Annotated in this window: 55 protein-coding genes and 1 pseudogene (1 of these 56 running past the window's edge); 33 read left to right on the top strand and 23 right to left on the bottom strand. The window is 72.5% G+C overall.

Annotated elements, in window-relative coordinates; all coding sequences use genetic code 11:
• Together E1287_RS01955 and E1287_RS01950 are read right to left on the bottom strand one after the other, a co-directional pair.
• Window positions 1-296: the start of a phosphotransferase gene (locus tag E1287_RS01955; RefSeq protein WP_131962936.1), read on the bottom strand. Its footprint begins 850 nt before the window's first position; the window shows 296 of its 1,146 coding nt (coding positions 1-296); the start codon lies at window positions 294-296; its stop codon lies beyond the left edge, outside the window.
• Between the two features lie 3 nt (window positions 297-299).
• On the bottom strand, window positions 300-587 hold the full coding sequence (locus tag E1287_RS01950) for a hypothetical protein (protein ID WP_131962934.1): 288 nt from the start codon (window positions 585-587) through the stop codon (window positions 300-302).
• 1,029 nt (window positions 588-1,616) lie between these two features.
• Between E1287_RS01950 and E1287_RS01940 the strand changes: the two genes are divergently transcribed.
• From E1287_RS01940 to E1287_RS01935, 3 genes are all read left to right on the top strand, one after another.
• On the top strand, window positions 1,617-2,999 hold the full coding sequence (locus E1287_RS01940; RefSeq protein WP_131962930.1) for an OFA family MFS transporter: 1,383 nt from the start codon (window positions 1,617-1,619) through the stop codon (window positions 2,997-2,999).
• Window positions 3,000-3,040: 41 nt separating this feature from the next.
• Window positions 3,041-3,202, top strand: a complete 162-nt coding sequence (locus E1287_RS43475) for a hypothetical protein (protein ID WP_165968843.1) — start codon at window positions 3,041-3,043, stop codon at window positions 3,200-3,202.
• Between the two features lie 317 nt (window positions 3,203-3,519).
• Window positions 3,520-3,996: a hypothetical protein gene (locus E1287_RS01935; protein WP_131962928.1), complete on the top strand. Its 477-nt coding sequence runs from the start codon at window positions 3,520-3,522 to the stop codon at window positions 3,994-3,996.
• 40 nt (window positions 3,997-4,036) lie between these two features.
• Here the strand turns inward: E1287_RS01935 and E1287_RS01930 are convergent, their stop codons facing one another.
• The 4 genes from E1287_RS01930 to E1287_RS01915 form a co-directional block, all read right to left on the bottom strand.
• A complete protein-coding gene (locus E1287_RS01930) occupies window positions 4,037-4,231 on the bottom strand; it encodes a CsbD family protein (protein ID WP_131962926.1) in 195 nt (64 codons plus the stop codon).
• A gap of 39 nt (window positions 4,232-4,270) precedes the next feature.
• Window positions 4,271-4,477 (bottom strand): hypothetical protein, encoded by a 207-nt coding sequence (locus E1287_RS01925; protein ID WP_131962924.1) that lies wholly within the window; start codon window positions 4,475-4,477, stop codon window positions 4,271-4,273.
• 157 nt (window positions 4,478-4,634) lie between these two features.
• Window positions 4,635-5,093, bottom strand: a complete 459-nt coding sequence (locus E1287_RS01920) for a carboxymuconolactone decarboxylase family protein (RefSeq protein WP_165968846.1) — start codon at window positions 5,091-5,093, stop codon at window positions 4,635-4,637.
• A gap of 10 nt (window positions 5,094-5,103) precedes the next feature.
• Window positions 5,104-6,036, bottom strand: coding sequence for an MBL fold metallo-hydrolase (locus E1287_RS01915; protein ID WP_131962920.1), 933 nt, complete (start codon window positions 6,034-6,036; stop codon window positions 5,104-5,106).
• Between the two features lie 79 nt (window positions 6,037-6,115).
• On the opposite strand from E1287_RS01915, the gene E1287_RS01910 reads away from it, so the two are divergent.
• Together E1287_RS01910 and E1287_RS01905 are read left to right on the top strand one after the other, a co-directional pair.
• Entirely contained in the window at window positions 6,116-6,892 is a 777-nt protein-coding gene (locus E1287_RS01910) for a TetR/AcrR family transcriptional regulator (protein WP_131962918.1), read from the top strand.
• A gap of 933 nt (window positions 6,893-7,825) precedes the next feature.
• The gene (locus E1287_RS01905; protein ID WP_131962916.1) at window positions 7,826-8,476 is read left to right on the top strand and encodes a DUF4360 domain-containing protein; all 651 of its coding nucleotides are present in this window, start codon (window positions 7,826-7,828) and stop codon (window positions 8,474-8,476) included.
• 55 nt (window positions 8,477-8,531) lie between these two features.
• On the opposite strand, the gene E1287_RS01900 is transcribed toward E1287_RS01905, so the two are convergent.
• Window positions 8,532-8,804, bottom strand: a complete 273-nt coding sequence (locus E1287_RS01900) for a hypothetical protein (protein WP_131962914.1) — start codon at window positions 8,802-8,804, stop codon at window positions 8,532-8,534.
• Between the two features lie 455 nt (window positions 8,805-9,259).
• Here E1287_RS01900 and E1287_RS01895 point away from each other — a divergent pair, with 455 nt between their 5' ends.
• Window positions 9,260-11,623 (top strand): LuxR C-terminal-related transcriptional regulator, encoded by a 2,364-nt coding sequence (locus E1287_RS01895; protein ID WP_131962912.1) that lies wholly within the window; start codon window positions 9,260-9,262, stop codon window positions 11,621-11,623.
• A 22-nt stretch (window positions 11,624-11,645) separates the two neighbouring features.
• Here the strand turns inward: E1287_RS01895 and E1287_RS01890 are convergent, their stop codons facing one another.
• The gene (locus tag E1287_RS01890) at window positions 11,646-12,722 is read right to left on the bottom strand and encodes an isoaspartyl peptidase/L-asparaginase (protein WP_131962910.1); all 1,077 of its coding nucleotides are present in this window, start codon (window positions 12,720-12,722) and stop codon (window positions 11,646-11,648) included.
• Between the two features lie 166 nt (window positions 12,723-12,888).
• Between E1287_RS01890 and E1287_RS01885 the strand changes: the two genes are divergently transcribed.
• Complete coding sequence (locus tag E1287_RS01885) at window positions 12,889-13,545, top strand: TetR family transcriptional regulator (RefSeq protein ID WP_131962908.1); 657 nt, start codon at window positions 12,889-12,891, stop codon at window positions 13,543-13,545.
• The gene (locus E1287_RS01880) at window positions 13,542-13,967 is read left to right on the top strand and encodes a phosphomannose isomerase type II C-terminal cupin domain (protein WP_243718506.1); all 426 of its coding nucleotides are present in this window, start codon (window positions 13,542-13,544) and stop codon (window positions 13,965-13,967) included. Before E1287_RS01885 ends, E1287_RS01880 begins: the two co-directional genes overlap by 4 nt.
• Window positions 13,968-14,054: 87 nt before the next feature.
• Here E1287_RS01880 and E1287_RS01875 read toward each other — a convergent pair whose 3' ends face one another.
• The 4 genes from E1287_RS01875 to E1287_RS01860 all read right to left on the bottom strand — a co-directional run bounded on the left by E1287_RS01875 (window position 14,055) and on the right by E1287_RS01860 (window position 19,821).
• The gene (locus tag E1287_RS01875) at window positions 14,055-16,850 is read right to left on the bottom strand and encodes a family 20 glycosylhydrolase (RefSeq protein ID WP_165968845.1); all 2,796 of its coding nucleotides are present in this window, start codon (window positions 16,848-16,850) and stop codon (window positions 14,055-14,057) included.
• 306 nt (window positions 16,851-17,156) lie between these two features.
• Window positions 17,157-18,767, bottom strand: a complete 1,611-nt coding sequence (locus tag E1287_RS01870; RefSeq protein ID WP_131962906.1) for a sodium:solute symporter family protein — start codon at window positions 18,765-18,767, stop codon at window positions 17,157-17,159.
• Between the two features lie 3 nt (window positions 18,768-18,770).
• The gene (locus E1287_RS01865) at window positions 18,771-19,052 is read right to left on the bottom strand and encodes a DUF3311 domain-containing protein (RefSeq protein WP_243718504.1); all 282 of its coding nucleotides are present in this window, start codon (window positions 19,050-19,052) and stop codon (window positions 18,771-18,773) included.
• A 211-nt stretch (window positions 19,053-19,263) separates the two neighbouring features.
• Window positions 19,264-19,821, bottom strand: a complete 558-nt coding sequence (locus tag E1287_RS01860) for a VOC family protein (RefSeq protein WP_131962902.1) — start codon at window positions 19,819-19,821, stop codon at window positions 19,264-19,266.
• A 202-nt stretch (window positions 19,822-20,023) separates the two neighbouring features.
• On the opposite strand from E1287_RS01860, the gene E1287_RS01855 reads away from it, so the two are divergent.
• The 5 genes and pseudogenes from E1287_RS01855 (at window position 20,024) to E1287_RS01840 (ending at window position 24,796) form a co-directional block, all read left to right on the top strand.
• Window positions 20,024-22,183, top strand: a complete 2,160-nt coding sequence (locus E1287_RS01855; RefSeq protein WP_131962900.1) for an anthranilate synthase component I — start codon at window positions 20,024-20,026, stop codon at window positions 22,181-22,183.
• Window positions 22,184-22,422: 239 nt separating this feature from the next.
• Window positions 22,423-22,569, top strand: coding sequence for a GPGG-motif small membrane protein (locus tag E1287_RS43470; RefSeq protein ID WP_165968844.1), 147 nt, complete (start codon window positions 22,423-22,425; stop codon window positions 22,567-22,569).
• A gap of 80 nt (window positions 22,570-22,649) precedes the next feature.
• Window positions 22,650-23,585 carry an SDR family oxidoreductase gene (locus E1287_RS01850; protein ID WP_131962898.1) on the top strand — a complete coding sequence of 312 codons (936 nt, stop codon included), beginning with the start codon at window positions 22,650-22,652 and terminating at the stop codon, window positions 23,583-23,585.
• Window positions 23,586-23,664: 79 nt separating this feature from the next.
• Window positions 23,665-24,060, top strand: a pseudogene (locus tag E1287_RS01845) (ChaB family protein); the annotation flags it as partial.
• Between the two features lie 55 nt (window positions 24,061-24,115).
• Entirely contained in the window at window positions 24,116-24,796 is a 681-nt protein-coding gene (locus E1287_RS01840) for a hypothetical protein (protein ID WP_131962894.1), read from the top strand.
• A 32-nt stretch (window positions 24,797-24,828) separates the two neighbouring features.
• On the opposite strand, the gene E1287_RS01835 is transcribed toward E1287_RS01840, so the two are convergent.
• Complete coding sequence (locus E1287_RS01835; protein ID WP_131962892.1) at window positions 24,829-25,800, bottom strand: YafY family protein; 972 nt, start codon at window positions 25,798-25,800, stop codon at window positions 24,829-24,831.
• Window positions 25,801-25,908: 108 nt separating this feature from the next.
• Here E1287_RS01835 and add point away from each other — a divergent pair, with 108 nt between their 5' ends.
• Entirely contained in the window at window positions 25,909-26,934 is a 1,026-nt protein-coding gene (gene add, locus E1287_RS01830) for an adenosine deaminase (RefSeq protein WP_131962889.1), read from the top strand.
• A gap of 22 nt (window positions 26,935-26,956) precedes the next feature.
• Here the strand turns inward: add and E1287_RS01825 are convergent, their stop codons facing one another.
• Together E1287_RS01825 and E1287_RS01820 are read right to left on the bottom strand one after the other, a co-directional pair.
• Entirely contained in the window at window positions 26,957-28,195 is a 1,239-nt protein-coding gene (locus E1287_RS01825) for a DUF1266 domain-containing protein (protein WP_131962887.1), read from the bottom strand.
• Window positions 28,196-28,210: 15 nt separating this feature from the next.
• Complete coding sequence (locus tag E1287_RS01820; RefSeq protein WP_131962885.1) at window positions 28,211-30,256, bottom strand: molybdopterin oxidoreductase family protein; 2,046 nt, start codon at window positions 30,254-30,256, stop codon at window positions 28,211-28,213.
• 159 nt (window positions 30,257-30,415) lie between these two features.
• Between E1287_RS01820 and thyX the strand changes: the two genes are divergently transcribed.
• The 3 genes from thyX (at window position 30,416) to E1287_RS01805 (ending at window position 32,878) form a co-directional block, all read left to right on the top strand.
• Complete coding sequence (gene thyX, locus E1287_RS01815; protein WP_131962883.1) at window positions 30,416-31,213, top strand: FAD-dependent thymidylate synthase; 798 nt, start codon at window positions 30,416-30,418, stop codon at window positions 31,211-31,213.
• A 55-nt stretch (window positions 31,214-31,268) separates the two neighbouring features.
• The gene (locus E1287_RS01810) at window positions 31,269-31,991 is read left to right on the top strand and encodes a dienelactone hydrolase family protein (RefSeq protein ID WP_131962881.1); all 723 of its coding nucleotides are present in this window, start codon (window positions 31,269-31,271) and stop codon (window positions 31,989-31,991) included.
• 86 nt (window positions 31,992-32,077) lie between these two features.
• Window positions 32,078-32,878 carry a helix-turn-helix transcriptional regulator gene (locus E1287_RS01805; protein WP_131962879.1) on the top strand — a complete coding sequence of 267 codons (801 nt, stop codon included), beginning with the start codon at window positions 32,078-32,080 and terminating at the stop codon, window positions 32,876-32,878.
• On the opposite strand, the gene E1287_RS01800 is transcribed toward E1287_RS01805, so the two are convergent.
• Window positions 32,793-34,055, bottom strand: a complete 1,263-nt coding sequence (locus E1287_RS01800; RefSeq protein ID WP_131962877.1) for a globin domain-containing protein — start codon at window positions 34,053-34,055, stop codon at window positions 32,793-32,795. The two genes, E1287_RS01805 and E1287_RS01800, sit on opposite strands and share 86 nt — an antisense overlap.
• 539 nt (window positions 34,056-34,594) lie before the next feature.
• Here E1287_RS01800 and E1287_RS01795 point away from each other — a divergent pair.
• From E1287_RS01795 to E1287_RS01785, 3 genes are all read left to right on the top strand, one after another.
• Entirely contained in the window at window positions 34,595-35,347 is a 753-nt protein-coding gene (locus E1287_RS01795) for a gamma-glutamyl-gamma-aminobutyrate hydrolase family protein (protein WP_131962875.1), read from the top strand.
• Window positions 35,348-35,508: 161 nt separating this feature from the next.
• Window positions 35,509-36,477 (top strand): alpha/beta hydrolase, encoded by a 969-nt coding sequence (locus tag E1287_RS01790; protein WP_131962873.1) that lies wholly within the window; start codon window positions 35,509-35,511, stop codon window positions 36,475-36,477.
• A complete protein-coding gene (locus E1287_RS01785) occupies window positions 36,458-37,255 on the top strand; it encodes an enoyl-CoA hydratase/isomerase family protein (protein ID WP_131962871.1) in 798 nt (265 codons plus the stop codon). The genes E1287_RS01790 and E1287_RS01785 overlap by 20 nt, the downstream gene beginning before the upstream one ends.
• Before the next feature lie 16 nt (window positions 37,256-37,271).
• On the opposite strand, the gene E1287_RS01780 is transcribed toward E1287_RS01785, so the two are convergent.
• The 3 genes from E1287_RS01780 to E1287_RS01770 form a co-directional block, all read right to left on the bottom strand.
• Window positions 37,272-38,453 carry an acyl-CoA dehydrogenase family protein gene (locus E1287_RS01780; RefSeq protein ID WP_131962869.1) on the bottom strand — a complete coding sequence of 394 codons (1,182 nt, stop codon included), beginning with the start codon at window positions 38,451-38,453 and terminating at the stop codon, window positions 37,272-37,274.
• 72 nt (window positions 38,454-38,525) lie between these two features.
• Entirely contained in the window at window positions 38,526-39,188 is a 663-nt protein-coding gene (locus E1287_RS01775; protein ID WP_243718502.1) for a TetR family transcriptional regulator, read from the bottom strand.
• Between the two features lie 38 nt (window positions 39,189-39,226).
• On the bottom strand, window positions 39,227-40,018 hold the full coding sequence (locus E1287_RS01770) for an SDR family NAD(P)-dependent oxidoreductase (RefSeq protein ID WP_131962867.1): 792 nt from the start codon (window positions 40,016-40,018) through the stop codon (window positions 39,227-39,229).
• A gap of 195 nt (window positions 40,019-40,213) precedes the next feature.
• Here E1287_RS01770 and E1287_RS01765 point away from each other — a divergent pair, with 195 nt between their 5' ends.
• Complete coding sequence (locus E1287_RS01765) at window positions 40,214-42,316, top strand: AAA family ATPase (RefSeq protein ID WP_131962865.1); 2,103 nt, start codon at window positions 40,214-40,216, stop codon at window positions 42,314-42,316.
• Window positions 42,317-42,323: 7 nt separating this feature from the next.
• On the opposite strand, the gene E1287_RS01760 is transcribed toward E1287_RS01765, so the two are convergent.
• A complete protein-coding gene (locus E1287_RS01760) occupies window positions 42,324-42,902 on the bottom strand; it encodes a helix-turn-helix domain-containing protein (RefSeq protein WP_131962863.1) in 579 nt (192 codons plus the stop codon).
• Between the two features lie 140 nt (window positions 42,903-43,042).
• On the opposite strand from E1287_RS01760, the gene E1287_RS01755 reads away from it, so the two are divergent.
• Genes E1287_RS01755 through E1287_RS01745 form a run of 3 tightly spaced genes read left to right on the top strand, consistent with a single transcriptional unit; the run spans window position 43,043 to window position 45,731 of the window.
• Entirely contained in the window at window positions 43,043-43,444 is a 402-nt protein-coding gene (locus E1287_RS01755; protein WP_131962861.1) for a nuclear transport factor 2 family protein, read from the top strand.
• Complete coding sequence (locus tag E1287_RS01750) at window positions 43,441-44,634, top strand: acyl-CoA dehydrogenase family protein (RefSeq protein WP_131962859.1); 1,194 nt, start codon at window positions 43,441-43,443, stop codon at window positions 44,632-44,634. The genes E1287_RS01755 and E1287_RS01750 overlap by 4 nt, the downstream gene beginning before the upstream one ends.
• Window positions 44,631-45,731, top strand: a complete 1,101-nt coding sequence (locus E1287_RS01745) for an acyl-CoA dehydrogenase family protein (RefSeq protein ID WP_131962856.1) — start codon at window positions 44,631-44,633, stop codon at window positions 45,729-45,731. The genes E1287_RS01750 and E1287_RS01745 overlap by 4 nt, the downstream gene beginning before the upstream one ends.
• 22 nt (window positions 45,732-45,753) lie before the next feature.
• Here E1287_RS01745 and E1287_RS01740 read toward each other — a convergent pair whose 3' ends face one another.
• The 3 genes from E1287_RS01740 to E1287_RS01730 form a co-directional block, all read right to left on the bottom strand.
• Window positions 45,754-46,593, bottom strand: a complete 840-nt coding sequence (locus E1287_RS01740; protein WP_131962854.1) for a pyridoxal-phosphate dependent enzyme — start codon at window positions 46,591-46,593, stop codon at window positions 45,754-45,756.
• Window positions 46,590-47,234 (bottom strand): nucleoside monophosphate kinase, encoded by a 645-nt coding sequence (locus E1287_RS01735; protein ID WP_131962852.1) that lies wholly within the window; start codon window positions 47,232-47,234, stop codon window positions 46,590-46,592. The genes E1287_RS01740 and E1287_RS01735 overlap by 4 nt, the downstream gene beginning before the upstream one ends.
• Window positions 47,235-47,309: 75 nt before the next feature.
• Window positions 47,310-47,864 carry a universal stress protein gene (locus E1287_RS01730; RefSeq protein ID WP_131962850.1) on the bottom strand — a complete coding sequence of 185 codons (555 nt, stop codon included), beginning with the start codon at window positions 47,862-47,864 and terminating at the stop codon, window positions 47,310-47,312.
• 149 nt (window positions 47,865-48,013) lie between these two features.
• On the opposite strand from E1287_RS01730, the gene E1287_RS01725 reads away from it, so the two are divergent.
• The 9 genes from E1287_RS01725 (at window position 48,014) to E1287_RS01690 (ending at window position 55,504) form a co-directional block, all read left to right on the top strand.
• Complete coding sequence (locus E1287_RS01725) at window positions 48,014-48,511, top strand: XdhC family protein (protein WP_131962848.1); 498 nt, start codon at window positions 48,014-48,016, stop codon at window positions 48,509-48,511.
• Window positions 48,512-48,693: 182 nt separating this feature from the next.
• On the top strand, window positions 48,694-49,671 hold the full coding sequence (locus E1287_RS01720; protein ID WP_131962846.1) for a sigma-70 family RNA polymerase sigma factor: 978 nt from the start codon (window positions 48,694-48,696) through the stop codon (window positions 49,669-49,671).
• 124 nt (window positions 49,672-49,795) lie between these two features.
• On the top strand, window positions 49,796-50,479 hold the full coding sequence (gene pcaH / locus E1287_RS01715; protein ID WP_131962844.1) for a protocatechuate 3,4-dioxygenase subunit beta: 684 nt from the start codon (window positions 49,796-49,798) through the stop codon (window positions 50,477-50,479).
• Complete coding sequence (gene pcaG, locus E1287_RS01710) at window positions 50,479-51,045, top strand: protocatechuate 3,4-dioxygenase subunit alpha (protein WP_131962842.1); 567 nt, start codon at window positions 50,479-50,481, stop codon at window positions 51,043-51,045. Before pcaH ends, pcaG begins: the two co-directional genes overlap by 1 nt.
• Window positions 51,035-52,243, top strand: a complete 1,209-nt coding sequence (pcaB, locus tag E1287_RS01705; RefSeq protein WP_131962840.1) for a 3-carboxy-cis,cis-muconate cycloisomerase — start codon at window positions 51,035-51,037, stop codon at window positions 52,241-52,243. Before pcaG ends, pcaB begins: the two co-directional genes overlap by 11 nt.
• Window positions 52,240-53,019, top strand: a complete 780-nt coding sequence (gene pcaD / locus E1287_RS44560; RefSeq protein WP_207933965.1) for a 3-oxoadipate enol-lactonase — start codon at window positions 52,240-52,242, stop codon at window positions 53,017-53,019. Before pcaB ends, pcaD begins: the two co-directional genes overlap by 4 nt.
• Window positions 53,016-53,393, top strand: a complete 378-nt coding sequence (pcaC, locus tag E1287_RS46560; protein WP_207933964.1) for a 4-carboxymuconolactone decarboxylase — start codon at window positions 53,016-53,018, stop codon at window positions 53,391-53,393. The genes pcaD and pcaC overlap by 4 nt, the downstream gene beginning before the upstream one ends.
• Before the next feature lie 59 nt (window positions 53,394-53,452).
• Window positions 53,453-54,319, top strand: coding sequence for an IclR family transcriptional regulator (locus tag E1287_RS01695; RefSeq protein WP_243718501.1), 867 nt, complete (start codon window positions 53,453-53,455; stop codon window positions 54,317-54,319).
• A 27-nt stretch (window positions 54,320-54,346) separates the two neighbouring features.
• Window positions 54,347-55,504 (top strand): 4-hydroxybenzoate 3-monooxygenase, encoded by a 1,158-nt coding sequence (locus E1287_RS01690; protein WP_131962838.1) that lies wholly within the window; start codon window positions 54,347-54,349, stop codon window positions 55,502-55,504.
• The last annotated feature ends 130 nt before the right edge of the window (window positions 55,505-55,634 follow it).

Genomic DNA, 55,634 nt, shown 5'->3' with positions numbered 1-55,634 from the left:
GGCACCGGTACCAAAGCTCCGCTGGAAGGATGTCGCCGGGGAAGCGAGTCGAGCAGCGCATATACCGCTGCCTCGTGTGCGGTCGTTCCCGGCCCGGTCCAGCCGGTGACCGGCTGGACCGGATCGGACCTACCCTGCTTGATGAACAGCCCGACCGCCGGGTCGGCACGCACAATGACGTTGCTATGACGGCTGGACGCATCGACCATGCCGAGACCGCCGTCGACTACCGCGTCCGGGTGAACATGCTGCCGATCCAGCAGATAGCCGGTCAGCTCCGATAGGCCGAGGACCATGGGTTAGCAGCCGAAGGTATTGCTGCATACCTGGAGGTCGGTCGCGCAGCCGAAGTCGGTCGGGAGCGCGGTGGTGTGGCAACCGTCGGTCTCGATCCGGCAGGCCGGAACGTGCAGGTTGTTTGTGCACGTGACGGTATCCGAAAAGCCCGCTTGTGGAAGATACGGCTGGCCGTGCTCGACGAACGGGGTGACGTCAGCCGACTGAAGGTGCCTGGCGACAATGCCGCCCTGCAGGAAAGACGCTTGTGGGTTCGAGGCGAACCCGTTATTGCCGAACTGACTACGCATGTCGCTCCTTCGATGACGGCGGCGATCGATTCACCGCCTCCTGTGCGTTGCCGTGCTCACTGGGGAAGGCCCTGCGCCTTCACTAGTTAGGCGTTCCATCGCGTTCCATCGCGGAACCGGTACCGCCCGGCGCCGCCGGGCACTCCTCCGTCGTCATATCGCCTGAAACGGCTCTGATGTGGCGCTGAAACCTCGATTTGCCGGTGTCCAACCGGTGGCGGGCAGCGTTACACGCGTGAAAATTCCCCACCTTCGCTCTCTGATCGTCCCAAGTTGGGGTGTCCTACCGGCGCGCCTCCTTGTGTAGATGGGACCGCATCTTCCCCTCTCGATTTGGCTGACAGGATCAGGATGGGGCAGCGGGCTTGGCAACCGATGGGAAACAGATGGGAGATGGATTGGGAAGGCCGCCAGCGATTGCCCAGCGCGAGGCGAGAAGCTCAGGAGGACTGGCAATAGCCGCGTATTCAGCCTGCTGATCCGCCGCGGCCTGCACCTGCGGGTGGAGTCGGGGCTGCTGTCGGGGATCGACCTGGCCGCCGACGATCCCGGCACCAAGATGATGGTCAACGTGCTGGCCTCGGTGCCGGAGTTCCAGCGCGACATGATCAGCGAGAACACCCGCCAGGGCGTCGCCGCCGCCGAGGCCTCCGGCAAGACCCTGCGGGCACCGCCCGGCCAGCCGCCCGCCATGTCAATCAGGACTGGGCGGGCTGAGGATCAGCCAGCTCCCGCGCAATTGCACCAGCGCCGGGGCCCGCCATGTGCCCGCCGCGACGTGGTGATGCTGCAGGCCCATGAGTTCGCCCCAGCGGAGCGCGCCGTCCACCCGGTGGAGCTACGCGGAGAGCGGCCGCCTTTGGGGCGTTCCTCTACGTGCCGTGGTATCCGAAGTCGCCGCGGAGCGACCACGCCACGCTCAACGCGTCGGTGGCGATGGGTCTGTTCAAGTAGCACGTTGGTGTTTAGGGTCTTCTGTATCGGGGGTTTTGCTCCTGAACGCTCCCCGAAATTCGGAGGCCCCCCGCCGTGGCGCTCTCCTTCCTCGACCAGCGGCACACCGTCGCGAAACCGGGCTACAACCGCTGGCTGATCCCGCCCGCCGCGCTTGCCGTCCACCTCTGCATCGGCCAGGCGTACGCCACCAGCGTGTACAAGACCGCCCTCGTCGAGCACTTCGACGTCAGCCTCACCGCGATCGGCGTCATCTTCTCCATCGCGATCGTCATGCTCGGCGCCTCCGCCGCGGTCATGGGCACCTGGGTCGACCGCGTCGGCCCGCGGCGCGCCATGTTCACCGCGGCCTGCTTCTGGGCGTCTGGTTTCCTGGTCGGCGCGCTGGGCATCGCCACCGGGCAACTCTGGCTGGTCTACCTCGGCTACGGGTTCATCGGCGGCATCGGCCTGGGCATCGGTTACATCTCGCCGGTGTCGACGCTGATCAAGTGGTTCCCGGACCGGCCGGGCCTCGCGACGGGCATGGCCATCATGGGGTTCGGCGGCGGCGCGCTGGTCGCCTCGCCGCTGTCCCGCCGGCTGCTGTCCCTCTACGACCCGGACGGCAGCCCGCCCTCCGGCACAGCCGTGGCCCTGCTCTTCGTCACGCTGGGCGTCGCATACTTCCTGGTGATGATGCTGGGCGTGTTCAACGTCCGGGTCCCCGCCCCGGGATGGCGTCCGCCGGGCTTCGACCCCGCCCTGCAGCGCTCCAGGACGATGGTCACGGCACGCAGCGTCTCGGCGGCGTCGGCCATCAGGACACCGCAGTTCTGGCTCCTCTGGACGGTGCTGTTCTGCAACGTGACCGCCGGCATCGGGATCCTCGAACAAGCCGGGCCGATGATCAGCGACTTCTTCCGCTCCGGTGCCTCGACCTCGGTGTCGGCGACCGAGGCGGCCGGATTCGTCGGGCTGCTGTCGATGTTCAACATGGCCGGCAGATTCGTGTGGTCCTCGACCTCCGACTACATCGGAAGCAAACCGACCTACGTGGGATATCTGGGCGTCGGGATGGCCGCCTACATCCTGCTGGCACTCTTCGGCGACGCCTCGACCGCGTTCTTCATCGCCCTCGCCGCGCTGATCCTCTCCTTCTACGGCGGCGGTTTCGCGACCGTTCCGGCCTACTTGCGCGACCTGTTCGGCACCTACCAGGTGGGTGCCATCCACGGCCGGCTGCTGACCGCGTGGTCGGCGGCGGGCATCGCCGGACCGCTGATCGTGAACCGTTTCCTGGACGCTCGCGGAGAGCCGGGCGCCCTGGTGGCCGCCGACTACCGTCCCGCCCTCTTCACCATGGTCGGGGTCCTCGCGGTCGGGTTCGCCGCCAACCTGTTCATCCGTCCGGTGGCGGAACGTCATTACGCCCCGGAAACCAAGTCGCACGCCACCGACCCGAGCCCGGCCACTTGATGAGGCCGGCGCTGGCCTCGATTTCGAAGGAGAAGCGCAGCATGGCGCCAACCGAGGGCCGTACCCCGAACGATGGCGGGCCCGACGCCGCTTCCGCCGGGGGTCTACCGCGTCTCGTCATCTCCTGGTCCATCGTCGGCCTCCCATTGCTCTACGGCGTGGTCGAGACGATCAGAGCGATCCTGCCCCTGTTCGGCCAGTAACCCCTGCCGGGTCGGTATCCGCCCCTTGGAGCTGACCGTCGACAACTTGCTGTTCGGGCTGGTGATCGAGCAACTCGGCGAGCACGAAGTCGACTGGGCCGAGCTCTACCCCCACCACCTCGATACGCGATGGTGACAGTACGGTCGACGGGCTGGGCAGCGGCCGCGGTGAACTCGGGCGTCTACCCCAGGCCCCTCACGGAAGTTGATTGCGGAATGGCGTCCTCGAGCCGTGTGATGACCGGTAGGGTCGCCGAACTGTGTACTCGGCAAACTTCACAATCGGGGGCCGGCAGATGGTCCGTCGCTTCGGTTTGATGGCGGCTTCGGTTCCGCTGCTGTTCGCGGCAGCGGCCTGCGGGGCGTCGGACGGCGAGTCGTCCGAGGGCGGCCCCGGACGGGCGGAGGCCGAAAGCGAGAACACGAGCAAGGGGCAAATGGGCGGTTCGGGCATCCGCAAGAATCGCGCGAACCTCTTCCTCCAGAAGGAGACCCTCGCGAACGAACTCGGCACCCGGAACGGCGGGTTCAACCTCTTCACGGTCGAATGCTCGCCCAAGAAGGTCACCGTCAAGACCGGCGACGAGGTCAGCGCCGTGTTCACCGTCGGCAGCCAGGAGGTGGTCTTCCACCTTCAAGGCAAGGAGTTCACCAGGACGACGAGCGAGCAGATCCGCAGGAGCAGCGGGGAGGTCAGGTGGGGCGCCGGTTCCTCGTTCGAGGTGGGGATGCTCACCGTGATCCTCAACAACGACTACCGGGCGACCTTCAGCGGATCGGTGACCTGCCCCTGACCGGCCAGCCCTCGATGCTGCGCGTCATCAAGGTGGAATGTCAGCGCTCAGTGGTGCGCCGGACCTCCCGGGCCGCGTCCTTGGCCTTCTCGCCGACCTGTTTGGCGCCGCCCGCGATGCGGTCCTTGCGCCCCTCCGCCTCCAAGGACGGATCGCGCGACTCGCGGCCCGCGTTCTCCTTGGCGCGCCCCTTGGCGCGCTGCGTCCTGTTCTTCAACTTCTCGAATAGACCCATGCGGTTCTCACTCCTTCTGGCGCCGCCGTTGAAAGCTCCTCAGCCGGTGCGGCGGCGCCCACGGCGGTACCCTTCCGCTTCCTGATGGATCTTCGCCTCGGTCGCCAGGAGCGTGGCCTCGGCGCGCTCGGTCCGCATCCTCGCGTGCATCTCCCGAAAGGTCGGCACGCGACGTCGCGCTGGCGGCAACGGCTTCGCGCCGTGCTGTCTCGTCCTTCGACGCCAGAAACGCTTCAGCATTCCCATGCCCGCTCCTTCCGCAGCGTACGACCATGTGCCCCATACGGGACATTCCATGCGCGAGTGCGCCGAAGGGGGACGTCGCTGTAAGCAGTCGGCCTCGTCCGGAGGAGATCGCGTCCGGCGCCTACCAGGTGGGCGGCGGCACCGAGCACGAAGCCCACTACGCGCTGGATGAGTTCCTCATCGAGCCGGTGGAGGGCGAGTCTGTGTTGAACAGGTCCTGGACGGCTTCCATCGCGAGTGACGCCCGGGGGTATCCGAGGTAGCTGGCAAGGAGCGTCATCAGGGCGGTGAGCGCGTCCTCGCCGAGCCCGTGCTGCCGGGCCTGCCGCAGGTGGGTGGCCAGTCGGTCGCCGGAAACGCCTTGGGCGGTCAGGGCGGTGATGACGGCGACGTCGCGGTCGCGTCCGGTCAGGGCGGGGTGCGCCCACGAGGCTCCGCCGGCCGCCTGCAGTTGCTCCTCGGCGAACGGCAGCCCGACCCGCGCGGAGAAGGTAGCGAGCACCTCCGACTCGGGTACGTCGAGGATCTCGGCGTAGACGGAGATGCCGCGCTCTCGCCGGTCATCGGATGCGAGGCTCGCTGGGGGTGCCCCATGCGGTTCTCTTCGCGTGTTCATGGTATGGCACTCAGTCGGTGGGGGCGGCGTCGTAGAAGGCCCGCGCGGCGGAGCTGATCCATTCAGGCCGTTCCCAGGTGCTCCAGCGGGCGCGGGCATCCGTGTCGATGGCCGTCGCCGCCTCATCGGCAGGGACGCCGGAAGCCCGCAGGCGGCCCACTTCGTCGCGGACGTAGGTCAGGTAGTCGCGGACGTCACCGATCAACGAGGCGTCGGTCACCTCGCCGTGCCCGGGGACGACGACCTTGGGGGCCAGGGCGCTGAGCTGGTCGAGCACGCTGATCCAGCGATGCGGGTCGACGTCGGTGTCGTGTGGCGGGAAGTACGGCGTGATCGGGAAGATGCGGGTCTCGAGCAGGTCACCGCCGAACAGCACCTGGTCGTCGACGAGCACGACCTGGTCGGCGGTGGTGTGGGCGGGGCCGACGGGGCGCAGCACGGCCGTGTGACCGCCGAGGTCGATCTCGGCCTGGCCGTCGTAGACCAGGTCGGGGTCGACGAACTCGACGCCTTCGAGCTCGGCCGCGATGGCCGGGCTCAGGCCACGGAACATCTCAAGGTAGGCGGCGCCCTTGCGGTGCAGCTCGTCGCGTTGTCCCCGGTTGTAGACGATGGTCGCGGCACCCTTGAAGGCCTGTGCGCCGAAGCCGTGCTCAAGGTGGAAGTGCGTGACGGTCAGGTAGAGGGGCCGATCGCCGGCGAGGCGGCGGGCCTGCCGCAGGACGTACGCGCCGTTGCGCGGTCCCATGCCAGTGTCGACGACCAGCGCGGCCCTTTCGCCGACGACGAGGCCGACGTTCGGGACGAGCTCCACCCGTCGGTCCGGAATCACGTGGACGCCGTCGGAAACCTGGAACGGCTCGCCGCTCACGACCGGCGCCGGGGCGCCGCTGACGTCCGGGGCGCCGCTGGCGTCCGGGCCGGTGGCTTTGGTGGGACACATGATCGCAATCCAATCTGAGCAGTGTTTAGATTCAGCTCCTACCGTACCACCAATCTGAGCACTGTTAAGATCGGTGCTCATGGGCAAGAGGCGCTATCACCACGGGGACCTGCGCGGCGCGCTGCTGGACGCCGCTGAGGAACTGGTCCACGAGCACGGTGACGCGGGCTGGTCGCTGCGTGAGGCCTCGGCACGGGTCGGAGTCAGCCCGAGTGCCGCCTACCACCACTTCTCCTCCCGCGACGCGCTGGTCCGTGCCCTGTCCGTGCGCGTCCTTTCCCGGCTCGGCGAGCAGATGGCCGCCGCCGCTCAGGCCGCCGGACCGGGCGCCGATGCCCGGCAGGGACTCGTGGCGGCAGGGCGCGCCTACGTTCGCTGGACGCTGGAGGACCCCGCGGTCGCCCGCCTGGCCTTCGGCTCCGGCGCCCGCGACCGCGACGCCGCGATCTCACCGCACCCGCACGAGGTGCTCGACGCCGAACTGGACCGGCTCGTCGAGATCGGCGACCTGAGTGCCGAAGCCCGCTCCGGCGCCGAGTTCGCCGTCTGGGCCGCCGTCCACGGCCTCGCCGCCCTGCTCGCTGACGGACTCATGACCCTCGACGGCCCCGAGGCCGCCGACCTGCACACGAAACGCCTCGTCCAGGCCGTGCTCACTGGCCTGGCCCAGGAGACCGCACCGCCGCCAGGTTGGCCGGCAGCACGCTCCGCCCACACCGAACGCCAGTCCAAGGGACAAAGCAACGCCACCGCGAACCAGCCACGGCCGACCAGCGCGAAGGGCACCGGAACACTCAATCAAGACACCCGCTCCGGCACCCTCACCCCCCAAAAGCCTCGCCCCCCGGACCAATAACACGCACCGCAGCCCAGGTGGGACGGCCTGGCTTGGACGACCTCATGCCGCCATGCGTCAGACGACATCTGCGTCCGAGGCGGCGCGGACGCCGCAGTTGGCCGAGAACACTCGCACGACCAGGACGCGGCGGAACGTTCCTCCGTGACGTCCTAAGAGTGCGGGAGCTACGGCCCGTTTCGGCGACGGCGCGAGGAGTTGCGCGACGGTGCGTTCCATCTCGGTGATGTAGGCGGCCGGTGCTCTCGCCGTCGATGTCCGACGGACGATCGTTCCGTCGGTCTTTACCAGGACGCCGTGACCCTGCGCGCCGGGCCCAGGCGGCCCCCTCGGGCCGGGCTGGTTCGGGGGGTGTTCGTGGGCCGTTAGACGGGATCGGGTGGATGGAACGTTCCGTTTTGGAAATTCATTGCGTGTTCGATGTCCGCTGATCAACTGGAACGGTTCACGCCCGTATCTCCAATTCTATTCAAGTATAGCGAAGTTAAAGACTGATGATTGAGATTTCCGGGCGCTATGGTTAAGCTTCATTCGGTTCCCGGCGCCGCCTCCATTCGGCGAATGTTTGAATGGAAACGAATTGTCGGGCGATCGCCTGCCCGCCGCTCAGGAGAGCACCGAATTCCAGCGAAAAGGAATCGCATGTGCGACGGCCTCACGGGATCTGTTGTGGTAGCCGATGCGCGACCGTCGACGGACTACCGCGGCCGCACCGCCCCGGAGGCCGCGCGGAAGGCCGGCCCACGATTCCGGGGTCACCGGCGGGCCAAAGGCGATCACGCGCCATCCGTTCGGCGCTTACGACGGCGACCGGCATTTCACTGACCGTGTGCCGGTGGGAAGCCGTGCGCCGGGGAGCGGAACGTCGACTTCTGACCGAGCGGTACCGCTGCTCCTTTAACCCCGTGTAACCCCCACAGAAGGAGAAAGACCATGCGCAAAGGTTTCATCGCCTCGGCAGCATGCCTGTCCGCCCTCGCGCTGACCGCGGCCGCGGCCCCGTCGGCGTCGGCGACGACGGACGACCCGCCGCCTCCCGGCAAGATCACCATGGAGGTCCTGACGGTGAACGGCTCCGGCTGCCCCGCCGGGACCGCCGCCGTCGCCCCCTCGAGCGACAACACCGCGTTCACCGTCACCTACAGCGACTACACGGCGCAGGCCGGCGGCGACTCCAAGCCCACCGACTTCCGCAAGAACTGCCAGCTCAGCCTGTCCGTGCACATCCCACAGGGATTCACCTACGCGATCGCGAGCGCCGACTACCGCGGCTTCGCGCACCTGGCGGCCGGGGCGACCGGCACCGAGCGCGCGAACTACTACCACCAGGGCATGTCCCAGACGACGCCCATCAGCCACACCATCAAGGGCAAGTACTCGAGCAACTGGCAGTTCACCGACCGGACCCCGGTGGCCGAGCTCGTCTACAAGCCGTGCGGTGAGAACCGCAACTTCAACATCAACACCGAACTGCGCGTGGAGAAGGGCTCGTCCAACGAGACCAGCTTCATGTCCTTCGACTCCGCCGACGGAAGCGTGAGGACCGTCTACCAGTTCGCCTGGAAGAAGTGCCCCACCAGCTGACCCGCGACGGCCGAGCCCGCGCCCACGTCCTCGCCGGACGTGGGCGCGGCCTGCTCTAGCGGGCCGCCTCGACGGTGACCGCGCCGGACCGCGGGTCGCGGACGCCATTGGCGATGAGACCGTCGTAGAAGTACTCCGGATGGCGGCCCGGTTTGAGGCGCACGGCCCACACGGCCCCCGAAGCGCCGGTCCGCTCGCCGGAAAGGGCCTCGGTGAGAGCGTCCACCGCTCGTTGCCGGTCGGCGCTGATGCCGCCGGGCCCGGCGCGCCTCGCGTCCCGGCACCGGACGTCCCAGCTGTAGAGATCCCCGCCCATTCCGCCCGCCATCAGTCCTGCTCCCTTCCGGCCGCGCCGCCCCGCCGGCCGCGCCGTCCTGACCCGGGGGGTGCCCCGCCCGTCGCTCCCGGCGGGCCGGTCCCCCCCGCGAATTCATCCCGGCCCGCCGGATCGGCGGACCGCAAGGGGAACGCCGCTGAAAGGCCCTCTCGGGGACACATTTCGCAGATTCGAGCGAAAAGTGCGTCCTACGTAGACGGCCCGTCCCTCCGGACAAAGGACGGCCATGCCCCCGCGGCCGGTGCCCATCCTGGTGGGGCCCCGTCCGTTGCGCATCGGCCAATACACCGATGCCGGCTACCGAAACTGAGGGCCGGCCGCGGGACGGTCCTCAAATGACGCCTGACAATTTGGCGATCATGGTCGCTCTGCGTGGTGATGCGAATACAATCCAGGATGTCTTGTGGTAGCCGGGCTTCCGGCGGGAGCTGACTCGGAGGCGGGCCGTGGCGCGGCAGGCGACGCTCGAACGACAGACCGGACGGCTTCCCGCGGAGCTCACGAGCTTCATCGGCCGGGACGCGGAGCTGGGCCGGCTCCGGCGGCTGATCGACGAGCACCGGCTGATCACGCTGATCGGGCCCGCCGGCGTCGGCAAGACCAGGCTCGCGGTCCGCGCGGCGACGCTGGTGCGCGACGCCTTCGACGATGGGGTGTACTTCGTCGGCCTCTCCGGGCTCACCGAGCCGTCGCTGCTGGCGCAGGCGATCTGCGACGCGCTCGGGCTGACCGAGCAGGACGGCGAGGCGGCCGCCCGCCTCGCCGAGCACCTCGCCGACCGCCGCGTCCTGCTCGTGCTCGACACCTGTGAACACCTGCTGGACGAGTGCGCCATCCTGACCGAGGCGCTACTGGGGACCGCCGCCGGGCTCCACGTCCTCGCGACCAGCCGCCAGGCGCTGGACGTGGCCGGCGAGCACACCGTCCCCGTCACGCCGCTGGGCCGTCCGGGCCCCGCCGCGGTCGGCCTTCCGGACGGCCTACCGGACGACCTCGTGCACGGCTCACCTGACGGCTCCCCGGACGATGCGGATTGCGACGCCGTCAAGCTGTTCGCCGAGCGCGCGGCCGCGGCCGTCCAGGGCTGGACGCTCACCCACGGCAACCGCGACGCCGCCACACGGCTGTGCGACCGGCTCGACGGCATCCCGCTGGCGATCGAGCTGGCCGCCGTCCAGCTGCGGGCGTTCTCGCTGGACCAGGTGCTGGGGCGCCTCGGCACCCACCTCTTCCAGGTGCGCGGCAGGCGCACGAACGTCCGGCGCCACCAGACGCTGCGCGCCGCGGTCGACTGGAGCCACGAGCTCTGCTCCGCCGAGGAGCGGCTGCTGTGGGCCCGCCTCTCGGTGTTCGCCGACGGCTTCGACCTCGACGCCGCCGAGAACGTCTGCGCCGGCGACGGCCTGCCGCCCGAGGCGGTCGTCGGGGCCCTGACGGGCCTGGTCGAGAAGTCGATCGCGCAGCGCGCCGACCGCAACGGCCAGGCCCGCTACCGGATGCTCGACACGCTGCGCGAGTACGGCGCGGAGCGCCTCACCGAGCTGGGCGGCGCGGACCGGCTCCGCCGCCGCTGCTTCGCCTGGTACGCCGGGCTGCTCCACCGCGCCCGCCGGGAACTGCCGAGCGCGGCTCAGGCCCGCTGGCTCGAATGGTTCGACTGCGAGCGCGGCAACATCCGCGCGCTGCTGGGCGACGGCGTCGCGACGGCCGAGCCGGAGCGGCTCCAGGAGGCGATGGAGTCCCTCGGCCGGTTCTGGGCGCTGCGCGGGACGCTCGGCGAGGGCCGGCAGTGGGCGGACAGGGTGCTGGAGACCCGCGACACCACGGGTGCGGGCTGGTCGGGCTGCCTCGCGGCGGCCGCCTTGATGATGACCCTCCAGAACGACCTGGACGGGGCCCGCGAGCTGCTGGACCGGGCGCTGGCCCAGGGCCGGGCGGACGGCGATCAGAGCGGCATCGCGCTCGCCCACGCGGGCGAGGGCATCTGGGCCCTGTTCACGGGCGACTTCGACCTCGCGCTGCGGCTGCTCACGACGGCCGACGGCCTGTACCGCGAATCCGGCCAGGACGACGTGCTCTTCACGCTCATCGACGTGTTCCGCGGCGTGGCGCACCTGTTCAAGGGCGACTTCGCCGCGTCCGTCGACCACGCCGACCGCGCGGTGCGCGCCGGTGAGGAGAGCGGCGAGCTGTGGGTCCGCTCCTACGGGATGCTCGTCTGCGGCCTGGCGCTGTGGCTCGCCGAAGACCTCGACGCCTCGATGGAGCGGCTGCGCACGTCGCTGCGGATCAAACGCGACCTGGACGACGGGCTCGGCATGACGCTGGCGCTGGAGTCGATCGCCGCGTGCCTGTCCGGCCAAGGCGAGCCCACCCGCGCGGTCAGGCTCCTCGGCGCCGCCGACCGGCTGCGCGAGTTCACGCAGACGTCCTGGTTCGGCCCGCATCACGCGCTGCTGCGGGAGATCCACACCGGCAGGGCCCTGGAGGCGCTCGGAGAGGAGCGGTACCGCACCGCCCTGGAGGAAGGCCGGCGCCTTCCGCTCACGGACGCGATCGAGGACGCGCTCGGCGGGACCCCGTCGGGCGCCGCCGCCCCCTCCGCCGGAGCGGAGGGGGGCGGCCCGCTCACCGGGCGCGAGCTGGAGGTCGCGGCGCTGGTCGCCGAGGGCCTGTCCAACCGCGCCATCGCCGAGCGGCTGACGATCGCCAAGCGCACTGCCGACTCGCACGTCGAGCACATCCTCGCCAAGCTCGGCTTCTCCTCGCGTGCGCAGATCGCCACCTGGATCACCGCCCGGAAGACCTGACCCGCGAGAGAGGCCGGGTCGGCTACTCGGGCGGGGTCTCGTCGTCGTAGAGCCTCGTCTTGATCTCGCCGTCCTTGGTCACGTAGCCGTTGATGATCCCCTTGGTGCTGTGGGGCGCGGCGAGGGTGCCCCTGCCGTCGAGCGCGATCGCGCCGCCGGTCGCGCCGAGCGCCGTGATCTTCTGGTTGACGACCGTCGCCGCCGCCTTCGTCACGGGCATGCGCGCGTACTCCATGAGGGCGGAGATGTCGTGCGCGGCGACGCCGCGGATGAAGACCTCGCCGGTGCCCGTGCACGAGACGGCCACGGTGCGGTTGTCGGCGTAGGTTCCGGCGCCGATGACGGGGGAGTCGCCCACGCGTCCGACCTGCTTGTTGGTCAGGCCGCCGGTGGACGTCGCCGCCGCGATGTCGCGGTCGCCGTCCAGGGCGACCGCGCCGACCGTCCCGCCGGTCTCGGACCGCTCGGGCTTCGCGCCCGCCGTCGCCGGCGGGTTGTCCTTGGCGGCCATGAGCTGGTCCCAGCGGCGCTGCGTCCAGAAGTAGTCCTGGGGAGTGAACGGCACGCCGTTGCGGAGCGCGAAGTCGTCGGCGCCCTTCCCGGCCATGAAGACGTGCGGCGACTTCTCCATCACCATCCGGGCGAGGGAGATCGGGTTCTTGGTGTGGTGGACGCCCGCCACCGCGCCCGACCTGCGGTCCTTCCCGTTCATGATGGAGGCGTCCAGCTCGTGCTCGGCGTCGGTGTTGAACACCGCGCCCTTGCCCGCGTTGAAGTTCGGGTCGTCCTCCAGGACGTTGACGGCCTTCTCGACGGCGTCGAGCGCCGGCCTCCCGTCCTTGATCAGCTCGTAGCCGGTGCGGAGCGCCTTGGTGAGCCCGTCGCGGTAGGCCTTCTCCTGCTCGGGCGTCAGGCTGCCGCGCGGCAGGGAGCCCGCGCCGCCGTGCACGGCGAGGACGACCCCGCGCACGCCGGGACCCGGCGCCGGGGCGTCGGCGGGGACGGCCGCGGCGCCCGCGGCGAGCTGGGAGCCCGACAGGCCGGCGACGAGCGCGACGAGGCCGGCGGAGATCAGGAGGGAACGCTTGGGGGACGGCATCGGGAACCTCCTCGGTGATGACCTTGGTCGTCCCCGGGCCCGTCCCGGCCACACCCGCAATTCCTGCCAAACCGGGCTCCGGTCGCCGGCGGTGGCGCAGGGACGCGTCTTCCGTGCAGGCCAGGGGGTGTTGTCACCGGGTAACACCGCCGATACCGTGCTGTCCATGACGAGACCGGGGGGCGGGACGGCGCCGGGGTCCGGACGCGATCCCGGCCGGCGCCGCGCCCTCCTGGAGGCCGCCGACCGGGTCATCCAGCGGGAGGGCCCCGAGGCGTCCATGGCCGCGATCGCCGCGGAGGCGGGGATCAGCAAGCCGATCCTCTACCGCCATTTCGGCGACAAGAGCGGCCTGTACCAGGCGCTGGCCGAGCGGCACACCCGCAAGCTGATCGACGGCATCCGGGAGGAGTTCTCCCGCGACGACCCGATCCGGGCGCGGACCCGCTCCACCATCGACACCTACCTGGCGACGATCTCCAAGAACCTCAACCTCTACCGTTTCCTGATGCACCGGGCCAGCGCGGAGGACACGGCGACGCACAGCGCGATGAGCACGATGATCCGCGACGTCAGCCGGGAGCTGGCCGAGGTGATGATCGCCGAGGGCGAGATGACGGACCGGACCCGCGCCTACGTGTGGGGCCATGCGATCGTCGGCATGGTGCAGACGGCCGGCGACTGGTGGCTCGACCACGACGCGGACGTGCCGCGGGAGGCCGTCGTGGACGGGCTCGCCGACCTCGTCCTCGGCGGGCTCCCGGCCGCCGCGTCCGGCGCCCGCGGCCCGCAGCCGTCCGACGACCCACGATCCCCGAGGTGACTGTGCAGACCGACGCCCGCCCGCAGCCCGACGCGCGCCCAGAGCCGGCCGCACGCCCTGACCCCGCCGTGCGGCCGGACCCCGCCGTGGAGACCGAGCGGCGGCCGTGGGGGAGCTTCGAGCGCTTCACGCTCAACGAGCCGTCCACCGTGAAGATCATCCACGTGGCGGCGGGACAGCGGCTCAGCCTGCAGCGGCACCGCGACCGCGACGAGCTGTGGGTGGCGCTCGACCCCGGCGCGGTGTTCGAGGTGGCCGGGCGGCGCATCCTGCCCGAGGTGGGGGAGCGGGTCCTGATCCGCGCGGGCGACACGCACCGGCTCGGCTCGGACGGCCCGCCGGTGCGCGTCATGGAGATCGCGTTCGGCCACTTCGACGAGGACGACATCGAACGCCTCGAAGACGACCACGGCCGCGCCTGAGCGGCACGGCCGCGCCAGAGCGAAAGGAACGGCCCGGCCGTCCGATCTGCGGACGGCCGGGCCTTCGACTTGCCGGGAATCGAGCGGTTACTGGAGCAGCGCCCAGTAGCCGTCGGTGCGGCCGGGCTCCTTGCCGCTGCCCGCCTGCGTCGCGCGGAACAGCTCGCCGTTGTGCCGGACGAGGTCGCCCGGCTCGTAGGACTCGCTGCCCTGCCAGTTGGCGACGCCGACCGGCGAGATGCGGCTGGTGCGTCCGTCCACGCTGCGGGTGCGGGTCAGCACGGTGTCGCCGGCCTTCACCGGGCCGCTGTACGGGCGCCACGTCCGGCCGTCCGTCGAGTACTCGATCGCCATGCCCGGGTTGCGGACGTTCGCCGTCAGCGTCCCGCCGGAGACCTTCGCTCCCGGCAGCGGGACACGGTAGTTCACGCCCTCACCGCCGAGGCCGACCGGCTTGTAGAACGACAGCAGCGGGAACGTCTTCTGGCCGAGCGTGTTGTTGAAGACGTTCCAGGCCTCGCCCATCTTGTCCGGAGCCGGCGTGTTGCGGTTCCAGGCCCGCTCGGCCGCGCCGAGGAGCTTGGGGAACGCCTGGTACTCGCGGATCCCGGGGGTCTTGCCGTTCTCGGCCCACAGCTGGGCCTCCAGGCCGAGGATGTTCTTCTTGCCCTCGGGGGTGAGCTTCGTCCAGTTCGGGTTCTGCGGGACGGGGTTGCCCCAGCGGTCCTCGGTCGCGTTGGCGTACACGTTGAACGGCTGGTACGTGAACGTGCTCTGCTCGTCCACGAGGGCGGCCCAGTAGTAGCCGGGCTCGTCCGGGTCCTTGTTGTAGGCGAGGTCCATGTACAGGTTCGTCGCGTGCGCGAGGATCACCGGGGTGCCCTCGTTGGCGAACCGGTACGCCCAGTCCTCGCGTCCCCAGCCCCAGACGTTCTGCCACGGCAGCGGGGCGAAGCCCTTGAGGCGGAACTCGTGGGTCGGGTCGGTGACGTCCTCCCACCCGGCGGTGGTCTTGGCGTACTTCTGCGCGATGTCGTTGTAGCGGCCGAAGAACAGGTGCTTCAGTTCCTCACCGGACTTGCCCGCGGTGTCGGGGTTCTTCTTGCACGCCGGCGATCCGTTCCACCAGCCCGCAGGGGGACCCGGGGGCTCGTCGCCGCCGAGGTTGAGCCGGTTGAACGGGACGCCCGCCCGCCCGTACATCTTCGCCACCTCGGACACGACCTTGTCCAGGAACGTGTACGTGCTGGCCAGGCACGGGTTCGCGAGGTTGTCGGTGTAGTACTGGACGCTGACGTGCTGGCTGGTGTCGTCCGGGTCGAGCAGCCGGTAGGCGTCGTCGTTCGTCTTCTGGTAGCGGCGCTCCATCGACTGGACGGCCGCGCGGGCGTGCGCCGGGAAGTTGAGCTCAGGGATGACCTCGACGTGCCTCTCGGCCGCGTACCGCAGGATCTCCTCGAAGTCCCGGACGCTGTAGTGGCCGGTGCCCTTGCCGACGAAGTTCAGGGTGTTGTCCTCGTAGCCCTGGTAGGCGGGGCGGCGTCCGAGGTTGGCCTCGGTCTCGTTGCGCGCCTTGCCGGTGACGCCGTCACCGCCGCCGAGGTCGTTCACCGACCCCATGCCCTGGTGCAGCCCGTCCTTCTCCTGGACGTCGTGCACCCGCTTGGAGCCGAAGTCGGTCAGCTCGGGGAGGCCGGGGATCTCCAGCCGCCAGCCCTCGTCGTTGGTGATCCCGAGGTGCAGCTTGTTGAGCTTGGTGAAGCTCATCAGGTCGAGGAACTTCAGGACGGTCTGCTTGGTCTCGAAGTGGCGGCCCACGTCGAGATGCAGGCCGCGGTACCCGAACAGCGGCGCGTCCGCGATCTCGGCCTGCGGGACGTTCACGGTCGGCGCGCGGTGGCCGCGCGCGGCGGCCTTGTAACCGCCGGCCGGGATCAGTTGCCGCAGCGTCTGGATGCCGTAGAGCACCCCGGCCCGGTCGGCGCCCACGATCTGGACGCCCTTGCCGTTCGAGCTGAGCCTGTAGCCCTCGGCGTCGGCCTTGCCGTCGCCGTCGACGTCCAGTTTCGGGTCGACGCCGAGCGCGATCGGCGCGCCCTTTCCGCGGGCGACGTCGTTCAGCGCGGAGCGCAGGTAGCCCGCCTCGCGGCCCAGCTCGCGCGGGGCCGTGACGGGCGAGCGCCCGCCGATAGCGACCGTGCCGGGCGACGACTTCGCCGACAGCGGCTGCGGGACGAGGCTCTGCTGGAGCGTGAGGTCGATCTTGGGCGAGGTGTTCTCGGCGAACCGGGTCGCCGCCGTCTCCACGGGGCGCTTGTCACCGGAGAACGCGGTCGTCTGCTTGGGGTCGGTCGGGTCGAGGAGGGACTTGGCCGGCACCCACGCGGGCCTGCCGCCGCCGTAGGCGATCGTCCAGCCGCTCGGGGCGTCCGACTTGTGGACGGCCCACACCTCGAAGTTGATGTCGATCTCCCGGCGCTCGCCGGGGGCGATCGCCTTGAAGCCTTCCTGGGGTTTCAGCGCGTAGAAGTCGCCGCTCTGCGCGACGTCGGCGCGGGCCACGGCGAGGCCCTGGTCGGCGAGCTGCTTGCGGCCGATGTCGCCGACCTCGCCCGCGAGGACGGCGGTCGGCTGCCGCACGCCGTTGAAGTACAGCGCCCATCCGGCGCTGCTCAGGGCGCAGCTGCTGTCGTTGTTGTCGATGGTGAGCCGCGCGAGGTGGTACTTCGCGTCGGCGACGGTGTGGTCGACCGGCTGGTAGGTGACCATGAGATCGCGGGGGTTCGGGTTGCAGGCCGCCGACGCCGCGCTCGACGGGACGGCCGCGAGAAGGGCGGCGGTGAGCGCGGCGGCCGTCAGCACGGCCGCTGGTCTTTTCGGCATAAATAGGAAACTATCCTAATAGATTGTCAAGATCCCGGCCTCTGACCTGGCCATTTATGAACCCGCAGGCAGCGCCGGTGGCCGCCTCCGGACAAGCTTTGGATCTTGACGGGGACGATCTCCGGGGTGTTCGATCACCGGTCAGCCAATGCCGGATTCGGGCTCCGGACGCCGTTGTGCGCCGGGCGCCGTCGTGCGCCGGACGCCGGGTGCCGTGGTGCGCCGGACGCAGTCGTGCGCCGGGTGCCCGGAAACGAGTTCCGGGCACCCGGCGGTGAACGGCGGGCGGTCGGGCCGCCCGGCGGGTCAGGTGCTGGCGGTCAGGTCCAGCTCCTTGACCTTCGGGTCGCCCTCGTCCGCGAAGTAGTCGGACGTGCGGGTCGCGTCCGCGCCGTCCGCGAGCTTCGCCGCCTTGCAGACCACGGTCCCGACCAGCGCGACCGCGACGTTGACGGCGAGCGCCAGTATCCCGGCGTAGATCGTCATGTCGGTGTCGATACCGAGGTCGCCGAGCGGGAAGGCCGAGCCGCCGAAGTGCTCCTTGCCCTTCGCCGGGTTCGGGATCTGGTACAGCATCCACAGGCCCGCGGCCATGCCGCCGATCCATCCGGCGATGAGCGCGCCCCGGTGGAACCAGCGCGTCATCAGGCCGAGCGCCACCGACGGCAGCGTCTGCAGGATGATCACGCCGCCGATGAGCTGGAGGTCGATGGAGAACTCCGGGTCCAGCGCGAGGATGCACGCCACCGCGCCGGCCTTGACGATCAGCGACACCAGCTTGCTGACCGTGGCCTCCTGCTTCTCGGTGGCGTCCCGCCGGATGTACTCCCGGTAGATGTTGCGGGTGAACAGGTTGGCCGCGGCGATCGACATGATCGCCGCCGGGACCAGCGCGCCGATGCCCACGGCCGCGAACGCCACCCCCGCGAACCAGTCGGGGAACATCTGGTCGAACAGCACCGGGACGGCCGTGTTGGCGTCGGGCTTGCCGTCGGTGGTGACCGGCTTCACGTCCGCGGCGATGGCCATGTAGCCGAGCAGCGCGATGAGGCCGAGGACGAGGCTGTAGGCGGGCAGCGCCGCCATGTTCCGCTTGATCGTGTCGCGGTTGCGGGCGGCGAGCACGCCGGTGACGCTGTGCGGGTACAGGAACAGCGCCATCGCCGAGCCGAGCGCCAGCATCGCGTAGTTCAGCTGGCCGCTGCCGGCGAGCGTGATCCCGTCGCCGGGCGCGGGCGTCGCGTCGAACTTGGCCTTCGCCGCGCCGAAGACGTCGCCCCAGCCGCCGAGCTTCGCCGGGATGTACAGCACCGCCACGATGATCACCAGGTAGATCAGCACGTCCTTGACGAAGGCGATCAGCGCCGGCGCCCGCAGCCCGGACTGGTAGGTGTAGGCCGCGAGGATCACGAACGCGATGATGATCGGCCAGTGGCCGTGCACGCCCATCGCCTTCAGCACCGCCTCGATGCCGACCAGCTGCAGCGCGATGTAGGGCATCGTGGCGACGATGCCGGTGATCGCGATCAGCAGGGCCAGCGTCGGCGACCCGAACCGCGCCCGGACGAAGTCGGCCGGGGTGACGAACCCGTGCACGTGCGACACCGACCAGAGCCGGATGAGGAACAGGAACACCAGCGGGTACATGATGACCGTGTACGGGACGGCGAAGAACCCCGCCGCGCCCGCGCCGAACACCAGCGCCGGGACGGCCACGAACGTGTAGGCGGTGTAGATGTCGCCGCCGATCAGGAACCAGGTGACCCAGCCGCCGAAGCTGCGGCCGCCGAGGCCCCACTCGTCCAGGTTGTCGAGGGTCTCGGCCCGGCGCCACCGCGCCGCGAGGAACCCCATCCCGCTGACCACCAGGAAGAACAGGGAGAAGACGACGATCTCGGTGATGTGGTCGCGCGCCATCGCTCAGCCCCGCTTCCTGGTCATCCGGTACACGACGACCGTGCTGCTCACGCCGAGCAGGATGAAGGCGAGCTGGATCCAGTAGAAGGCGGGGAAGCCGGCCAGGCGGGGCTCGTCGCTGTTGTAGATGAACGTCATCAGCGGGACCGCGACCGGGAGGACCAGCAGCCAGTTCCAGGGGCTCCGGTCGGAGCGTCCGGCGGACGGCGGCGGGGGCGGGGACGAGTCCGCGTCCTTGGAGTCCGGGCCTTCGGAATCGGGGCCTTCGGGGTTCTCGGGAGCCAAAAGGGGGTCCTCCTCGTCGTGCGTGGCGGGGCACGGGCGCGCGGATCGCGTGACCGTACAGTGCCGGAGAGTGCGGCCGGGCGAGAGTACCCGCCTCATGATCACGGTGTGATCTCGGTCACGGCACGACTGAGTGGAGCGTTCCACCAGGGGAAAGGCGCCGCTGATGGCCGGTCAGGCGCGGGTCAGACGGCGCGCGTCAGGCGGCGGGTCAGACGGTGCGGTCGGCGGCGGTCTTCGGCTCGTGCCGGACGTCCTCCGGCCGGTCCGGCACCCGGGTCCACGCGGCGAACTCCAGCAGGATCCCGTCGGGGTCCTTGAAGTAGATGGAGCGGACGAACACGCCCTCGTGGTTCTCCGGCGCGACGCCGAACTCGCTGTCGTCGTGGTTGAGCAGCACCCCGACGTCGATGCCCTTGGCGATCAGCCGGTCGCGGTACTCCTCGATCCGCTCGGGCGGGACGTCGAACGCGACGTGGTTCATCGACCCCACGGCCGACAGCAGCTCGCCCCGGTCCGGCAGGGTCTTCGGCGCGGACACGCCGGGGACGGGCTCGGGCGCGTCGGGGAACCAGAAGAAGGCGAGCGCGTTCCCGCCGCCGCAGTCGAAGAAGAAGTGCTGCCCCCAGCCCATCGGCAGCTCGATCGTCTTGATCAGCGGCATGCCGAGCACGTCCCGGTAGAACTCCACCGTCCGCTCCATGTCGCGGCAGACGAGCGCGAGGTGGTTGACGCCGCGCAGTTCGAACTCGGTGTTCTTCCTGGTCATGGGAGCCCGCTCCGTGAGGTAAGTGATCCCTTTCGGCCCTGCCCATGGTAACCTCGGCCGCATGCGAACCGCAGCCTCCCAGTGGTGGTGGCGCCGCTGAGGCGGTGCCGGTTCGTGCGTGTTCTTGATCAGGCGACCGCCCTCACCGGCGGTCGTTTCGCGTTTCCCGCCTGGTGAGGGCCCTACATGAGGGGCCACCGCGGTGGAGACCGTCCCACAGCAGCCGCTGACCAGCGAGTTCGTCACGACCGGGGGCGTACGGGTGAGCCGTACCGCCACGCCGGTCGATCCCGAGCGCAAGTCCGACGTGCTGAACGCCCTCGTCGCCGCCGTGGGGGAGCGGCGCGGCGGCGTCCTCAGCTCCGGCATGGAGTACCCGGGCCGCTACAGCCGCTGGCACATGGCCTACGCCGACCCCTGCGCGGAGATCGTCGCCCGCGGCCGGACGGTCGCCCTGCGGGCCCTCAACGAGCGCGGACGCGTCGTCCTGCCCGCCATCGCCGCGGTGCTCCGCGACGTCGGCGAGGTCCGGACGGACGGGCCCGGCCTCTTCGAGGTGTTCGTCCCGCCGTCGGAGGAGTTCTTCACCGAGGAGGAGCGCAGCCGCCAGCCGACCGTGTTCACCGCCCTGCGCGCCGTGGTCGGCCTGTTCGGCTGCGACGACCCGCACCTCGGCCTGTACGGGGCGTTCGGGTACGACCTGTCGCTGCAGTTCGAGCCGCTGCGGACGCGGCTCGAACGCCCGGACGACCAGCGCGACCTCGTCCTGCACCTGCCCGACGAGCTCGTCGTCGTCGACCGCAAGCGCGAGACCTCCCACCGCCTGTCGTACGAGTTCGAGGTCGACGGGAAGAGCACCGCGGGGCTGTCGCGCGCCACCGAGCCGACGCCCGTCCCGGTGCGGGCGGAGCTTCCGCCGCAGCCCGTACCCGGCGTGTACGCGCAGGTGGTGCGGGACGCGAAGGAGAAGTTCATCCGCGGCGACCTGTTCGAGGTGACGCCCGGCCACGCCATGTACGGGCGGTGCGACGCGCCCGCCGCGTTCTTCGAGCGCCTCCGCGAGACCAACCCGGCGCCGTACGAGTTCATGTTCAACCTGGGCGACGGCGAGTACCTGGTCGGGGCGTCGCCGGAGATGTTCGTCCGGGTCGGCGGCGACCGGGTCGAGACGTGCCCGATCGCCGGGACGATCAAGCGCGGCGGCGACGCGCTGGAGGACGCCGAGCAGATCCGCGCGATCCTGTCGTCCGCCAAGGACGAGTCGGAGCTGACCATGTGCACCGACGTGGACCGCAACGACAAGTCGCGGATCTGCGTGCCGGGCAGCGTGCGCGTCCTCGGCCGCCGGCAGATCGAGATCTACTCCCGGCTGATCCACACCGTCGACCACATCGAGGGGCGGCTGCGCCCCGGCTTCGACGCGCTCGACGCGTTCCTCACGCACATGTGGGCGGTCACCGTCACCGGCGCGCCGAAGACGTGGGCGATGCAGTTCATCGAGGACCACGAGGAGTCGCCGCGCCGCTGGTACGGCGGCGCCGTCGGCTGCATCGGGTTCGACGGGTCGATGAACACGGGCCTGACGCTGCGGACGGCGCAGATCCGCGACGGCGTCGCGACCGTCCGGGCCGGGGCGACGCTGCTGTACGACTCCGACCCCGACGAGGAGGAGCGCGAGACGCACCTCAAGGCCAGCGCGCTGCTGGGCGCGCTCGCAGGGTCCCAGGAGGGCGCGGCGGACGCCGAGCCCCGGGAGGAGCCGCGGGCGGAGCGGCCCGGGGACGGCCTGAAGGTGCTGCTCGTCGACCACGAGGACTCGTTCGTCAACACCCTCGCCGACTACTTCCGCCAGCAGGGCGCCGACGTCGTCACGCTCCGGCACGGCTTCCCGGCGCGGATGCTGGACGAACACGCGCCCGACCTCGTCGTTCTGTCTCCGGGGCCGGGCCGTCCCGAGGACTTCGCCGCCCGCGCCCTCCTCGACGCCCTGGACGAGCGGAGCCTCCCGGTCTTCGGCGTCTGCCTCGGGCTGCAGGCGATGGTGGAGCACGCGGGCGGCGAGCTGACGCTCCTGCCCGAGCCGTCCCACGGGAAGCCCGGCCAGGTCAAGGTGACCGGGGGAGCGCTGTTCGAGGGCCTTCCCGACGAGTTCACCGCGGCCCGCTACCACTCGCTGCACGCCACGCCCGACCGGGTGAAGGGGTTCCGGGTGACGGCGCTGACCGGCGACGTCGTGATGGCGATCGAGGACCCGGAGCGGCGGCGCTGGGCGGTGCAGTTCCACCCGGAGTCCATCCTGACGGCGGCGGGCGGGGCCGGGCACCGGATCGTGGCGAACGTCCTGAGGCTGAGCCGTCCCTAGTCCCGTAGCAGGAGGGACGGCCGTCCGAAATGGTCCTGTGGGTCCTATCGCGGCCCAGCGCGCGCGGGAAGACTGGGTGACCGGCCACGGCGCCGCCCTTCCGCGACGCAGTGATCGCCGTTATCCCGGCGGAGAGGGGAGCGATCCCCTCTCCGCTCCGGGGGGTACATAACCGCCAATTCGGTTATCCGAAATGAAGCGCCCGTTTCCGGGCGCTCTCCGGGGGGATCCCGGCGGCCATGATGACAATCCTGTGGCTCATCGCCGTGATCCTGGTGATCGCCGGGGTCTATGTGATCCTCGCCCGCCGCGAACTGATCTGGGGCATCGTGCTCATCGTGGTCGGGCTCCTCGTCGGCCCCGGAGGGGTGAGCATCTTCACCTGACCCCGCCCTGCCCGATCGGTGGCACTCCCGGGACGGAACGCTGACACACGTTGTCAGGTTTCCGTGCCAGCATCGTCCCCATGAGCAGTCCCACCACGAAGAACGCCCCGCTAGAAGGAACGATCGCCCTGGTCGCGGGCGGAACGCGCGGCGCGGGCCGCGGCATCGCCGTCGAGCTCGGCGCCGCCGGAGCGACCGTGTACGTGACGGGGCGGTCCACCCGGTCGAACCGGTCGGAGATGGATCGTCCCGAGACCATCGAGGAGACCGCGGAACGGGTGACGGCCGCGGGCGGCGAGGGCATCGCCGTCCGGGTCGACCACCTCGACCCGGAGCAGGTCGCCGCGCTCGTGGCGCGCATCGACGCCGAACAGGGCCGGCTGGACGTCCTCGTCAACGACGTCTGGGGCTCGGACCGCTACTTCGAGTTCGGCAAGTCCCTGTGGGAGCAGTCCCTGGACGACGGGCTGCGGATGCTGCGGCTCGGCATCGAGACCCACGCCATCACCAGCCACCGCGCCCTGCCCCTGCTGATCCGCGAGCCCGGCGGGCTCGTGATCGAGATGACCGACGGGACCGCCGAGTACAACGCGGCCTACCGCAAGGACGTCGGCTACTTCTACGACCTCGTCAAGAGCGCCGTGATCAGGATGGCGCTGGCGCAGTCCGAGGAGATCGCGGAGTACGGCGCGACGGCGCTGGCGCTGACGCCCGGCTGGCTGCGCTCGGAGGCGATGCTCGACAACTTCGGCGTCACGGAGGCGAACTGGCGCGACGCGACGAAGGACGTCCCGCACTTCGCGATCTCGGAGTCCCCGGCGTACGTGGGACGGGCCGTCGCGGCGCTCGCCGCCGACCCGGACCGGGCCCGCTGGAACGGCGCGTCGCTGTCCAGCGGCGGGCTCGCCAAGGAGTACGGGTTCACCGACGCCGACGGCAGCCGCCCGGACGCGTGGCGCTACATCGTCGAGGTGGAGCAGGCCGGGCTGCCCGCCGACGTCACCGGCTACCGCTGACGCCGGTCGGCGCGCGGTTCGCTCCTGTTTCAGATGGTTTGAGTCGGTTATGGCTTGCAGTGACCTGGAAGGAGGAGCCATGCCGATGATCACCAAGAGCGGCAAGCTGCGGAAGCAGGAGCTCCCCAGCACGCTCCAGCGCTCCCCGAAGGAGGCCCAGGAGACCTTCGCCAAGGCCCACGACTCCGCGGTCGACACCTACGGGGAGGGGGAGCGGGCGCACCGCACCGCCTACTCGGCGCTCAAGCACAAGTTCGAGAAGCGCGGCGACCGCTGGGTCGCGAAGGGCCGGAAGGGCCCGTCCGACCCGCGGGCCAAGGACCCGCAGGCCCGCCGCGGCCGCGGGAAGAGCTTCGGCGGCGTGGACTACGAGGGCAGCACCAAGAAGGAGCTGTACGACCGCGCCGCCGGGCTCGACGTCCAGGGCCGCTCGAAGATGACCAAGGAAGAGCTCGCCGAGGCCATCGCGCGCAAGCAGGGTTAGCCGCGAGCGGACGAGCAGGACACGCGGGACGAGGAGGCGAACGGCCATGCCCATGGACGAGCGCACCAAGGCCACCGTCCGGACCCTGCTGGACCGGCATCCGGAGGGCTACGTCGCCGAGACCACCGGCTTCACGGTGACCAACACCGCGGCCGGGCTGTTCCGGCTGCTGGTCCTGTCGATCCTCGCCGACGACGGCGCGCCGTCGCGGGCCGCCGTCGACGCGACCCGCGCGCTGCTGGACCGGCACTGGGACAGTGCGCCCGAGATGGCGAAGTCGGACGAGCGCGGACGCGCCGAGGTCATCGACCGGGCGGGCTACGACGGCGCCGAGGAGGCGTCCCGGCGGCTGGGCGAGGCCACCCGCCTCGTCATGGACCGCTACGACGGCGACCTGCAGCGGCTCCGCGCGGCGGCCGACGGCGACGCCGGACGGCTGCGCGACCTCCTGCGGGAGATCCCCGGGATGGACGACGCCGGCCTGACGGTCTTCCTCCGCGAGGCGCAGATGTTCTGGCCGGAGGCCGGGCCCTTCGTCGACGAGCGCGCGGCCGCCGCCGCCGAGCGGCTCGGCCTGCCGTCCGACCCGGACGAGCTGCTGGAGGACGTGGCCAGGGGCGGCGGCGAGGAGAAGCTGTCCTGGCTGGTGGGCGCGCTGGCGCTCGCCGACGTGCACGACGAGTACGACGGCATCCGCCGCACGGCCGAGGCCGCCGCCCGCGCCTGACACCGACCTGCTCGGGCACTGGAGCGAAGGGCTCAGCGGGGCGCGTACAGCTCCGCGAGGCGGGCGGCGCGCTCCGCCATGTGCTCCCGCAGCTCGGGCGGCGCGAGGACCTCGACCTCCGGCCCGAACCGCATCAGCTCCGACGCCGCGACCACCATCGACTCGACGGGAAGCGTGGTCACCACCCAGCCCTCCCCGTCGGGCTCCCCGGCGTCCTGCACCGCCCGCCGCGCCGCGTACGGCTCGACGGCGTACCGCAGGATCCTCATCCCGGCCGGTGACAGCCGGACGGTGATCTCCTCGCGCAGCATCGAGCGCACGAACGACGCGGCCTGCTCCTGCCAGTGCGCGGCGAGGTCGAACTCCTCGTCGCGGTCGAATCGGGCGCCGGTCGGCCGGACGTCCGTCACCCGGTCGACCCGGTAGGTGCGCGGCCTGCCGCCGACCCGCGCGACCAGGTACCAGGTGCCGTTCTTCAGCACGAGCCCGTACGGCTCGACCGTGCGCGTGACCTCGGTGTCCTTGCGGCGGTAGCGCAGCTCGACCGGCTCGTCCTCCCAGACGGCGCGGGCGAGGTCGCGCAGCAGCGGCGGCGGGCCGGACTCGCCGAACCAGCCGGGCGCGTCCAGGTGGAACCGCTGGCCCGCCCGCGACGGCGCGTCCCGCAGCGACGCGGGCAGCGCGGCGAGGACCTTCAGCTCGGCGGCGGCCACCGCGTCGCCGCGCCCCATGTCCCCGGCCGGACCGGGCAGCCCGGACAGGAACAGCGCCTCGGCCTCCTCGCGGGTGAGGCCGGTCAGCCGCGTCCGGTACCCGCCGACGAGCCGGTACCCGCCCGCGCGGCCCTGCTCGGCGTACACCGGGACCCCGGCCGCCGACAGCGCCTCCATGTCGCGGTAGACGGTGCGCTCGGACACCTCAAGCTCGCGCGCCAGCTCGCCCGCCGTCATCGTCTCCCGCGACTGCAGGAGCAGCACCATCGAGATCAACCGAGCCGCCCGCACGCCCCCTGTCTACCAGGACCGCCGTCCCCGGAGCGTTCTTGACATTTTCGTGGCAGGTTCGCCCGGATCGCCTATCGTGCAGGCCGGACGGGCTGTTAGCTTCGCGGCGTGCTCACCGAAACCACCTCCATCGAAACGTTCATCGACGCCCTGCCGAAGGTCGAGCTGCACGTCCACCTCGTGGGCTCCGCCTCCGTCCCGACCGTGCTCGAACTCGCCCGCCGCCATCCCGGCGGGCCCGTCCCGGTGGACGAGCGCGAGCTGCGCGCGTTCTACGAGTTCCGCGACTTCCCGCACTTCGCCGAGGTGTACGAGTCGGTGTCCGCCCTCGTCCGGACGCCGGAGGACGTCGGGACGCTCGTGCTCGGCACCGCCCGCGACCTCGCCGTCCAGAACGTCCGGTACGTCGAGCTGACCGTCACCCCGTACACGCACCAGCGGGCCGGGATGCCGATGCCCGCGATCACCGAGGCGCTCGACCACGCCGTCCGCGAGGCCCGCGAGCGGCTCGGCATCCGCGTCGCCTACATCTTCGACATCCCCGGCGAGTTCGGCGCCGAGGGCGCCCGCGCCACCCTCGACCACGCGCTCGGGCACCCGCCGGAGGCGCTCGTCGGGTTCGGCCTCGCCGGCATCGAGCAGATGCGGCCGCCGTACCGGGACGCGTTCCGCGACGCGTTCGCCGCCGCCCGCGCCGCCGGGCTGCGCAGCCTCCCGCACGGCGGCGAGATGACCGGTCCCGAGACGATCTGGGAGGTCGTCGAGGGCCTGCATGCCGAGCGGATCGGCCACGGAATCCGCTGCCTGGACGACCCGCGCCTCGTCGCGCACCTGCGCGAGACGCAGATCCCGCTCGAGGTGTGCCCGACGTCCAACGTGTGCACCGGGCAGGTCGCGTCCATCGGCGAGCACCCGCTTCCGCGGCTGCTGGACGAGGGCCTGTTCGTCACGTTGAACAGCGACGATCCGCCGATGTTCGACACGACCCTCACCGGCGAGTACCGCATCGCCGCCGAGGTGTTCGGCCTGGGCCGCGACGGCCTGGCCTCGCTGGCCCGCAACGCCGTGATCGCCTCGTCCCTGGACGAGGAGGGCCGTCAGGCGATCCTCGCCGACATCGACGCCCTGGCCTGACCCCGGAGCCTCGTCCCCGGGCTCATCCCCAGGCCATGCGGCGCCAGGGGCTGTCGGGGTCCTCGGCGAGGACGCGGTGCCCGGCGACGGAGCGCTCGTACCACTCGCCGAACTCGCCCTCGTCGAACCGCAGCATCCGCCCGAGGATGTAGCCGGCGGAGAACGAGCCCCACGACGTGTAGACCTGGTTGGCGCGCTGCCCGGCGCTGAGGACGCACTTCTCCGCCTCCTCCGCGTCGCAGAACCCGGCGTTCAGGCCCCAGCGGGCCATGTTCACCGCGCGGCCGAAGTCGTACCCGTAGACGCTCTCGACCCGGCCGTCCGGCGGGAGGAGGCCGTCGGCGCGGAACCGCGCCTCGTACCGCAGGATCTGGCCGGACAGCTCCACGACCTCGTGGACGGTCTGCTCCGCGATGTCCCGCTCCCGGCACCAGGCCACGATCGCCGCGCGCCACGCCCCCTGGCCGGTGCCGCGCCCGCGCCGGTCGAGGACCATCTGGATGGCCGGGTCGCTGTTGCGGGCGTCGAGCAGCGCGTCCATCTGCTTGCGCCAGCTCTCGTGGTCGGTGACGCCCCAGTCGCGTTCCAGCAGGACCCGGTCGCCGCCGGGGTCGTCGTGGTCGAGGGCGTTCCACGCCACGCCGTTGCCGACCGCGAGGTGCGCGCCGACGGCTAGGGCCGCGGCGAGACGTCCCCAGGCGGCGCTGTCCGGGTCGGTGATCAGGACGTCGTAGTCGCGGTCGGGGCGCCGTTCCGCGTCCGCGAGCAGCTTGGCGACCTGCCGGTGCCCGTCCCCGCCGGGCGGCATCTGCGCCATCAGCTCCCGCAGCGGCCGGAGCGCGTCACGCGGGCCGGCGTCCTTGACGATGAGCCGCGCCGCGTGGACGCCTGCCGCGTCGGCGCGCTTGGCGTCGTGCAGCGACCAGAACCCGCTCATCGCCGACCAGGCGCGACGGGCCGCCTCGCCGGTGCGTCCCGCGGCGGCCATCACGTGCGCGGCCTGCGCGTCCAGCCCCGCGCGGACCCCGGCGGGCATGGACGCGGCGGCCCGGTCGAGGGTGTCGAGGAGCCGCTGCGCCTCGCCCGTCTTCCCCGCGGCGGCGAGCGCCCGCGCGCACCGCGCCCTGGTCGCGACGGCGGACGTCCAGTCCCCGCGAGCCTCCATCGCCTCGGCGGCCTCCTCGTAGGCGGCCGCGGCCTCCCCGGGCCGCCCCTGCCGCTCGAATTTCCTGGCCCGGTCCAGAATGGCCTGATACGTCATGGTCCCCTCCGGGGCTCACCGTACCGGGAGGGCGGTGATCTCCACGCGGGTGTCGTGGAAGACGGGGCCGCCGCCGAGGTCGGTGTCGCGCTCGTCCACGACGGCGTTGGCGTTCGCGCCGCCCGCGAGCTTGGCCCAGTGCCCCTTCGCCGTCGCCGCGACGCCCGGGCGCACCTCGTCGGTGACCGCCAGCACCGCCTCGAACGCGCCCCGGTCGTTGCCGACCCGGACCCGCTGCCCGTCCATCAGGCCCCTGGCCTCCGCGTCGTCCGCGTGCACGCGGACGGTCAGGCCGCCCGACCGCCGCCGCAACTCGGCGTTGTTGCCGAACTGCGAGTTCAGGAACTCGTGCGACGCCGCCGAGATCAGGGCGAGCGGATACCGCGCGGCGCGTTCCGGGTCGGCGACCTCCGCGGGCGGGACGTATCCGGCGAGCCCGGCGGCCGCGGACCTGAACTCGAACCGCCCGGACGGCGTCGGGAACCCGTCCGCGTAGGGCAGGAACGGGTCGGGGACGGACATCCGCGCGAACCCCTCCTTGCGCAGCCGGTCGAGCGTGATCCCGTCCAGCCACGGATGGCCCGACGCGAGGAGCTGCTCGGCGAGGCTCTCGTCGGAGTCGTAGAGGCTCGGTTCGTCCAGGCCCATCCGCCGCGCCAGCCGCCGGAACGTCTCGGTGGCGGGCAGGCATTCGCCGGGCGGCGCCACCGCCGGCTCGTTCCACGTCAGGTACAGATGTCCGTAACCTTCGTGCAGGTCGGCGTGCTCGTGCTGGATCGTCGGCGGCAGGACGAGGTCGGCGTAGTCGGCGGTGTCGGTCGGGAACGGGTCGACGACGACGGTGAACAGGTCGTCCCTGGCCAGGCCGCGCCGGATCTTGTTCTGGTGCGGGGTGCTGGCCACCGGGTTCGCGGCCATGACGAACAGGGCCTTGACGGGCGGATCCCGCACGTCGAGCAGGCCCTCGCCGAGGCGGCTCATCGACAGCGTCCGGACGGGGCCGGGGCGCAGGTCGTCCCGCCACAGGGCGGCCTTGTCCAGCTTGACGTGGCCGGACGTCGAGAACGCGAGCCCGCCGCCGTGCAGCGCCCAGTCGCCGGTCACGGCCGGGATCCCCGCGATGACCCGCAGCGCCGCGCCGCCGCCCGCGTGCCGCTGCAGGCCCTGCGTCGCGCGGATCGCGGTGGGGCGCGTCCGGGCGATCCGCTCCCCGAGCGCGACGATCCGCTCGGACGGGACGCCGGTGATCTCCGCGGCCCGCTCCGGCGGGAACTCGGCGATCCGGCCCTGGAACTCGTCCCAGCCGAGTGTGCGGCGCCGCAGGTAGTCCTCGTCCTGCGCGCCGAGGCCCGTGATGACGTGGAGGAGGGCGAGCGCGAGTGCGGCGTCGGTGCCGGGGAGCGGGGCCAGGTGCTCGTCGGCCTGGCGCGCCGTCCGCGTCCGGACGGGATCGATCGCCACCAGATGAGCGCCCGCCTTGCGCGCCTCCTGGACGAACTTCCACACGTGGTGGCCGCTGGTCAGCGGGTTCGTGCCCCACAGGATGATCAGCCGGGCGTGGGCGAGGTCCTGCGGGTCCATCCCGCCGGAGGAGCCGATCGCGGCGGACATGCCCGCGCTGCCCGCCGCCGAGCAGATGTTCGCGTCGTGCGCCGACGCGCCCAGCACGTTGAAGAACCGCCTGCCCGCATAGCCTTCGAGTCCTTGCAGGTAGCCGAGCGTGCCCGTGCCCCAGTACGGCCAGATCGCCTCGCCGCCGTGCTCGCGGACGACGCCGTCCAGGCGCTCCGCGATCTCGTCGAGCGCCTCGTCCCAGCCGATCCGCTCGAACCGGCCCTCGCCCTTGCGGCCCGTCCGGCGCAGCGGATGCAGGATCCGGTCGGGCTGCGCGGCCCGCTCCAGCCACCGGTTGACCTTCGCGCACAGGGCGCCGCGCGTGTACGGGTGGTCGGGGTTGCCGCGCAGGCCGGTGGCCTTCCCGTCCCGTACCGTCACGATCCAAGAGCAGCCGTCGGGGCAGTCCAGCGGGCAGGCGCCCAGCACTTTCAGCTCAGACGGCATCGAACCCTCCCAGGCCACGCGAATCTCTCCAGTGTGCGCCATAACACCATGAGCGTCATCCCCGACGCTCATTACTCCGCGGTGCGTGCCCAGGTCGCGGGCGTCCCCGCCGGGGTGGTTTCCTTGGGGGCGACGGATACGAGCGAGGGGGAGTCGAGAGTGAAGAGCGTCGAACCGAAGGTGTTCCTCGTCGCGCGGCCCGAACTGGACTACGACGAGGTCGCCCGGTACCTGCGGGACGTCGGCGGCGAGAGCTGGCTGGAGCGCCTCGACCGGGGCGACCTCGACGACGAGCTGAACGACCCGCAGAACCTCGCGGAGTTCGCGGGACGGCTCTGCTACCGCTCGTGGGAGCCGGGCCTCAACCCCAACGTGGTCAAGATCCGGACGGACTCGGGCCAGTACCTGGAGAACATCCTGCGCAGCCTGCACGGCTCGGTGCTGGAGCACGTCAGCTTCAGCTTCGTCCTGCACAACGTGAGCCGCGTCCTCACCCACGAGCTGGTGCGGCACCGTCCGGGCGTGGCGATCTCGCAGGAGTCGATGCGGTTCGTCCGGCTCCAGGACATCCCCTTCTGGTTCCCCGACTGGGCCCGCGAGGACGCCGAGCTGATGAAGCGCGCCACCGCCATGCTGGAGCAGATGGAGGAGTTCCAGGCGTGGATGGCCGGGCACTTCGGGCTGGACGACGAGGGCGTCCCGTTCAAGGAGAAGAAGCACAAGACGTCGTTCATGCGCCGGTTCGCGCCCGAGGGCGTCGGCACGGGCCTGGTCTGGACGGCGAACGTCCGCACGCTGCGCCACACGCTGGAGAACCGCACCGCGCCGGGCGCCGAGGAGGAGATCCGGCTGCTGTTCGGCAAGATCGGCGAGGTGGTGCGCAAGGAGGCCCCGGACCTGTTCGGCGACTACGTCGTCGAGGACGGCACCTGGGTCCCCAAGTGGCGGAAGGTCTAGCCGCGCCCGTTCGGGTCTAGGCACCGGCCCGGCCGCTGGGGAATTATTGGACGGTATGTCTGACATAACGATTCCCGCGGGCGCGCGGGAGCTCCCCGGTTATCTCGCCGTCCCCGACGGGGAGGGGCCGTGGCCGGGCGTGGTCATCGTGTTCGAGGCGATGGGCGCCAACACGGACATGCGCGCCCAGGCCGACCGGTTCGCCGCGAACGGGTATCTCGCCGTCCTGCCCGACCTGTACGGCGGCGCGCCGTGGGTGCGCTGCGTCACCAAGGCGATGCGCGACATGCGCGCCCGCCGCGGCCCCACGTACGACCACATCGAGGCGACCCGGGCGTGGCTGGCGGCCCGGGACGACTGCACGGGCGACGTGGGCGTGTGCGGGTTCTGCATGGGCGGCGGGTTCGCGCTGGTGGCGGCGGCGAAGTACGACTTCCAGGCCGCGTCCGTCAACTACGGCATGCTGCCGCGCCGGCCGGAGGAGGCGCTGCGCGGCGCGTGCCCGATCGTCGCGAGCTACGGCGGCGCCGACCCGGCGCTGCGCCGGGCGGCGGACAAGCTGGAGCGGGCTCTCACGATCGCGGACGTGACGCACGACGTGAAGGAGTATCCGGGCGCCGGGCACAGCTTCCTCACCGGGTTCGCCCCGCCTCCGCCGCTCGGCCCGGTCGCGAAGATCGTCTTCGGGCTTGGCCGGGGCCGCGAGCACGCGCCGGACGGCTGGGACCGGATCTTCGCCTTCTTCGGCGACCATCTCGCTAAAAAATCTACAACGTAAAGGCGGCAGGCCGGTGTTGCGGCACTTGCGGCGCATTACCTGGTACGTAATCGCCGCCATGACCGTCCGCGGGTAACGTCGGGGCGGTGACGACGGCGTTGAGCGATGTGCGACCGGTGGGGGACCAGCTGCGCGCGTGGCGGCAGCGGCGGAGGCTGAGCCAGCTCGAGCTGGCGTCGGAGGCGGACGTGTCGACCCGCCACCTCAGCTTCGTGGAGACCGGGCGCTCCGCGCCGAGCCGGGAGATGGTGCTGCGGCTGGCCGAGCACCTGGACGTCCCGCTGCGCGACCGCAACCTGCTGCTCGTCGCGGCCGGGTACGCGCCGGTGTTCGACGAGACGCCGATCGAGGAGCCGAGGATGGACACGGTCCGCGCGGCGCTCAAGCAGGTCCTGGACGGGCACGAGCCGTACCCGGCGGTCGTCGTGGACCGCTTCTGGAACCTGATCGACGCCAACGGCGCGGCCGGGCTGTTCATGGAGGGCGCGGCGCCGGAGCTGCTGGAGCCTCCGCTGAACGTGCTGCGCCTCAGCATGCATCCGGACGGGATGGCGAAGCACATCCTGAACCTGGCCGAGTGGCGCGCCCACATGATCGACCGGGTGCGGCGGCATGTGGCGCTGACCGCGGACGCGGGCCTCGCCCAGCTCTACCGGGAGCTGCGGAGCTTCCCCGGGGACGTGGGGGAGGCGTTCGCCCCGCCCGCGGGCCACGAGGTGGTCGTCCCGCTGCGGCTGCGCGTGGACGGGCGGGAGCTGTCGTTCTTCAGCACCATCGCGACGTTCGGGACGCCGGTCGACATCACCGTGGCCGAACTGGCGATCGAGTCCTTCTACCCGGCTGATGTGCGGACGACGGAGTTTCTGCGGGAACGCGCGGGCTGGTGACGGCCGTCCCGGGGGTGGCTTCGGGGTGCTCGTCCTCGGCGTCGACCAGGTCGTGGTGGATCCGGGTGAGGGGCATCCCATGCCGTTGCAGGGCGGTGACGGTGCTCCGGACGAAGGGGACGGGCCCGGCGACGTAGGCGTCGTAGTCCTGCCAGCCGGCGAGGCCGTCCAGGAAGCCGGGCAGGACGTCGGGCAGGCGGCCGCGCAGGGCGTCCGGGCCCGGTGCGCCGCCGGTCTCGGGCGGCCGCGACTGGACCGGGGTCATCCGCAGCCGCGCGTAGGCCGACTCCAGCAGGCGCAATTCGTCCAGGTCGTAGAGGTCCTGCTCGTCGCGGGCCCCGACCATGAGGTGGACGTCCCGGTCCGGGCCGGACGAGACGGCCTGCTCGGCGAGCGCCTTCATCGGGGCGAGGCCGGTGCCGCCGCCGATCAGGAGCAGCCCGCGGCCGGAGTCCGGGTCGAGCGTCATCCCGCCGGCGGCCGGGCCGAGGAGCACGGTGTCGCCGGGCGCGGTGTGCCGCACCAGCGCGCCGCTCACCCAGCCGGCGGGACGGGCGCGGACGTGCAGGCGCAGCATCCCGTCGGAGCGGGGCGCGTTCGCGATCCAGTACGGCCGCCAGACGCGGGGCCAGCGGGGCGTCTGCACGCTCACGCGCTGGCCGGGGCGGAACGGCAGCGGATGCTCGGGCCGCAGCGTCAGGACGGCGAGGTCCGCGGCGCGTCGGTCGTGCCCGGCGACCTCGGCGACCCACCACGGCGGGGCGCCGTCCGCGTCCCGCTCCGCCGCCTCGATCATGGTCGTGGCGGCGGACAGGTAGGCCGACGTCCAGGCGTCCTCGGCCTCGGCGGTCCACACGTCGGCGGCGAAGGTCCGCAGCGTCCCGATGAGCGCGACGCCGACGGCGGCGTAGTCCTCGCGCCGCACCCCGTGCTTGCGGTGGCCGCGGCCGAGCCGCGCGAGGTGGCGGGCGAGGTCCTCCGGGTTGTCCTGGCTCCAGACGAGCCGGGTGAGCGCGTGGAAGAAGCGGTCGTGCTGGACGCCCATCGCGGGCGGGAACAGGGCCCGCAGCCGCGGCTCGGCCGCGAAAAGGCGGCCGTAGAAATAGCTCATGGCGCCCGCCGGGTCGGATTCGAGGCGGGTGAAGGTCTCTTTGACGATTCGGGGTTCCGGTGCCATTCGCCTGCTCGCCCCCTGGGGCTTTCCGAGCCGGATCCGGGAGGACGGCGGTGATCGCGCCGCATTCGATGCCCGGCTTTGTGAGATTCTCGCATTCAAATCCGCAGGTGTTCAAGCAGAACGCCGCGGAGGCGGGGCGAATAGAACGCTGTGTAATCGGCGCTTAATTTTCTGTGATCAAAGAATCGGAAAGAAGCGGACGCATACTGATCAGTACTGACATGGTCTGATGTGACGCCCTTGTGGCGATGTCTAGGGAGAGAGGATGATTCTCCTCCCGAGTAGAAGATTTCGGGATTCACTGGTGTTCCCGGCCGGGAGGCGCGCGGGGCCGCGATGGCCCGGAAGCCCGTCCGGCATTGACGTTCTCGCCGTTTGGGACTGCGTGGATCAGCCCCGTGCGGCAAGCTGGCCGGGAGGGAAGGCCCGGGGGCGGGACGGCCGGAGGGGAGGGTGATGCACCATGATGTCCAGTCAAGGACGGCGAATCACCCATTTCGCCGTCCTGCGGCCGGTGCTCAGCAGAGGGGGAAGCACGCATGTCAGAGGCCATCCGCGGGGCCCCGGCCCCGACCGCAGGCGGTGACGGGCCACCGCCGCTCATCGGAGTCACCACCTATCTGGAGCCGGCCCGCTGGGGGGTCTGGGTGCGCGAGGCCGCGCTCCTGCCGGCGCCCTATGTCCGCTCGGTCGAGCGGGCCGGCGGGGTCCCGGTCCTGCTGCCCCCGACCGCGACGCTGCGCGGGCTGAAGGCCCTCGTCGGGCGGCTCGACGGCATCGTCATCGCGGGCGGCGGCGACATCGACCCCGACCTGTACGGCGCCGTCCGGCACTTCGAGACCGGGCCGCCGCAGCCGCAGCGCGACCGGTTCGAGCTGGCGCTCGCGCGCGCCGTGGTGGACGCCGACCTGCCGTTCCTGGCGATCTGCCGGGGCATGCAGGTGCTGAACGTAGCGCGGGGCGGGGCGCTCATCCAGCATCTGCCCGAGGCGGTGGGGCACAAGAGCCACGCGCCGGAGACCGGGATCGTCGGCTCCCACCCGGTGCGGATCAGCGGGACGAGCCTGGTCGGCAAGATCCTGGGCGAGTCGGCGGACGTCCCCACCTACCACCACCAGGCGGTGAGCCGGCTCGGGAAGGGCCTGTCCGCCGTCGCCTGGGCCGAGGACCAGGTGGTGGAGGCCGTCGAGCTGCAGGGCCACCGGTTCGGGCTGGCCGTCCAGTGGCATCCGGAGGAGGGCGACGACGGGCGCCTGTTCGAGGCCCTGGTCGCCGAGGCCGCCGGCCGCTGACCCCCGCGCCGGCGCCCCTGCCGGGCCGGCGCACCGGCGGGGGTCGGTGCTCCGGCCGGGTCGGCGCACCGGCGTGGGGTTGGCGCTCCGGTGCCGGGGAAGGCGATCGGGTAGATCACGCCGCGTTCCCGCCGCGTTCGCCGCCCGCCGGAGGCCGCCGCATGCCCCTGCACCCGCAGACCGTCCGCTTCCTGGACGTCCTCGCCTCCTGGACGGCCCTGCCGCCGGGCACCGAACCGACGATCGAGGAGATGCGGGACCGGATCGGCGCGGCGTTCCCGGCCGTCCGGCGGGAGCTGCCGCACGTCCGCGACGTCGCCTTTCCCGGTCCGGGCGGGCCCGTGCCGGTGCGCGTGTACCGTCCGGCCCCTCCGGAGCGGGGCGCGCTCCCGGCGATCGTCTACCTGCACGGGGGAGGGTGGGTGCTCGGCGGCGTCGACGACGTGGACGCGCTGTGCCGCGAGCTGGCCGCGGGCACGGGCTGTGCCGTCCTGAACGTCGGGTACCGGCTCGCCCCCGAGCACCCGTTCCCCGCCGCCGTGGACGACGCGTGGGCGGTCGTCGCGTCCGCCGCACGAGAGCCGGGCCGGTGGGGCGTCCGTCCCGGGGCCGTCGCCGTGGCGGGCGACAGCGCGGGCGGGAACCTGGCGGCCGTGGTCGCGCTGCTGGCCCGCGACCGGGGCGTGCGACTCGTCCACCAGCTGCTGGTCTACCCGGTGACCGACACGGCCATGGACACCCCGAGCTGGCGGCGGTACGCCACCGGATACGGGCTGGACGCCGCCACCCTCGCCCGGTTCATGGCCCTGTACCGGGGCGGCGCGGACCCGTCCGACCCGAGGCTCGCGCCGCTGCGCGCCCCGGACCTCGCCGGGGCCGCGCCCGCGACCGTGATCACCGCGGAGTGCGACATCCTGCGCGACGAGGCGGAGGCGTACGCCCGCCGCCTCGCCGCCGCCGGGGTCCCGGTCGAGCTGCGCCGCTACGACGGCGTCGTGCACGCGTTCTTCCTGCTCCCCGAGATCTTCGACGCCGGCGCGGAGGCCATGGATTTCGCTGTGCGACGATTGCGCGCGGCGGTCGGCGAGCGGACGCGGGAGGGAGCCGGGCATGGGCGGCGGACGGTATGAGCGCTACGAGCGGCTGAAGATCGACTGGGCGGGGGAGGGCGTCCTGCGGATCGTGATCAGCACCCCGGGCAAGCTCAACGCCGTCGACCGGGCCGGGCACCGGGAGCTGGCGGAGATCTGGCGGGACGCCGACGCCGACGACGAGGTGCGGGCCGTCCTCGTCCGCGGCGAGGGGACGGCGTTCTCCGCGGGCGGCGACATCGCCATGATCGAGGAGATGATGGGCGACCACACCGCCCGCCGGAAGATCATGCGCGAGGCCCGCGACATCGTGATGAACGTGCTGAACTGCTCGAAACCGGTGGTCAGTGCCGTGCAGGGACCGGCCGTGGGCGCGGGCCTCGCGGTGGCGCTGCTGGCCGACATCTCCGTCGCGGGCCGCTCCGCGAAGATCATCGACGGGCACACGCGGCTGGGCGTGGCGGCGGGCGACCACGCCGCGATCGTCTGGCCGCTGCTGTGCGGGCTGGCGAAGGCGAAGTACTACCTGCTGCTCAACGACGTCCTCACCGGCGAGGAGGCCGAGCGGATCGGCCTGGTCTCCCTCTGCGTGGACGACGAGGACGTCCACGAGCGCGCCCTGGAGATCGCCGCCCGCCTCGCCGCCGGGCCCGCGGAGGCGCTGTCGTTCACCAAGCACGCGCTGAACAACTGGCTGCGCCTCGCCGGGCCCACGTTCGACGCGTCGCTGGCGATGGAGTTCTTCGGGTTCACCGGCCCGGACGTGCGGGAGGGCGTCGCGGCGATCCGCGAGAAGCGCCGCCCCGAGTTCGGCTGAGCGCCCGCGGGCCGCGTCAGTACGACTTGGGGAGGCCCAGCTCGTGCTGGGCGATGTGCGCCAGCACCAGCTCCTCCGCGACCGGGATGTTCTTGGCGATCCGGGCGTCGCGGAACATGCGGGCGACCGGGTACTCCAGCGAGTACGCCATGCCGCCGTAGGTCTGGAACGCGCGGTCGGCGGCCTGCCAGGCGGCGTCCGCGGCGGTGAGCTTGGCGATGTTGGCCTCCGAGCCGCACGGGCGGCCCCGGTCCCACAGCCAGGCCGCCTTGTGGGCCATCAGGCGGGCCAGCTCGACCTGCGCCTTGATCCGCGCGAGCGGGAACGCGACCGCCTGGTTCGCGCCGATCGGTTTCCCGAACGGCGCCCGCTCGGACGCGTACTCGCACGCGATCCGCAGGACCAGCTCACCGAACCCGACGCCGCTCGCCGCCGCGAGGATGCGCTCGGGGTTGAGGATGTCCCACAGGACGGCGAAACCCTGGTCGACCTCGCCGAGGACCCGGTCGGCGGGGACGCGGACCTCGTCCAGGAACACCATGTTCGACGCGACGACGTTGGTGCCGAGCTTCGGGATCGCCTGGTAGGTCAGCGTCCCGTCGGCGACGGCCTGCTTGACGTCCACCAGCAGGACGGTGAACCCGGACGTGCGGGGACGCGCCTCGGCGGCCGGGATCGTCCGGGTGACGAGCAGCATGAAGTCGGCCCGCTCCACGCCGGAGATCCAGATCTTCTGGCCGCTGACGGCGAAGCCGCCGCCGTCCCGCCGGGCCCGCGTGGAGATCGCGATGGAGTTGCTGCCCGCGTCCGGCTCGGTGATGGCGAAGCAGGTCTCGATCTCGCCGGCGGCGATCCCCGGCAGGAACTCGCGCCGCTGCGCCTCGGTGCCGTGCCGCGCGATCGTCAGCCCGCCGAACGCGGGCGTGAGCAGGTACATGAACCCCGCCGCGCCGCCCGCGCCGCCCTCGGCCAGGGCCTCCAGCGCGACCGACAGCTCCAGCAGCCCTTGCCCGCCGCCGCCGTGCTCCTCCGGGATCGCCAGCGCGTGCCAGCCGCCTCGGACGAGATCCCGCCAGATCTCCTCGGGCCAGCGCTTTTCGGCGTCGCACCGCCCCCAGTACTCCTGGTCGTACTCGCGGGCGATCGCCAGCACGCCCTCGCGCACCGCGACCGCGCTCTCCGGCAGGTCGAAGTCCACCGCGCCTCCCTCGAACTCGGTCCGCCCACCGTATCCGATTCTAGTAAGTGTCCACTGACGCCTGGAGGCGGTTCAGACGGTACCGGGGGAGTCGGCGCCGGGGCAGGGGGGTTGCGCGGGGGCGCCCATGTAGCGGGTCACGATGCGGGCGATGAAATGGGCGACCTGCTCCGGCGGGCCGGACGGCAGCATGATGTGGCTGGTGGTCAGGCGCACGGCCGCGCCGGTGATCTCGGTGAGGGCGGCGCGGTCCAGCTGCGGCCAGTGGCGCAGGGCGTGGTCGGCGATGCGGTCGCTGGCGGTGAACAGCAGCGGCTCGGCCCGTGTGGTGAGCAGCGGCAGCAGCTCGTCGCCGCCCTCCCCGGTCAGCACCGCCTTCATCAGCCGGTCGTCCGCGGACGTCTCCAGCGTGTAGGTCACCGCGGCGACCACCGCCGAGTACAGGTCGTCGTGGTCGGACAGCACCGCGTCGATGCCGTCGAGGTAGCGCTCGTTGTGGCGGATCACGACCGCCTGAGCCAGGCTCCACTTGTCGCCGAACTCGTTGTAGACGGTCTGGCGGCTCACTCCGGCGGCGGCGGCGACGTCCTGCATGCGGACGGCGCGGTAGCCGCGTTCCACGAGCAGGTCGGCGGCGGCGTCCAGCAGGGACTCGCGGACGGAACGGACGGAACGGACGGCGGTGCCCATGATGTCGTCGTGCCTCCGGGTGACGATCGTGCGGCGGGGGCGCACGTCACCATTATCACTCGCGGGCCCGGCCCGGCCACGGGTCAGGGCTGCAGGCGGTCCCGGGTCCACTCCTTGACGCCGGCGACGAACGCGTCGACGTCGGCGGCCTTGCCCGACGCCATCTCGCTGAACCAGCCCGGCACGTACTGCTCGAACCGGCCGCTGGCGAGGACGTCCAGCACGGCCGCGGCGACGTCCTGCGGGGGCAGCGCGTCGGACAGGTCGCTGAGCGGCGCCTCGTTGCGGGGCAGCGTGAACAGCTCCGTCCCGGCGATCAGCGCCGGCTGGACGACGTGGGCCCGCACGCCGGTGCCGTCCAGGTCGACCGCCATGCTCTCCCAGAACGCGGTCAGCGCCGCCTTCGACGCCGCGTAGGCCGCCTCGTGCGGCGGGCCGAGCCGCGCCGCGACCGACCCCATCGCCACCAGGTTCCCGCGCCCGCGCCTGATCATCCCGGGCAGCAGCGCCAGCGTGAGCCGCACCGGGGACAGGTAGTTGAGGCGCATCACGTCCTCGGCCTCGGCGGGGGACAGGTCCTGGACGCGGCGCCGCTTCGGCATCCCCGCGTTGTTGACCAGGATGTCCACGCCGCCGAGCGTCCGCTCGGCGTCCGCCGCGAGGTCGGCGATCCCGTCGAGGTCGGAGAGGTCGGCCGCCCACATCGCCGAGTCGGGCGCGTGCTCGCGGCACCGCGCGAGGACCTGCTCCAGCCTGTCCTTGCGCCGCGCGACGAGCCCCACCCGCGCCCCGGCCGCCGCCAGCGCCTCGGCGACGACCGCGCCGATGCCGGACGAGGCGCCCGTGACCAGCGCGGACCGTCCTGCGAGGGTCATCGGCCCGCTCCGCCCTGCCTCGTCTTCCCGGTCGGCGCCGGCGTCTTCTCGGTCTGCGTCAGCATGCCGCCCAACGTCACACACCCGGGCCCGCCCGGCAAGGCGCAGCGCCGTCCGCGGACGTCCTTGACCCGGCCCGGTAAGGTGGTGGGTTTCGCCCTCACCCACCCCTCTCGCCGCCGGAGGTCTGCGCGCATGCCCGCCGAACCCGCCCGCACCGCCGATCCCGCCCGTACCCCTGAAGCCGACGAGCCCGACGAACCCGAGCGGCCCGGTGAAGCGGCCGTCCTCGCGGCGGAGCGCGCCCATCTGGCCGAGTCTCGCGCCGCGCTGCGCCGGATGCGCGAGCACGCCCAGAGCCTGTCCGCCGACGTCGCGGCCGACTGGGTGTCCAAGCAGTTCCTGGAGTCGCTGCTCGACCAGCGCGTCGCGGCGCTCGCCGACCGCCCCGACGCGCCGCTGTTCTTCGGCCGGATGGACCGCGACGTCGCGGGCCCCGCGGACGACGACCTGCCCGCGGTCATGTACGTCGGGCGGCGGCACGTCCACGACGGCGACGAGGGCCGCCCGCTCGTGCTGGACTGGCGCGCCCCCGTGTCGCGGGCGTTCTACCAGGCCGGTCCCGCCGATCCGATGGGCTGGCGGCTGCGGCGCCGGTTCGGCTTCCAGGCCGGCGAGCTGACCGCGTTCGAGGACGAACCCCTCGACGGCGGCGGCGCTGGTGCCGGCGCGATCGGCGCGACCGGACCGTCCCGGATCCTGACCGAGGAGATCGAACGCCCCCGCACCGGCCCGATGCGCGACATCGTCGCGACCATCCAGCCGGAGCAGGACGTGATCGTCCGCGCCGACCTGCCCCGGACCGTGTGCGTGCAGGGCGCGCCCGGCACCGGAAAGACCGCCGTCGGCCTGCACCGCGCCGCGTACCTGCTGTTCACGCACCGGGAGCGGCTGTCGCGGTCCGGAGTGCTGATCGTCGGCCCGAACCGGGCGTTCCTCGCCTACATCTCGGCCGTCCTGCCCGCGCTCGGCGAGGTCAGGGTGGAGCAGGCCACGATCGACGACCTGCTCGGCGCGCCCACGGCCGACGAGCCCGCGCGGGTCGCGGCGCTGAAGGGCGAGGCGCGGATGGCGGACGTGCTCCGCAAGGCGCTGTGGCTGCACGTCCGCAAGCCCGAGGACGGTCTCGTCTTCACCCGCGGCTCCGCCCGTTTCCGGCTCGCCGCCCACGAGGTCAGGGAGATCGCCGCCGCGCTGCGCGGCACGACCCGGTACGGCAGCGGCCGCGCCGCGTTCGCGCAGCGGCTCGCCCACCAGATCCTCGTGCTGATGGAGCGGCGCGGCGAGGCGCCCGACGACCGCGTCCAGGACCAGGTCGCGCGCAGCAAGCCCGTCAAGCAGATCCTGGACGAGGTGTGGCCGAAGCTGACCCCCGAGCAGGTCCTGCACCGGCTGCTCGCGGACGCCGACTTCCTGCGGAGGGCCGCCAAGGGCGTCCTCGACGAGGGCGAGCAGGACGCCATCCGGTGGGCCAAGCCCGCCCGCTCCCACCGCTCGGCCAGATGGACCGCCGCCGACCGCGCCCTGCTGGACGAGCTGAACGACCTCATCGAGCGCACCGCCTCACTCGGGCACCTGGTCGTGGACGAGGCGCAGGACCTGTCGGCCATGCAGCTGCGGGCGCTGGGCCGCCGCTGCGGGACGGGCTCGGCGACCGTTCTCGGCGACATCGCGCAGGGCACCACCGCCTGGTCGGCGCGGTCCTGGACGGACGTCCTCACCCATCTCGGGCAGGACGGGGACGTCACCGAGCTGACCCTCGGGTTCCGCGTGCCCGGCACCGTCCTGGACTACGCGGCCCGGCTGCTCCCGCACGTCGCGCCGGCGCTGGAGCGGCCGCGCTCGCTGCGTCCCGGGCCGGGGGCGCTGGAGATCCGGCGCGTCGCCGACCCGGTCGCGGCGGCCGTCGACGCCGCCCGCGAGGCCCTCGGCCGTCCCGGATCGGTCGGGCTGATCGTTCCGGACGCCGCCGCGGACGCGCACGCCGCCGCGCTCCGCGCCGCGGGCGTCGACCACGAGATCCTCGGGCCCGAGTCCGACGGCGCCGCCCGCCTGCTCGTCATCCCGGCGACCCTCGCCAAGGGCCTGGAGTACGACCACGTGCTCGTCGCCGAGCCCGCCGCCATCGCCGCCGCCGAGGCGCGCGGCCTGGCCCGCCTGTACGTCGTGCTGACCCGCGCCGTCACGTCCCTGACGATCCTGCACCGCGACGACCTTCCCGCGGAGCTGGCGTCCTGACCCGGCGTCACGGCCGGGGGCGGAGCCCGTCGAAGGCGAACCTGAGGACGTCCTCGTGCGCCCCGGCGCGCGCCGCCGCGTAGGACATGCCCGCCAGCAGCGCCATGACCTCGGCCGCGCCCACGTCCGCGCGGACGGCGCCCGCCTCCTGCGCGCGCTCCAGCAGCGCCCCGAGCGCCGCCTCCAGGTCGGGCCCCGCCCGCCCGGCGGCCGCACGCGCGTCCGCGCCCGTTCTCGCGCCCGCCTCGGCCAGCGCCTCCGTCACGGCCTGCTCGGCCGCCGCCCGCGCCACCACCCGCGTGAAGAACCCGAAGAACGCCGCACCGGCGTCGTCGGCCGTCCGCAGGCCCTCGGCCTCGGCCGCGAGCCGCTCCAGCAGGGCGACCAGGACGGCCTCCAGCAGCGACTCCTTGGTCGGGAAATGCCGGAACACGGTCCCGATCCCGACGCCCGCCTTCCGCGCGACCTCTTCGGTGGAGGCCGAGGTCCCCCGGACGGCGAAGACCTCCTCCGCCGCGGCGAGGACCTTCGCGCGGTTGCGCACCGCGTCGGCGCGAAGCGGCCTCCCGGACGGGGATGACGTCATCGCAGCCTTCCGTTGACCCGAGTGCCCGATTAGAACCGAGTACCCAGTTTTGACCCGAGTGCCCATTGAGCCGGTGACCGGTTGAGTCGCGGCTCCGATATCTTCTTCCGGAGCACGAAGTCCGATTCTAGGGGAGGGACATGTCCGAGTTCGCCAGCCCCCGGGCCGTCTTCCAGCGGCTGATCGACGGGGTGACGGCGCGGCGGCCCGACGCGCTGCCGCGCCTGTACGCGGAGGACGCGGTGGTCGTGCACCCGCTCGCCCGTCCCGCCTCCCGGCTGGAGGGCCGTGAGGCCCTGCGCGAGCACTTCGCCCGGCTGGAGACGCTGCCGGTGGAGATGACGGCGCGCAACGTCGTCGTCCACCAGACCGCCGACCCCGAGGTGATCGTCGCGGAGTTCGAGTACGAGGGACGCAACACCGAGACGGGGCGCGCGTTCGTCGTGCCCAACATCTTCGTCCTGCGGGTCCGGGACGGCCGCATCGTCGAGTCCCGCGACTACGCCCGCCCCGACGCCTTCGACGAGGCGCTCGCGCTGTGAGCGCGCCACCGCCCGACGCGAGCGCGCTGGAACGGCTGGTCGACGGGTTCCTCGCGGCGCACGACCCCGCGGCGATGGAGCCGGTGGAGTTCCTGCGGGCCCGGTTCGACGCCGGCCTCGCCTGGGTCCACTACCCGGAGGGGCTCGGCGGGCTCGGCGCGCCGCGCGCCCTGCAGCCCGCCGTCGACCGGCGGTTCGCCGCCGCCGGGGCGCCGGCCAACCATCCCGAGCGCAACGCCATCGGGCTCGGCATGGCCGCGCCGACGATCGCCGCGTTCGGCACCGGGGAGCAGAAGCGCCGCTTCCTGCGCCCGCTCTGGACCGGCGAGGAGCTGTGGTGCCAGCTGTTCAGCGAGCCGGGCGCCGGGTCCGACCTCGCCGCGCTCGCCACCCGCGCCGTCCGCGACGGCGACGCCTGGACGGTCACCGGCCAGAAGGTCTGGACGTCCATGGCGCACGAGGCGCGCTGGGCGATCATCGTCACCCGCACCGACCCCGGCGTCCCCAAGCACCGCGGCATGACGTACTTCATCTGCGACATGACCGCGCCCGGCGTCGAGGTCCGGCCGCTGCGGCAGATCACCGGCGAGGCCGAGTTCAACGAGGTCTTCCTCACCGACGTGCGGATCCCCGACGAGCACCGCCTCGGCGACGTCGGCCAGGGCTGGCAGGTCGCCACGACCACGCTGATGAACGAGCGCGTCGCGATCGGCGGCCACGCCGCGCCGCGCGAGAGCGGCATGATCGGCGTCGCCGCCGCGCTCTGGCGCGACCGTCCCGAACTGCGCACCCCCGGCCTGCACGACGCGCTGATGCGCGCGTGGGTGCGGACCGAGGCCGCCCGCCTCACCGGGGAGCGGCTCCGGCAGCAGCTCACCGCCGGACGGCCCGGCCCCGAGGGATCGGGCGTCAAGCTGGCGTTCGCCGGGCTCAACCAGGAGGTGTCCGGCCTGGAGCTGGACATCCTCGGCGAGGACGGCCTGCGCTACGACGACTGGACCATGCGCCGTCCGACCGAGGTCGACTTCACCCGCCGCTCGCCCGGCTACCGCTACCTGCGCGCCAAGGGCAACTCCATCGAGGGCGGCACCTCGGAGATCCTGCGCAACATCATCGCCGAGCGCGTCCTCGGCCTGCCCGGCGAGATCCGGGTCGACAAGGACGTGCCGTGGAAGGACCTGCCGAAGTGAGCGACTTCGCACGCGACCTGCTGTACGGCGAGATCGAGAACGACCTGCGGGCGAGCGTGCGCGACGTGCTCGGCGACAAGGCGCCCTGGACGTCCGTCCTCGCCGGGACCGAGAAGGACGACCCGTACGACGCGGCGCTGTGGCGGGCCGTCGCCGCCGGGCTCGGCTGCGCCGGGCTGCCCGTCCCGGAGGAGCTCGGCGGCGCGGGCGCGACCTGGCGCGAGACCGCCGTCGTGATGGAGGAGCTCGGCCGCTTCGCCGCGCCCGTCCCCTTCCTGACCAGCGCGGTCGTCGCGACGGCCGCGCTGATGGCCGCCGGGGAGCGCGACCTGCTCGCCCGCCTCGCCACCGGGGAGGCGATCGCCGTGCTGGCCGTCCCGTTCAGCGCCGCACCCGGCGACGAGACGGCCGTCACCGTCCGGGCGGACGGCGGGACGCTGACGGGCGAGGTCACCAGCGTCGCGGACGGGATGGCCGCCGACGTCCTGCTGGTCCCGGCCGGTGGCGGGCTCTACGCCGTGGACGCCGCCGCCGCCCGCCGCACCGCCGTGACCTCCCTGGACATGACGCGCCGCCTCGCCGACGTCGCCTTCTCCGCCGCCCCCGCCCGCCGCGTCGCCGAAGGGACCGGGGCCGTCCGCGCCGCGCTGCTGACCGGCGCGGCGATGCTGGCCTCCGAGCAGCTCGGGCTGGCCGAACGGTGCCTGGACGACACCGTCGCCTACGTCAAGACCCGCTACCAGTTCGGGCGGCCGGTCGGCTCCTACCAGGGCCTCAAGCACCGCCTCGCCGACCTGTGGACGTCCGTCACCCAGGCCCGCGCGGTCGCCCGCCACGCCGCGTCGTGCCTCGCCGCGCACCCGGCCGCCGGGGACGAGGACGCGCCGATCGCGGTCGCCGTGGCCCAGGCGCACTGCTCGGAGGTCGCGGTCAAGGCCGCCGAGGAATGCGTGCAGATGCACGGCGGCATCGGCTTCACCTGGGAGCATCCGGCGCACCTCTACCTGAAGCGCGCCAAGGCCGACGCGATCGCCCTCGGCACCCCCGACCGGCACCGCACCGCCCTGGCCGGGCTGGTCAATCTGCCGCCAGCCTGACGCGCACGGCCCGACCCGCTGATCAGCCGGTGATGACGGCCAGGATCCGCGTGCCCTCCCGGAATTCGCCGCGTTCGGCCAGGGCGAGGACGCCGGACATCATCTTCGCGGTGTAGATCCGGTCGAGGACGATCCCGTGCCGCTCGGCGAAGTCGTCGATGAAGGCGTCCAGCTCCGGCGTCCTCTTGGCGTACCCGCCGAAGTGGAAGCCGTGTTCGACGCGCCAGGCCCCCCGCCGTCCGCCGTAGGTCTCGCGCTGGAGACGCTCCACCTCGCCGTCCATGAAGCCGCCCTTCAGGACGGAGAAGCCCAGAGCGCGCTGGCCCGGCCCGAGCCCGGCGGCCAGGCCCGCGAGCGTCCCGCCCGTCCCGCACGGGCAGCACACGACGTCGTAGCCGGGAACCTCCTCGCCCAGCTCCTCGCAGCCCCGGACGGCCGGCGCGTTGCTCCCGCCCTCCGGCAGAAGGTAAAAATCACCCCAATCCCGGCGCAGCGCGGCGAGAACGTCAGGCTCGTGCTTGCGGCGGTAGGACGCGCGGTCCAGGTAGGTCAGGCGCATGCCCATCCGCTCGGCGAAGGCCAGCGAATCGTTCAGCGGCCGGTGCTCCTCGCCGCGGATCACCCCGATGGTCGCGAACCCGAAGATCTTCCCGGCCGCCGCCGTGGCCCGGACGTGGTTGGAGTAGGCGCCGCCGAACGTCAGGACCGTCCCGGCCTCCCGCGCGGGACCGAGGTTGTGCTTGAGCTTCCGCCACTTGTTCCCGGGCAGCTCCGGGTGGATCAGATCGTCCCGCTTCAGGAACAGCCGCAGGCCCCGCCGGGCGAACCGGTCGTCCGCCACCTCGACGACCGGGGAGATCACCGCGGCGGCGGCAGCCGGAGCCGGTCGCGGAGCGCCCGCTGCACCTCGTGGACGCCGGGCCGCGCGTCCACGGTCACCACGTACTCCTTGCGGCCGAACAGGTCCAGGATCGGGTCGGTCTTCTCGTGGTACAGCCGGAGCCGCTCGGCCAGCGCCTCCTCCGTGTCGTCCTCCCGCGCCGTCAGGTCGCCGCCGCACACGTCGCAGCGGCCCTCCTCGGTCGGACGGTCGTTGATCAGGTTGTAGTCCATCCCGCACCGGGAGCAGAGCCGCCGGGCCAGGACGCGGCGCCGGACCTCCCCGTCCGGAAGGTCCAGATGGATCACGCCGTCGATGTCGTAGCCCTCCAGGAAGAACTCCGTCTGCCTGCGGTTGCGCGGGAACCCGTCGATCACGAACCCGTAGTTCCAGTCGTGCTGGTCGAGGCGGTCCCGGACGACGCCCTCCACCAGGTCGTCGCCGACCAGCTCGCCCGCCGCCATGATGCGCCGCACCTGCGCGCCGAGCTTCGTGTGGCTCTTGACGTGCCACCGGAAGATGTCCCCGACGCTGATGTGCACGATGTCCAGGTCCCGCGCGAGCAGCGCCGACTGCGTCCCCTTGCCGCTGCCGAGCGGGCCGATGATGACGTACTTGCGCATGCGCAGAGCCTATGCGGCCCGCCCCGGCGCCCGGTCAGCGCGGCAGGCCCTGCTCAGCGCGGCAGGCCCTGCTCATCAGCGCGGCAGGCGCAGGCGGCGGCCCAGCCGGCGGAACCGGGAGTCGGGGACGTGCTCGGGCGTCTCGTCCCGCGCGGTCAGGCACTCCAGCAGCAGGTCGAACGCGGGCGGGCGGACGCACACCAGCGTCGCTCTGGCCCGCCGCGCGCAGTGCAGCCGCACCGACGGGCGCAGCAGCCGCGAGAACACGCTCCGCGTGCCGTGCCCGACGACGAGGATGTCGTCGTCGCCCGCCAGCCGCACCAGCGTCGCGCCCGGCTCGCCGACCAGCGCCAGCGCCGTCAGCTCCAGGCCGTCCGGCGGGCCGTCGCTCACCTCCGCGAGCAACCGCGCGATCAGCTCGGCGCCGGACCCGCGCAGCGCCTCGGTGATGCCGCAGCCGAGCTGCCCGGCCGCCGACACGTGCGGCGGCAGCGGCGCGGCGTGGGCGACCAGCAGCGGCAGCCTCCGCAGCCGCGCCTCGCCGATCGCCCAGGAGAGGGCGCAGCGGGCGCCCGCGGAGTCGTCGACACCCACCACCACGCGGGGGCCGCCCTCCGGTCTCGCGATCACGGTCCCTCCCGAGGCCGCCGGTTGATGTGCAGTCTAGGGTGCAGGCATACCCGCCTCGACGGAAGTGTTTCGCGTTGGGGAAACACCGGTTTCCCCAAAATGAACGGGCCCGCTTTACCGCCCGCCGCCCAGGACGGCAGACTTCCGGTATGGGCACACCGCACGCGAACGACACCTCCTGCGCCGTCGCGCACGGCGACGCCGCGCCCGCGGCGCAGGAGCGGACGCTGGTCGCGGTCTTCGCGGGCGCCGTCGCCGACCACCTGCTGCGCTACGGAGCCGACCTCGGCTACCGCACGTTCCTCGTCGACCCCGACAAGGACCGGGACGGCGCGGCCGACCTGCCGTCCCTCGACGCGACCGCGGACGTCGTCGTCACCGACCACCACCGCCCAGAGCTCGGGCCCGTCCTGCGGGACGTGCTGACCCAGCCCGTCCGGTGGGTCGGCGTCATGGGCAACCCCCGCCACCCCGCCCCGCACATCCCGGCGCTCACCGAGCTCGGCGTCCCGGCCGCCGACATCGCCCGGGTGCACCGCCCCATCGGCCTGAACATCGGGTCCCGCACCCCGGCGGAGATCGCCATCGCGACCCTCGCCGGGCTGATCGCCGACCGCAACGGCCGGCCCGGCGGATTCGAGTTCTGACGCATCCCTCCCGCGGCCTCGCCCGGAGCCGCGGGTTCGGCGGTGGACGCGCTGGTCGAAGCGTAGAATGGTGCGGGTTTTACACGTTCTGTCGGTGGGCTCGCCTACGGTCGGAGGCGACGGGCGCCCGTCGGCCCCACGCCCGTCCGAGCGACGACGCCGAACGAAGGTGACGACCAGCCATGTCGAACAGCACCATCGAGACAGACCGCGACTTCCAGGAACTCGCCGACCCGTACCGGCGCGAGCTGCTGGCGCACTGCTACCGGATGCTCGGCTCCATGCACGACGCCGAAGACCTCGTGCAGGAGACCTATCTGCGGGCGTGGCGCTCGTACGAGAACTTCGAGGGGCGGTCCTCGCTGCGGACGTGGCTGTACCGGATCGCCACGAACGTGTGCCTGACCGCGATCGACCAGCGCGGCAACCGGCCCATGCCGTCCGGGCTCGGGGCGCCGAGCGACGAGCCGGAGCGGCCCGTGGTCGCCTCCCCGGAGGTGCCGTGGCTGGAGCCCGTGCCCGACGCCGTCCTCGGCGCCGACGCCGCCGACCCGGCCACGATCGTCGCCGCCCGCGAGAGCACCCGGCTGGCGTTCGTCGCGGCGCTGCAGCATCTGCCCGCCAAGCAGCGGGTCGTGCTGATCCTGCGGGACGTCCTGAAGTGGCGGGCCGCGGAGGTCGCCGAGCTGCTCGACACCTCCACCGCCGCCGTCAACAGCGCGCTGCAGCGGGCGCGGGCGCAGCTGGAGGAGAACCAGCCTCTGCGCGACGAGCTCGTCGAGCCGACCGACCCGGCGCAGCGCGATTTCCTCGAACGCTACGCCAAGGCGTTCGAGGACGCCGACATCTCGGGCCTCATCGAGCTGTTCAAGAAGGACGTCATCTGGGAGATGCCGCCCCACCTCGACTGGTTCGTCGGCGCCGAGAACGTCATCCGGCTCATCCGCACGCAGTGCGCGCCCTCGCCGGGCGACATCCGGATGGTGCCGTCCGCCGCGAACGGGCAGCCCGCGTTCGGGCTCTACATGCGCGGCGACGACGGCGTGCACCGCGCCTACCAGCTCCAGGTCGTCAGCCTCACCGGCGACGGCGTCTCGCACGTCTCCGCGTTCTTCGACACGAGCCTGTTCGCCCATTTCGGGCTGGCCGAGGCGCTCTGAACCGCCCCCTTTCCACTGAGCGGAAACCCCCGCCCGGCGCACGGGACGCCGGCTGCCAGGGTGGAAGACGAGCGGCGCCGGCACGACGGCCGGAGCCGCGCCGCCGAGTGGGAATGGGAGGCACATGGACGAGGTCGTGGCGTCGCCGCACCCCCCGTACCTGTACCCGGGGTACAAGAGCACCGTGCTCCGCGCCCCCGCGCAGGAACTGATCATGCCGAAGCTCGGCCCGGACAGCGTCGAGCTGACCTCGCCGGTCTTCGGGCACCAGGAGCTCGGCCGGCGGGACTTCGACCTCACCGTCCAGCACCCCGGCGAGCCGCTCGGCGAGCGGATCGTCGTGACCGGCCGCGTGCTCGACGCCGCGGGCCGTCCGGTGCGGGGCGCGCTGGTCGAGGTGTGGCAGGCGAACGCGGCGGGCCGGTACCCGCATCTCGGCGACCTCCACCCCGCGCCGCTCGACCCGAACTTCACCGGCGCCGGACGCTGCCTCACCGATGACGACGGCCGTTACCGCTTCATCACGATCAAGCCCGGCGCCTACCCGTGGGGCAACCACCACAACGCGTGGCGGCCCGCGCACATCCACTACTCGGTGTTCGGGACGGCGTTCACGCAGCGGCTCGTCACGCAGATGTACTTCCCCGGCGACCCGCTGTTCCCCTACGACCCGATCTTCCAGTCGATCCCCGGCGAGCGGGACCGCGAGAAGCTGATCGCCCGGTTCGACATGGACACCACCGAACCGGAGTGGGCGCTCGGCTACCAGTGGGACATCGTCCTCGGCGACACCCCGATGGAGGCGTGATGACGACCCCGTCCCCGACCGGCGTCTCGCCGGTGACGCCTTCGCAGACCGTGGGCCCGTTCTTCGGGTACGCGCTGCCCTACGAGGCCGGGCCGGAGGTCGTGCCGGGCTGGCGGCCGGACGCGATCCGCGTCCGCGGCCGGGTCCTCGACGGCGCGGGCGAGCCGGTGCCGGACGCGCTGCTGGAGATCTGGCAGGCCGACGAGACCGGCGAGATCCCGCGGCGGCCGGGCGGCATCGTCCGCGCCGGGCACGACTTCTCCGGGTTCGGGCGGTGCGGCACCGACGCGGGCGGCGGCTACTGGTTCAGCACCGTCAAGCCCGGCGCGATCGGCGCCGGCGCGCCCTACATCGCCGTCCTCGTCTTCGCCCGCGGGCTGCTCAAGCCCGTCTTCACCCGGCTGTACTTCCCCGAGGACGAGGCCGCGCACGCGCGGGACCCGCTGCTCGGCGACGTCCCGGACGAGCGGCGCGGCACCCTGATCGCCGAGCGCGAGGGGGAGCGGCGGTACCGTTTCGACATCCACCTGCAAGGGGAGCGGGAGACGGTCTTCCTTGGCTTCTGACGAACACGGCACGCCCGGCGCGTCCGGCGAAGCGGCGGTCTCGCCGGACGCGGGGCTGCTGTCCCCGGTCCGCGCGGGGACGGAGGCCGAGCCCGCCACGAGCGACCTCGCCTACCTGGCGGCGATGCTGGACGCCGAGGCCGCCCTCGCCCGCGCGCAGGCCCGGCTCGGCATCGTCCCCGCGGACGCGGCCGACACGATCGCCGCCGCCGCCGACCCGGCCCGGTTCGACCTGGCGGATCTGGCGCTCCGGGCACGCGGCGCGGGCAACCCCGTCGTGCCGCTCGTCGCCGACCTGCGGCGGCTCGCGGGGACGGCGGGCGAGCACGTCCACAAGGGCGCGACCAGCCAGGACATCGTCGACACCGGCGCCATGCTCGTCGCGGCCCGGACCAGGCGCGTCGTCCTCGCCCATCTCGACCGGGCACTGGACGCGCTGGCCGGGCTCGCGGCGCGGTACCGCGACACCCCGATGGCGGCCCGCACGCTCGGCCGGCAGGCGCTGCCGACGACGTTCGGCGCGAAGGCCGCGAACTGGCTGATCGGCTGCCTGGACGCCCGCGAGCGGCTCGCCGCCGTGGTCCTGCCGGTGCAGCTCGGCGGCCCGGCCGGGACGCTCGACGCCTACGGGGACCGGGCGCTCGACCTGGTCGCCGCCTACGCGGACGAGACGGGGCTGGCGGCCCCCGTCCTGCCGTGGCACACCCGCCGCACGCCGGTCGTGGACCTCGCGGCGGCGCTGGCGCTGGTCGCGGGCGCGCTCGGCAAGATCGCCACCGATGTGTGGCTGCTGTCGCAGAGCGAGATCGGGGAGGTCGCCGAGGCGGCCGGGCCGGGGAAGGGCGGGTCGTCGTCGATGGCGCACAAGCGCAACCCGGCGCTGTCCACGCTGATCCGCTCCGCCGCGCTGCAGGTCCCGGCGCAGGTCCAGGTGCTGCTCGCCGCGCAGGCCGCGCCGCACGAGCGTCCGGCGGGGGAGTGGCACGCGGAGTGGCAGCCGCTGCGCGAGTGCCTGCGCCTCACCGGCGGCGCGGCGGAGACGGCCGCCGACCTGGTGGACGGCCTGGAGGTGTCCACGGAGCTGATGCGCGCCGACCTCGACGACCTGCTGGACGTCCTCGGCGACGATCCCGGCACGGGCGCCGCCGCCGTCCTCGTCGGCCGGGCCCTCGACGCCTACCGCAGGAGCCGCGCGTGACCGGGGCGAGACCGCCGCGCCACCGCCTGGACGGCCCGGCGGACGCGCCCGTCGTCGTCCTGGGCCCGTCCCTCGGCACGTCCATGGACCTGTGGCTGCCGCAGCTGCCCACCCTGACCCGGACGTGGCGCGTCCTGCGCTACGACCTGCCCGGCCACGGGAACGAGCCGCCGCCGGACGCCCCGTTCACTGTCGAGGACCTCGCCGACGGGATCACGCGCCTGCTGGACGACCTCGGCGTCGACCGGGCGGCCTACGCGGGCGTGTCGCTCGGCGGGGCCGTCGGCACGGCGCTCGCGCTGCGCGCCCCCGACCGCGTCGCCGGGCTGATCCTGTGCTGCACGTCGCCGCGCTTCGGCGAGCCCGGGCCGTGGCGGGAGCGGGCGGCGCTCGTCCGCCGCGAGGGCGTCGGGCCGGTGGCGGACACGGCGGCCGGACGCTGGTTCACGCCGTACTTCACCGGCGCCGGCCCGTACGTGGCGATGCTCCGCGCGACCGACCCCGCGGGCTACGCGGCCTGCTGCGACGCCCTCGCCGGGTTCGACGCCACCGACCGCCTCGGCGGGATCACCGCGCCGACCCTGGTGATCGCCGGCGCCCAGGACGGGCCGACCCCGCCGGACGGCCACGCCCGCAGGCTCGCCGCCGGTATCCCGGACGCCCGCCTGACGATCATCGACGGCGCGGGCCACCTCGCGAACGTGGAGCGGCCCGGCCCGGTCACCGAGGCGATCACCGAGCACCTCGACCGCACACGGAAGGAGACCGGCCCATGACCGACGCGGAGCGGCACGCGCAGGGCATGAAGACCCGCCGCGAGGTCCTCGGCGACGCGCACGTCGACCGCGCCGAGGCCCGCAAGGACGACTTCACCGCCGACTTCCAGGACATGATCACCCGGTACGCGTGGGGCGAGATCTGGAGCCGCCCCGGCCTGGACCGCAAGACCCGCAGCTGCGTCACGCTGACCGCGATGGTCGCGGGCGGGCACCTGGAGGAGCTGGCGATGCACGTGCGGGCCGCGCTCCGCATCGGGCTGACCCGCGAGGAGATCAAGGAGGTGCTCCTGCAGACGGCGATCTATTGCGGGGTCCCCGCCGCGAACTCGGCGTTCGCCGTCGCCCAGCGGGTACTCACCGAGCAGGAGTGACGGGCGGACGGGCCCGTGCGGCGACGCTTCGGGCGGTGACGGCGTGGACGGTGGACGGCGTGGGAGCTGACCGGGCGAACGACGCGACCGGCGCGAAGGGCGCGACCGGCGCGAAGGGCGCGGCCGGCGCGGGCGGCGCGCGGCCGGTGAGCGTGGCGGGCAAGGTCATGGCCATCCTGAACGCGTTCGCGCAGGGCGGCGTCCGGCTGAACCTGAGCGAGATCTGCCGCCGGTCCGGGCTGCCCCTCGCCACCGGCCACCGCCTCGTCGGCGAGCTGGTCGCGGGCGGGTTCCTGGAGCGGATCCCGGACGGCACCTACCGCATCGGCACCCGGCTCTGGCGGATCGGCAGCCAGGCCCCCGCCGTCATGGGCCTGCGCGAGCTGGCGCTCCCGCACATGGAGGACCTCTACGAGGCCACGCACGACAACGTCCAGCTCGGCGTCCTGCGCGACGACCGCGTGCTGATCGTGGAGCGGCTGCGCGGCACCCGCTCGGTGCCGGTCGTGACGCAGGTCGGGCGGACGCTGCCGCTGCACACCACCGGCGTCGGGAAGGTGCTGCTGGCCTACGCGCCGCCGGACGTCCGGGAGAAGGTCCTGCGCGGCGGCCTGGACCGGCACGCCCGGCGCTCGATCACCGACCCGGACGAGCTGCGCCGCTCGATCGAGCAGGTCCGCCGCTCCGGATACGCGCTGACCCGCGACGAGATGACGCTCGGCGCGTCGTCCGTCGGCGCCCCGGTGCGGGACGGCGCGGGCGACGTCGTCGCGGCGATGTCGCTGGTCTCCGGCACCCGCGGCGCCGACCTGCGCCGCCTGCTGCCGCCGCTGACGACGGCCGTGCGCGCGCTCTCCCGCGACGTGGCGGCCCACTGGCACGGCGGCCCCGACATGTTCTCCACCGAGCGCGACACCGGCGCCTGAACCCCCCGGACGAGGAGAAGAAGAGCGATGCGCACCCAGGTCGCGATCATCGGCGGCGGGCCCGCGGGCCTGCTGCTGTCCCGGCTGCTCCACCTGCAGGGGATCGACTCGGTCGTCCTGGAGAGCCGGGACCGCGACTACGTCGAGCACCGGCAGCGCGCCGGGATGCTGGAGCAGGGCACGACCGACGCGCTGCGCGACAGCGGCGTCGGGGAGCGGCTCGACCGGGAGGGGCTCGTCCACCACGGGCTTGAGCTGCGGTTCGGCGGCGCCGGGCACCGCGTCCCGCTGACCGATCTCACCGGCCGGACGGTGACCGTCTACGCCCAGACCGAGATCGTCAAGGACCTCGTCGCCCGGCGGCTGGCGGACGGCGGCGACGTCCGGTTCGAGGCCGAGGTCGTGGACCTGGACGCGTCCGCGCCCCGCGTGACCTACCGCAGCGGCGGCGAGACCCGCACCCTCGACTGCGACTACATCGCGGGCTGCGACGGGTTCCACGGCGTCAGCCGCCCCGCGGTGCCGGGGCTGCGGACGTTCTCGCGCGACTACCCGTTTGCGTGGCTCGGGATCCTCGCCGACGTGCGGCCGTCCACCGAGGAGCTGATCTACGCCCACCACGACCGCGGCTTCGCGCTGCACAGCCTGCGCTCGTCCACCGTCAGCCGCCTGTACCTGCAGGTGCCGCCGGACGAGGACATCGCCGCCTGGTCCGACGCCCGCATCTGGGACGAGCTGGCCGCCCGGTTCGCCACCGACGACGGCTGGAAGCTGCACGAGGGCCCGATCACCGACCGGTCGATCACGCCGATGCGCAGCTTCGTGGCCGAGCCGATGCGGCACGACCGGCTGTTCCTCGCCGGGGACGCGGGCCACATCGTCCCGCCGACCGGGGCGAAGGGCCTCAACCTCGCCGTGTCCGACGTGATCATCCTGGCGCGGGCGCTGGCCGAGCGGTACGCCACGGGCTCGGAGACGCTGCTGGACGGCTACTCCGACGCGTGCCTGCGGCGCGTCTGGCGGGCCGAGCACTTCTCCTACTGGATGACGACGCTCCTGCACGCCGACCCGGCCGCGAGCGCGTTCGAGCGGCGGCTCCAGCGCGCCCACCTGGACTACGTGGTGTCGTCGGAGGCCGCCTCCGCGTCGCTGGCGGAGAACTACGTCGGACTGCCCCTCGAATAGGGGTCTGACCTGCGACGGAGCGGGTAGGACGGCCGCGTCGGCGGGCAATGAGATGCATCTCACCTAAATTGGCAGCATCTGAAATTCTGCCGGGAAGGCAAGTTCGGTCTACCGTGGGCCCGTGACGGGT

Source organism: Actinomadura sp. KC06 (assembly GCF_004348735.1).
In the GTDB taxonomy this organism is placed as follows: domain Bacteria; phylum Actinomycetota; class Actinomycetes; order Streptosporangiales; family Streptosporangiaceae; genus Spirillospora.
Note: the sequence above shows the minus strand (reverse complement) of the source record. Positions and strands in the feature narration are given on the sequence as shown.

Excerpts from the sequence above, each read along its gene's own strand:
- E1287_RS01905 (WP_131962916.1), top strand. The coding sequence starts at position 7,826 with ATGCGCAAAGGTTTCATCGCCTCGGCAGCATGCCTGTCCGCCCTCGCG.
- E1287_RS01690 (WP_131962838.1), top strand. The coding sequence starts at position 54,347 with ATGCGCACCCAGGTCGCGATCATCGGCGGCGGGCCCGCGGGCCTGCTG.
- E1287_RS01820 (WP_131962885.1), bottom strand. The coding sequence starts at position 30,256 with ATGCCGTCTGAGCTGAAAGTGCTGGGCGCCTGCCCGCTGGACTGCCCC.
- E1287_RS01840 (WP_131962894.1), top strand. The coding sequence starts at position 24,116 with ATGCCCATGGACGAGCGCACCAAGGCCACCGTCCGGACCCTGCTGGAC.
- E1287_RS01760 (WP_131962863.1), bottom strand. The coding sequence starts at position 42,902 with ATGACGTCATCCCCGTCCGGGAGGCCGCTTCGCGCCGACGCGGTGCGC.
- E1287_RS01735 (WP_131962852.1), bottom strand. The coding sequence starts at position 47,234 with ATGCGCAAGTACGTCATCATCGGCCCGCTCGGCAGCGGCAAGGGGACG.
- E1287_RS01875 (WP_165968845.1), bottom strand. The coding sequence starts at position 16,850 with ATGCCGAAAAGACCAGCGGCCGTGCTGACGGCCGCCGCGCTCACCGCC.
- E1287_RS01915 (WP_131962920.1), bottom strand. The coding sequence starts at position 6,036 with ATGTGTCCCACCAAAGCCACCGGCCCGGACGCCAGCGGCGCCCCGGAC.
- E1287_RS43470 (WP_165968844.1), top strand. The coding sequence starts at position 22,423 with ATGATGACAATCCTGTGGCTCATCGCCGTGATCCTGGTGATCGCCGGG.
- E1287_RS01890 (WP_131962910.1), bottom strand. The coding sequence starts at position 12,722 with ATGCCGTCCCCCAAGCGTTCCCTCCTGATCTCCGCCGGCCTCGTCGCG.
- E1287_RS01825 (WP_131962887.1), bottom strand. The coding sequence starts at position 28,195 with ATGACGTATCAGGCCATTCTGGACCGGGCCAGGAAATTCGAGCGGCAG.
- E1287_RS43475 (WP_165968843.1), top strand. The coding sequence starts at position 3,041 with ATGGCGCCAACCGAGGGCCGTACCCCGAACGATGGCGGGCCCGACGCC.
- E1287_RS01870 (WP_131962906.1), bottom strand. The coding sequence starts at position 18,767 with ATGGCGCGCGACCACATCACCGAGATCGTCGTCTTCTCCCTGTTCTTC.
- E1287_RS01860 (WP_131962902.1), bottom strand. The coding sequence starts at position 19,821 with ATGACCAGGAAGAACACCGAGTTCGAACTGCGCGGCGTCAACCACCTC.
- E1287_RS01790 (WP_131962873.1), top strand. The coding sequence starts at position 35,509 with ATGCCCCTGCACCCGCAGACCGTCCGCTTCCTGGACGTCCTCGCCTCC.
- E1287_RS01725 (WP_131962848.1), top strand. The coding sequence starts at position 48,014 with ATGGGCACACCGCACGCGAACGACACCTCCTGCGCCGTCGCGCACGGC.
- pcaH (WP_131962844.1), top strand. The coding sequence starts at position 49,796 with ATGGACGAGGTCGTGGCGTCGCCGCACCCCCCGTACCTGTACCCGGGG.
- E1287_RS01720 (WP_131962846.1), top strand. The coding sequence starts at position 48,694 with ATGTCGAACAGCACCATCGAGACAGACCGCGACTTCCAGGAACTCGCC.
- E1287_RS01925 (WP_131962924.1), bottom strand. The coding sequence starts at position 4,477 with ATGGGAATGCTGAAGCGTTTCTGGCGTCGAAGGACGAGACAGCACGGC.
- E1287_RS01810 (WP_131962881.1), top strand. The coding sequence starts at position 31,269 with ATGTCTGACATAACGATTCCCGCGGGCGCGCGGGAGCTCCCCGGTTAT.
- E1287_RS01920 (WP_165968846.1), bottom strand. The coding sequence starts at position 5,093 with ATGAACACGCGAAGAGAACCGCATGGGGCACCCCCAGCGAGCCTCGCA.
- E1287_RS01765 (WP_131962865.1), top strand. The coding sequence starts at position 40,214 with ATGCCCGCCGAACCCGCCCGCACCGCCGATCCCGCCCGTACCCCTGAA.
- E1287_RS01795 (WP_131962875.1), top strand. The coding sequence starts at position 34,595 with ATGTCAGAGGCCATCCGCGGGGCCCCGGCCCCGACCGCAGGCGGTGAC.
- E1287_RS01930 (WP_131962926.1), bottom strand. The coding sequence starts at position 4,231 with ATGGGTCTATTCGAGAAGTTGAAGAACAGGACGCAGCGCGCCAAGGGG.
- E1287_RS01785 (WP_131962871.1), top strand. The coding sequence starts at position 36,458 with ATGGGCGGCGGACGGTATGAGCGCTACGAGCGGCTGAAGATCGACTGG.
- E1287_RS01850 (WP_131962898.1), top strand. The coding sequence starts at position 22,650 with ATGAGCAGTCCCACCACGAAGAACGCCCCGCTAGAAGGAACGATCGCC.
- E1287_RS01800 (WP_131962877.1), bottom strand. The coding sequence starts at position 34,055 with ATGGCACCGGAACCCCGAATCGTCAAAGAGACCTTCACCCGCCTCGAA.
- E1287_RS01935 (WP_131962928.1), top strand. The coding sequence starts at position 3,520 with ATGGCGGCTTCGGTTCCGCTGCTGTTCGCGGCAGCGGCCTGCGGGGCG.
- E1287_RS01950 (WP_131962934.1), bottom strand. The coding sequence starts at position 587 with ATGCGTAGTCAGTTCGGCAATAACGGGTTCGCCTCGAACCCACAAGCG.
- E1287_RS01900 (WP_131962914.1), bottom strand. The coding sequence starts at position 8,804 with ATGGCGGGCGGAATGGGCGGGGATCTCTACAGCTGGGACGTCCGGTGC.
- pcaG (WP_131962842.1), top strand. The coding sequence starts at position 50,479 with ATGACGACCCCGTCCCCGACCGGCGTCTCGCCGGTGACGCCTTCGCAG.
- E1287_RS01885 (WP_131962908.1), top strand. The coding sequence starts at position 12,889 with ATGACGAGACCGGGGGGCGGGACGGCGCCGGGGTCCGGACGCGATCCC.
- E1287_RS01755 (WP_131962861.1), top strand. The coding sequence starts at position 43,043 with ATGTCCGAGTTCGCCAGCCCCCGGGCCGTCTTCCAGCGGCTGATCGAC.
- pcaC (WP_207933964.1), top strand. The coding sequence starts at position 53,016 with ATGACCGACGCGGAGCGGCACGCGCAGGGCATGAAGACCCGCCGCGAG.
- E1287_RS01770 (WP_131962867.1), bottom strand. The coding sequence starts at position 40,018 with ATGACCCTCGCAGGACGGTCCGCGCTGGTCACGGGCGCCTCGTCCGGC.
- E1287_RS01910 (WP_131962918.1), top strand. The coding sequence starts at position 6,116 with ATGGGCAAGAGGCGCTATCACCACGGGGACCTGCGCGGCGCGCTGCTG.